The 57,671-nt window shown below is 45.0% G+C and carries 57 protein-coding genes, 2 pseudogenes and 2 riboswitches (2 of these 61 cut by a window edge); of the genes and pseudogenes, 46 read left to right on the forward strand and 13 right to left on the reverse strand.

Translation table 11 applies throughout. From position 1 onward, the window contains the following. The 9 genes and pseudogenes from gcvPB to H2C83_RS00780 all read left to right on the forward strand — a co-directional run. Positions 1-766: the 3' portion of an aminomethyl-transferring glycine dehydrogenase subunit GcvPB gene (gcvPB, locus tag H2C83_RS00745; RefSeq protein ID WP_181736788.1), read on the forward strand. Its footprint begins 698 nt before the window's first position; only the last 766 of its 1,464 coding nucleotides appear in the window; the start codon falls outside the window, past its left edge; the stop codon is at positions 764-766. A 94-nt stretch (positions 767-860) separates the two neighbouring features. Next, the gene (locus H2C83_RS00750; RefSeq protein WP_181736790.1) at positions 861-1,652 is read left to right on the forward strand and encodes a PRD domain-containing protein; all 792 of its coding nucleotides are present in this window, start codon (positions 861-863) and stop codon (positions 1,650-1,652) included. Continuing rightward, a pseudogene (locus H2C83_RS17545) lies at positions 1,538-2,082 on the forward strand (PTS transporter subunit EIIC). Before H2C83_RS00750 ends, H2C83_RS17545 begins: the two are co-directional and overlap by 115 nt. After that, positions 2,024-2,542, forward strand: a complete 519-nt coding sequence (locus tag H2C83_RS00755) for a glucose PTS transporter subunit EIIB (RefSeq protein ID WP_181737003.1) — start codon at positions 2,024-2,026, stop codon at positions 2,540-2,542. The pseudogene H2C83_RS17545 and the gene H2C83_RS00755 overlap by 59 nt, the downstream one beginning before the upstream one ends. A 38-nt stretch (positions 2,543-2,580) precedes the next feature. Continuing rightward, positions 2,581-3,102: a PTS sugar transporter subunit IIA gene (locus tag H2C83_RS00760; protein WP_181737005.1), complete on the forward strand. Its 522-nt coding sequence runs from the start codon at positions 2,581-2,583 to the stop codon at positions 3,100-3,102. Positions 3,103-3,272: 170 nt separating this feature from the next. After that, entirely contained in the window at positions 3,273-4,244 is a 972-nt protein-coding gene (locus H2C83_RS00765; protein WP_181736792.1) for an NAD-dependent epimerase/dehydratase family protein, read from the forward strand. Between the two features lie 99 nt (positions 4,245-4,343). Then, the gene (lipM, locus tag H2C83_RS00770) at positions 4,344-5,159 is read left to right on the forward strand and encodes an octanoyltransferase LipM (RefSeq protein ID WP_181736794.1); all 816 of its coding nucleotides are present in this window, start codon (positions 4,344-4,346) and stop codon (positions 5,157-5,159) included. Between the two features lie 67 nt (positions 5,160-5,226). After that, positions 5,227-5,454, forward strand: a complete 228-nt coding sequence (locus H2C83_RS00775) for a hypothetical protein (protein ID WP_181736797.1) — start codon at positions 5,227-5,229, stop codon at positions 5,452-5,454. A gap of 360 nt (positions 5,455-5,814) precedes the next feature. Then, positions 5,815-7,659: a serine/threonine-protein kinase gene (locus H2C83_RS00780; protein ID WP_181736799.1), complete on the forward strand. Its 1,845-nt coding sequence runs from the start codon at positions 5,815-5,817 to the stop codon at positions 7,657-7,659. A 28-nt stretch (positions 7,660-7,687) separates the two neighbouring features. Here the strand turns inward: H2C83_RS00780 and dat are convergent, their stop codons facing one another. Beyond that, a complete protein-coding gene (gene dat / locus H2C83_RS00785) occupies positions 7,688-8,548 on the reverse strand; it encodes a D-amino-acid transaminase (protein ID WP_181736801.1) in 861 nt (286 codons plus the stop codon). Positions 8,549-8,701: 153 nt separating this feature from the next. Here dat and H2C83_RS00790 point away from each other — a divergent pair, with 153 nt between their 5' ends. The 5 genes and pseudogenes from H2C83_RS00790 (at position 8,702) to H2C83_RS00810 (ending at position 15,617) form a co-directional block, all read left to right on the forward strand. Continuing rightward, a complete protein-coding gene (locus tag H2C83_RS00790) occupies positions 8,702-11,965 on the forward strand; it encodes a vitamin B12-dependent ribonucleotide reductase (RefSeq protein WP_181736803.1) in 3,264 nt (1,087 codons plus the stop codon). 134 nt (positions 11,966-12,099) lie between these two features. Further along, on the forward strand, positions 12,100-12,834 hold the full coding sequence (locus H2C83_RS00795) for a metallophosphoesterase (protein ID WP_181736805.1): 735 nt from the start codon (positions 12,100-12,102) through the stop codon (positions 12,832-12,834). Between the two features lie 496 nt (positions 12,835-13,330). Then, entirely contained in the window at positions 13,331-13,804 is a 474-nt protein-coding gene (locus H2C83_RS00800; RefSeq protein ID WP_181736807.1) for a hypothetical protein, read from the forward strand. Between the two features lie 347 nt (positions 13,805-14,151). Next, positions 14,152-14,579, forward strand: a pseudogene (gene mntR, locus H2C83_RS00805) (transcriptional regulator MntR). 81 nt (positions 14,580-14,660) lie between these two features. Then, the gene (locus H2C83_RS00810) at positions 14,661-15,617 is read left to right on the forward strand and encodes a patatin-like phospholipase family protein (protein ID WP_181736809.1); all 957 of its coding nucleotides are present in this window, start codon (positions 14,661-14,663) and stop codon (positions 15,615-15,617) included. A gap of 163 nt (positions 15,618-15,780) precedes the next feature. Here H2C83_RS00810 and H2C83_RS00815 read toward each other — a convergent pair whose 3' ends face one another. The 3 genes from H2C83_RS00815 to H2C83_RS00825 form a co-directional block, all read right to left on the reverse strand. Then, on the reverse strand, positions 15,781-16,056 hold the full coding sequence (locus H2C83_RS00815; RefSeq protein ID WP_181736811.1) for a hypothetical protein: 276 nt from the start codon (positions 16,054-16,056) through the stop codon (positions 15,781-15,783). 19 nt (positions 16,057-16,075) lie between these two features. After that, positions 16,076-17,014, reverse strand: coding sequence for a DUF1385 domain-containing protein (locus H2C83_RS00820; protein WP_181736980.1), 939 nt, complete (start codon positions 17,012-17,014; stop codon positions 16,076-16,078). A gap of 197 nt (positions 17,015-17,211) precedes the next feature. Then, positions 17,212-18,408: a C39 family peptidase gene (locus tag H2C83_RS00825; RefSeq protein WP_181736813.1), complete on the reverse strand. Its 1,197-nt coding sequence runs from the start codon at positions 18,406-18,408 to the stop codon at positions 17,212-17,214. A 211-nt stretch (positions 18,409-18,619) separates the two neighbouring features. On the opposite strand from H2C83_RS00825, the gene aroQ reads away from it, so the two are divergent. The 5 genes from aroQ (at position 18,620) to kimA (ending at position 25,330) form a co-directional block, all read left to right on the forward strand. Next, a complete protein-coding gene (gene aroQ, locus H2C83_RS00830; RefSeq protein WP_181736815.1) occupies positions 18,620-19,084 on the forward strand; it encodes a type II 3-dehydroquinate dehydratase in 465 nt (154 codons plus the stop codon). Continuing rightward, complete coding sequence (locus H2C83_RS00835; protein WP_181736817.1) at positions 19,081-20,151, forward strand: M24 family metallopeptidase; 1,071 nt, start codon at positions 19,081-19,083, stop codon at positions 20,149-20,151. The genes aroQ and H2C83_RS00835 overlap by 4 nt, the downstream gene beginning before the upstream one ends. 18 nt (positions 20,152-20,169) lie before the next feature. After that, positions 20,170-20,727 (forward strand): elongation factor P, encoded by a 558-nt coding sequence (gene efp / locus H2C83_RS00840; protein WP_181736819.1) that lies wholly within the window; start codon positions 20,170-20,172, stop codon positions 20,725-20,727. 255 nt (positions 20,728-20,982) lie between these two features. Next, a riboswitch (cyclic di-AMP (ydaO/yuaA leader) is annotated at positions 20,983-21,124 on the forward strand. A gap of 307 nt (positions 21,125-21,431) precedes the next feature. Next, the gene (locus H2C83_RS00845) at positions 21,432-22,778 is read left to right on the forward strand and encodes a TrkH family potassium uptake protein (RefSeq protein ID WP_220183935.1); all 1,347 of its coding nucleotides are present in this window, start codon (positions 21,432-21,434) and stop codon (positions 22,776-22,778) included. Positions 22,779-23,184: 406 nt separating this feature from the next. Further along, positions 23,185-23,328: riboswitch (cyclic di-AMP (ydaO/yuaA leader) on the forward strand. 172 nt (positions 23,329-23,500) lie between these two features. Next, positions 23,501-25,330: a potassium transporter KimA gene (gene kimA / locus H2C83_RS00850; protein ID WP_181736821.1), complete on the forward strand. Its 1,830-nt coding sequence runs from the start codon at positions 23,501-23,503 to the stop codon at positions 25,328-25,330. A 60-nt stretch (positions 25,331-25,390) separates the two neighbouring features. Here kimA and H2C83_RS00855 read toward each other — a convergent pair whose 3' ends face one another. The 3 genes from H2C83_RS00855 to H2C83_RS00865 form a co-directional block, all read right to left on the reverse strand. Next, a complete protein-coding gene (locus H2C83_RS00855) occupies positions 25,391-25,843 on the reverse strand; it encodes a DUF441 domain-containing protein (RefSeq protein ID WP_181736823.1) in 453 nt (150 codons plus the stop codon). 65 nt (positions 25,844-25,908) lie between these two features. Continuing rightward, positions 25,909-26,706 (reverse strand): phosphosulfolactate synthase, encoded by a 798-nt coding sequence (comA, locus tag H2C83_RS00860; RefSeq protein WP_181736825.1) that lies wholly within the window; start codon positions 26,704-26,706, stop codon positions 25,909-25,911. Between the two features lie 64 nt (positions 26,707-26,770). Beyond that, positions 26,771-28,051 carry an MFS transporter gene (locus tag H2C83_RS00865; RefSeq protein WP_181736826.1) on the reverse strand — a complete coding sequence of 427 codons (1,281 nt, stop codon included), beginning with the start codon at positions 28,049-28,051 and terminating at the stop codon, positions 26,771-26,773. A gap of 143 nt (positions 28,052-28,194) precedes the next feature. On the opposite strand from H2C83_RS00865, the gene H2C83_RS00870 reads away from it, so the two are divergent. The 25 genes from H2C83_RS00870 (at position 28,195) to spoIVB (ending at position 49,988) form a co-directional block, all read left to right on the forward strand. Next, positions 28,195-28,617, forward strand: a complete 423-nt coding sequence (locus H2C83_RS00870) for a CD1247 N-terminal domain-containing protein (protein WP_181736829.1) — start codon at positions 28,195-28,197, stop codon at positions 28,615-28,617. Between the two features lie 143 nt (positions 28,618-28,760). After that, positions 28,761-29,729 (forward strand): stage III sporulation protein AA, encoded by a 969-nt coding sequence (gene spoIIIAA, locus H2C83_RS00875; RefSeq protein WP_446697281.1) that lies wholly within the window; start codon positions 28,761-28,763, stop codon positions 29,727-29,729. Beyond that, positions 29,723-30,241, forward strand: coding sequence for a stage III sporulation protein SpoIIIAB (gene spoIIIAB, locus H2C83_RS00880; protein WP_181736833.1), 519 nt, complete (start codon positions 29,723-29,725; stop codon positions 30,239-30,241). Before spoIIIAA ends, spoIIIAB begins: the two co-directional genes overlap by 7 nt. A 23-nt stretch (positions 30,242-30,264) precedes the next feature. Continuing rightward, complete coding sequence (gene spoIIIAC, locus H2C83_RS00885; RefSeq protein ID WP_037993870.1) at positions 30,265-30,471, forward strand: stage III sporulation protein AC; 207 nt, start codon at positions 30,265-30,267, stop codon at positions 30,469-30,471. A 15-nt stretch (positions 30,472-30,486) separates the two neighbouring features. After that, positions 30,487-30,876 (forward strand): stage III sporulation protein AD, encoded by a 390-nt coding sequence (gene spoIIIAD, locus H2C83_RS00890; protein ID WP_181736835.1) that lies wholly within the window; start codon positions 30,487-30,489, stop codon positions 30,874-30,876. A 12-nt stretch (positions 30,877-30,888) separates the two neighbouring features. Beyond that, positions 30,889-32,073 (forward strand): stage III sporulation protein AE, encoded by a 1,185-nt coding sequence (gene spoIIIAE, locus H2C83_RS00895; protein ID WP_181736837.1) that lies wholly within the window; start codon positions 30,889-30,891, stop codon positions 32,071-32,073. 8 nt (positions 32,074-32,081) lie between these two features. After that, positions 32,082-32,756 carry a stage III sporulation protein AF gene (spoIIIAF, locus tag H2C83_RS00900; RefSeq protein ID WP_181736838.1) on the forward strand — a complete coding sequence of 225 codons (675 nt, stop codon included), beginning with the start codon at positions 32,082-32,084 and terminating at the stop codon, positions 32,754-32,756. A gap of 21 nt (positions 32,757-32,777) precedes the next feature. Beyond that, positions 32,778-33,401: a stage III sporulation protein AG gene (gene spoIIIAG, locus H2C83_RS00905; protein ID WP_181736841.1), complete on the forward strand. Its 624-nt coding sequence runs from the start codon at positions 32,778-32,780 to the stop codon at positions 33,399-33,401. A 15-nt stretch (positions 33,402-33,416) separates the two neighbouring features. Beyond that, positions 33,417-33,977 carry a SpoIIIAH-like family protein gene (locus H2C83_RS00910; protein ID WP_181736843.1) on the forward strand — a complete coding sequence of 187 codons (561 nt, stop codon included), beginning with the start codon at positions 33,417-33,419 and terminating at the stop codon, positions 33,975-33,977. Positions 33,978-34,171: 194 nt separating this feature from the next. Further along, positions 34,172-34,711 carry an acetyl-CoA carboxylase biotin carboxyl carrier protein gene (accB, locus tag H2C83_RS00915; protein ID WP_181736845.1) on the forward strand — a complete coding sequence of 180 codons (540 nt, stop codon included), beginning with the start codon at positions 34,172-34,174 and terminating at the stop codon, positions 34,709-34,711. A 24-nt stretch (positions 34,712-34,735) separates the two neighbouring features. Then, positions 34,736-36,103, forward strand: coding sequence for an acetyl-CoA carboxylase biotin carboxylase subunit (accC, locus tag H2C83_RS00920; RefSeq protein WP_181736846.1), 1,368 nt, complete (start codon positions 34,736-34,738; stop codon positions 36,101-36,103). Further along, on the forward strand, positions 36,096-36,497 hold the full coding sequence (locus H2C83_RS00925) for an Asp23/Gls24 family envelope stress response protein (RefSeq protein ID WP_181736848.1): 402 nt from the start codon (positions 36,096-36,098) through the stop codon (positions 36,495-36,497). Before accC ends, H2C83_RS00925 begins: the two co-directional genes overlap by 8 nt. 127 nt (positions 36,498-36,624) lie before the next feature. Further along, positions 36,625-37,038 (forward strand): transcription antitermination factor NusB, encoded by a 414-nt coding sequence (nusB, locus tag H2C83_RS00930; protein ID WP_181736850.1) that lies wholly within the window; start codon positions 36,625-36,627, stop codon positions 37,036-37,038. A gap of 176 nt (positions 37,039-37,214) precedes the next feature. Next, on the forward strand, positions 37,215-38,069 hold the full coding sequence (folD, locus tag H2C83_RS00935) for a bifunctional methylenetetrahydrofolate dehydrogenase/methenyltetrahydrofolate cyclohydrolase FolD (protein ID WP_181736851.1): 855 nt from the start codon (positions 37,215-37,217) through the stop codon (positions 38,067-38,069). A 115-nt stretch (positions 38,070-38,184) separates the two neighbouring features. Continuing rightward, on the forward strand, positions 38,185-39,549 hold the full coding sequence (xseA, locus tag H2C83_RS00940) for an exodeoxyribonuclease VII large subunit (RefSeq protein WP_181736853.1): 1,365 nt from the start codon (positions 38,185-38,187) through the stop codon (positions 39,547-39,549). Further along, a complete protein-coding gene (gene xseB, locus H2C83_RS00945) occupies positions 39,542-39,802 on the forward strand; it encodes an exodeoxyribonuclease VII small subunit (RefSeq protein ID WP_181736855.1) in 261 nt (86 codons plus the stop codon). The genes xseA and xseB overlap by 8 nt, the downstream gene beginning before the upstream one ends. Then, complete coding sequence (locus H2C83_RS00950) at positions 39,803-40,699, forward strand: polyprenyl synthetase family protein (RefSeq protein WP_312853820.1); 897 nt, start codon at positions 39,803-39,805, stop codon at positions 40,697-40,699. A 742-nt stretch (positions 40,700-41,441) separates the two neighbouring features. Then, complete coding sequence (locus H2C83_RS00955) at positions 41,442-42,068, forward strand: hypothetical protein (RefSeq protein WP_181736857.1); 627 nt, start codon at positions 41,442-41,444, stop codon at positions 42,066-42,068. Continuing rightward, positions 42,049-43,944: a 1-deoxy-D-xylulose-5-phosphate synthase gene (gene dxs / locus H2C83_RS00960; protein WP_181736859.1), complete on the forward strand. Its 1,896-nt coding sequence runs from the start codon at positions 42,049-42,051 to the stop codon at positions 43,942-43,944. Before H2C83_RS00955 ends, dxs begins: the two co-directional genes overlap by 20 nt. Position 43,945: 1 nt before the next feature. Continuing rightward, positions 43,946-44,761: a TlyA family RNA methyltransferase gene (locus H2C83_RS00965; protein ID WP_181736861.1), complete on the forward strand. Its 816-nt coding sequence runs from the start codon at positions 43,946-43,948 to the stop codon at positions 44,759-44,761. Positions 44,762-44,827: 66 nt separating this feature from the next. Next, a complete protein-coding gene (locus H2C83_RS00970) occupies positions 44,828-45,340 on the forward strand; it encodes a hypothetical protein (protein WP_181736863.1) in 513 nt (170 codons plus the stop codon). A gap of 18 nt (positions 45,341-45,358) precedes the next feature. Next, the gene (locus H2C83_RS00975) at positions 45,359-46,282 is read left to right on the forward strand and encodes an NAD(+)/NADH kinase (protein ID WP_312853821.1); all 924 of its coding nucleotides are present in this window, start codon (positions 45,359-45,361) and stop codon (positions 46,280-46,282) included. Further along, positions 46,248-46,700, forward strand: a complete 453-nt coding sequence (gene ahrC / locus H2C83_RS00980) for a transcriptional regulator AhrC/ArgR (protein WP_181736985.1) — start codon at positions 46,248-46,250, stop codon at positions 46,698-46,700. Before H2C83_RS00975 ends, ahrC begins: the two co-directional genes overlap by 35 nt. 12 nt (positions 46,701-46,712) lie before the next feature. Then, positions 46,713-48,419: a DNA repair protein RecN gene (recN, locus tag H2C83_RS00985; protein WP_181736867.1), complete on the forward strand. Its 1,707-nt coding sequence runs from the start codon at positions 46,713-46,715 to the stop codon at positions 48,417-48,419. A 219-nt stretch (positions 48,420-48,638) separates the two neighbouring features. After that, positions 48,639-49,988: a SpoIVB peptidase gene (gene spoIVB, locus H2C83_RS00990; RefSeq protein ID WP_181736868.1), complete on the forward strand. Its 1,350-nt coding sequence runs from the start codon at positions 48,639-48,641 to the stop codon at positions 49,986-49,988. 52 nt (positions 49,989-50,040) lie between these two features. Here the strand turns inward: spoIVB and H2C83_RS00995 are convergent, their stop codons facing one another. The 4 genes from H2C83_RS00995 to gltP form a co-directional block, all read right to left on the reverse strand. After that, the gene (locus tag H2C83_RS00995; protein WP_181736870.1) at positions 50,041-50,727 is read right to left on the reverse strand and encodes a hypothetical protein; all 687 of its coding nucleotides are present in this window, start codon (positions 50,725-50,727) and stop codon (positions 50,041-50,043) included. A 20-nt stretch (positions 50,728-50,747) separates the two neighbouring features. Continuing rightward, positions 50,748-51,575, reverse strand: a complete 828-nt coding sequence (locus H2C83_RS01000) for a hypothetical protein (RefSeq protein ID WP_181736872.1) — start codon at positions 51,573-51,575, stop codon at positions 50,748-50,750. 17 nt (positions 51,576-51,592) lie between these two features. Next, a complete protein-coding gene (locus H2C83_RS01005; protein ID WP_181736874.1) occupies positions 51,593-52,555 on the reverse strand; it encodes a hypothetical protein in 963 nt (320 codons plus the stop codon). Positions 52,556-53,423: 868 nt separating this feature from the next. Then, positions 53,424-54,695 (reverse strand): glutamate/aspartate:proton symporter GltP, encoded by a 1,272-nt coding sequence (gene gltP / locus H2C83_RS01010; protein WP_181736876.1) that lies wholly within the window; start codon positions 54,693-54,695, stop codon positions 53,424-53,426. 566 nt (positions 54,696-55,261) lie between these two features. Here gltP and spo0A point away from each other — a divergent pair. After that, positions 55,262-56,056 carry a sporulation transcription factor Spo0A gene (gene spo0A, locus H2C83_RS01015; protein ID WP_181736878.1) on the forward strand — a complete coding sequence of 265 codons (795 nt, stop codon included), beginning with the start codon at positions 55,262-55,264 and terminating at the stop codon, positions 56,054-56,056. A 55-nt stretch (positions 56,057-56,111) separates the two neighbouring features. On the opposite strand, the gene H2C83_RS01020 is transcribed toward spo0A, so the two are convergent. Further along, entirely contained in the window at positions 56,112-56,426 is a 315-nt protein-coding gene (locus tag H2C83_RS01020) for a hypothetical protein (protein ID WP_181736880.1), read from the reverse strand. Between the two features lie 37 nt (positions 56,427-56,463). After that, a complete protein-coding gene (locus H2C83_RS01025) occupies positions 56,464-56,715 on the reverse strand; it encodes a DUF2627 family protein (protein WP_220183937.1) in 252 nt (83 codons plus the stop codon). A 124-nt stretch (positions 56,716-56,839) separates the two neighbouring features. Here H2C83_RS01025 and H2C83_RS01030 point away from each other — a divergent pair, with 124 nt between their 5' ends. After that, positions 56,840-57,671, forward strand: the 5' portion of a protein-coding gene (locus H2C83_RS01030; RefSeq protein ID WP_181736882.1) for a sigma-54 interaction domain-containing protein. It continues 1,226 nt past the right edge of the window; 832 of the gene's 2,058 nt are visible here — the first part of the coding sequence; the start codon lies at positions 56,840-56,842; its stop codon lies beyond the right edge, outside the window.

The raw sequence follows: 57,671 nt of genomic DNA on the forward strand, positions 1-57,671 counted from the left end.
TCACGAAGCAGGCGGGCTGTTGTACTATGACGGAGCCAATGCCAATGCCATTTTGGGGATTGCCCGTCCCGGAGACATGGGATTTGACCTGGTGCACCTGAATTTGCACAAAACCTTTTCCACTCCGCACGGTGGAGGGGGACCTGGTGCCGGACCGGTTGGCGCGCGGGGTGATCTCGTTCATTTCCTGCCCAAGCCGATGGTAGCCAGGGATGATCAGGGCGATTACTACCTGGATGAAGACATGCCCTGGTCCATTGGCCGTGTCAAAGGGTTTTACGGGAATTTCGGGGTATTGGTACGGGCCTATGCGTATATTCGCACGATGGGGCCTGAAGGATTGCGAAAAGTATCGGAAAATGCCGTCTTGAACGCCAACTATATCATGCGCCGGCTGGAACCTTATTTTGATTTGCCATATTCTTCGAAGCCCTGTAAACACGAATTTGTCCTGTCCGGGAAAAGGCAAAAGAAACTGGGTGTACGGACGCTGGATATGGCCAAACGTCTGCTCGATTTCGGTTTTCACCCCCCGACGATCTATTTTCCTCTGATTGTGGATGAATGCTTGATGATCGAACCGACGGAAACAGAGTGCAAAGAAACGTTGGATCAATTTATAGACGTGATGATCCAGATCGCCAGGGAAGCGGAAGAAACTCCGGAAATTGTCCAGGAAGCTCCGCATAACACGGTTATCAAACGGCTGGATGAAGTGACTGCGGCCAGAAAACCGGTCTTGCGCTGGACAAAAGAAAAATTCTGATCGGTTGAAGCTTGCCAATGATGAACTGTCTCCATAATCAGTTTTTCTATATTCTGAAAGCCCTTTCCGTTTGGAGTGGGCTTTTGTTCGTGTTATGATTTTGTTCATTGAAAAGAAAATCCGGTTCACGTATACTCATAATCACGTGAATGGTTGTCAGGCGAGAGAGGATGACAAGAGTGAGCGGGTCGTTTCGAGCCAAAAAACATTGAATAACAATGTGGTCATTGCCGTTAATCCGGTCTATGGCGAAACCGTTCTGATTGGAAAAGGGATAGGGTTTCAGAAAAAAACAGGTACTGTCATCGATGAAAAAACCGTGGAGAAATGTTTTATTTTGCTTGACCGGAAAGAACAGGAGCAGTACAAGCAATTGTTAACGCAAGTCGATGAAGAATTGGTTGAAGTGATCAATGAAGCAGTCAATCATATTCAAAAAAGATTTGATGCTCCTGTAAGCGAACATATCCATGTAGCTTTGATGGACCACATTGGGTTTGCGATCAGGCGAATGAAACAGGGATTAACCTTCCACAATCCATTCCTGATCGAAATTCAGACTTTATATGAAAAAGAATACCAGGTTGCTGAAGAAATTGTACAGCTGATTCACCAGCGGCTGGGCGTCCGGTTGCCCGACGCGGAAATTGGCTTTATCGCGATGCATATCCACAGTGCCTTGACACGTTGGCATCTCGCCGAGTTTCAGCAATTCTCGGGTTTTTTGGCGGGAAATGGTTTGTGCCGATTGTTACGGCTGTGTCGGCATTTCTGCTCGGGCTGGTTTTCTTTTTCATCTGGCCACCCATTCAGGAACAGATTGATAAACTGTCCATTCTGGCGACGTCTCAGAATACGGCATTATCCGCATTTTTCTTTGGTTTGATTGAGCCTCCCTGATTCCGTCCGGATTGCATCACATCTTTTATTCGCCTTTCTGGTTCGAGTTTGGGCAATATGTGACGGATGCAGGGCAAATTGTCAGGAGAGACCTCAACCGATTTTTTGCCGGCGATCCAACGGCCGGAACTTTTCTGACCGGGAAGTTTCTTTTTATGATTTTTGGCTTGCCCGCTGCGGCTTTGGCCATTTATCATTCAGTGGGCAAAGAAAAGAAAAAATTGGTCGGCAGCATTATGCTTTTCGCTGGCCTGACCTCCTTTTTAACCGGGATTAGCGAACCGATTGAATTTTCATTCCTGTTTGTGGCTCCGATTTTTTATGCTATCCAATTGTGTATTTGCAGGACTTTCTTTCATGGTTATGGACTTGTTGGGAGTAACAGCCGGTTTGACTTTTTCCGGCGGTGTGATTGACCTGATCATGTTCTGGGGGCAAGACACGAAACCATGGCTCATCATTCCGGTTGGGCTTGTATTTGTCGCCATTTACTATTTCGGGTTCCGGTTTGCCATCCGGTTTTGGAATCTGAAAACTCCCGGGCGTGAAGATGATTCGGAAAATGGAGATGATTCCACCTCTTCCTCCACAGGCGAACTGGCGGAAAAAGTTCTCGAAGCATTGGGCGGAAAGGAAAACCTGACCAACTTGGATGCCTGTATTACACGTTTGCGCATTTCGGTCAATGATGTGGGCCAGGTAGACAAAGACCGCCTCAAAAGATTGGGTGCTTCCGGCGTTGTGGTAATGGGGAACCATTTGCAGGTCATCTTCGGCCCCAAATCGGACAACATTAAAGAACAGATGAAACAGATCATGATGGGCAAAAAGCCAGCAGCGGTCAAAAAAAAGCGGACGAGCCCAAAAAAGTTGTAAAAAACGGGGAAAATGAAGATTTTGCTTTTGTTTCGCCAATGACAGGACGCTTGCTGTCAATTGATCAGGTGCCGGACGAGGTATTTGCCCAAAAAATGATGGGCGACGGGTTTGTCGTCTCGCCGGTGGATGGCAAGATCATCAATCTGTTCCCGACCAGGTATACACTTGGCATTCGCACCGCAAACGGCCGCGAAGTACTGGTCCATATCGGAATTGATACAGTCAAACTGGAAGGAAAAGGATTTGAAAGCTTTGTTCAGGAAGGGGATCAGGTAAAAGCCGGGCAAAAACTGCTGGAGTTCGATGTGGATTATGTGAAAGAAAACGCCCCATCCCTATTTCCCCGATTGTTTTTACCAATCTGGAAGAAGGCGCTTCTGTTACGATCAGGAAAGAAACAGTTACTCAGGGAGAAGAAGAGATCATTTCTCTGGATGCATAATAAAAACCTTGTAAACGCCGCGTTTTATTTTTTGAAAAAAGATATTCTTGCAGGTCTTCAGGACCTGTTGTTTTCACTTTACAAGGAAGCGCCGGGGCACTCAAGTACTTTTTGAGGTTTTGATTGACTGCATCCATTCGGCTAATCAATTTGAGCCCGAGTTCTTTAAATAAAAAACCATAAACTCTCTCCGCTGGTTTCGAAAGGAGGTTTTATGGGAGCAGGTTGAAATTTGATCGATGTGGAATATTCATGGAAGTTGAGTCTATTTTAGGAGGGATGGGGATGAGAGTTCTGGTGACGGGTGGAACGGGGTTTGTCGGGCGAAATCTGGTTTATCTCCTGTGTGAGAAGGGATATGATGTAACAATTTTGCATCGTGAAGTTTCCCGTTTGCATGATTTGCCAAAAAATGTTTCATATCGGGTTGGGGACGTGACACAGGCAGATTCAATCAAAGGCTGTTGTGAGGGAATGGATTATGTTTTTCATGTGGCGGGCATTGTGCGTTGGGGAAAAGCAAGCCGGGCCAAATTAAAGCTGCATAATGTAACAGGCACCCGGAACATCGCACTGGAAGCGCTGCAGAGAGGTGTGAAAAAGTTTGTCCATACCAGCTCGGCGGCGGCTGTCTGTTTGCCGGAAAAAGAAATGGCTGATGAAACATTTGCGTTTAATGGAGACCGGTTGCAAGTCGGTTACGCAATAGCGAAAAAAGCGGGGGAAGAGATTGTGCTGCGCCTGGTTGAAAAAGGGCTGCCGGCAACGGTAGTCAATCCTTCTGTCATTATCGGGAGACGCAATTATTCCAACCATTTTGTCCGCTCGGTGATCAAGGGGCGTTTAACCGTGTCTCCGGCTGGAGGAATCAATGTGTGCGATGTGGATGACGTGGCAGAAGGATATTTGTTGGCAGCCCTTCACGGGAAAGTGGGAGAACGGTATCTTTTGGCAGGCACCAATTTGCCCTTGAAAGAGCTTTTTCAAAAGATTGCTCGAGCCTCCGGCCGAAACGGGCGTATTTACCTGATTCCAACGCCACTGATCAAAGGAGTTTCATGGATTGGCGAAGCAATGGCTTGCTTAGGCGGGTCCGAGCCTTTCTTTGCCTGGGACCTGGCGAAATTAAGCGGAAGAAACATTTACTATTCCTCCGATAAAGCAAGGCAGGAGTTGGGCTACCGGATCACTCCACTGGAGGAAACGATTCGCAAAGTGGTTGAATGGGAAAAGCAATTGGAGAGAAACTCCGTTTGATGATCCGGAGGGGTTTTCCTGTTCGACCGATTGTACAGGTTTGATACAAATTGTTATGATCTATAAGTAAAAGATTTTGATGACAAAGGTGTGACAGCAATGACTACATGGAGATTTCTGCCTTATCATGCATATACGGCTGCGCAAAACATGGCCATTGATCAGGCGATTATGGATCTGATATCTGAAAAAAAGGTACCGCCTACTTTACGTTTTTACGGATGGAAGGTTCCAACCTTGTCAATCGGCTATTTTCAGAAGGCGAAAAAGGAAGTCAATTTGCCGTACATACAAGAAAAAGGCCTGGGCTTTGTCCGCAGAATGACGGGTGGCAGGGCGGTCCTGCATGACAAGGAACTGACTTACAGTGTCATCGTTTCCGAAGACAATCCGTCCATTCCCCAGACAGTAAGCCAATCTTACCGGGTGATCAGCCAGGGATTATTGGAGGGGTTCAGGGCGTTGGGGCTTGATGCCTGTTTAAATGATCCTCTTGAAACAAGAAAAGAAAATCTGTCGGCTGCCTGCTTTGATTCCCCCTCCGACTATGAACTGGTTATTGACGGAAAAAAGGTTGCCGGAAGTGCGCAAACCAGACAGCGTGGCGTTGTTCTCCAGCATGGTTCCATTCTGTTGGATCTGGATGAGGAAATGCTTTTTTCGCTGTTACTTTTCCCGTCGGAACAGGTGCGGGAGCGGTTGAAACGACAGTTTTCGCAAAAAGCGGTCGCCATTAACCGGATTTTGCCGAACCCCGTAATATTGGACGATGTGGTTACCGCTTTTTATGAAGGGTTTCAGAAAGGAATGGGCATCACCCTGGAACCTGGTGAACTGACGCCTGAAGAAAAAATACGGGTTCAGGAATGCCTGAAAGAGCGATATGAAACAGATGAGTGGAATCTTCGCCGGTAACTGACAGTGTGGATGATTCGCTTTTTGAAGACATTTGCGAGTAATCGTCTTCTGAAAAAATCTGAGTATGTCGACCAAGGATAAAGGAGCGATTTTTGGAAGCGGAGTGATGTCACAAGCCGCTGCAAAGCAAAAACAAACATTTAAAGGGCGGAAGCTGTTTGATCGTGACGAGAAAGGAGTCTGCCGGGAAGTGAATGCTGGAGCGCCCCACTGCTTCCTGTCGCCTCCAAAAAATAACTTTGCAACCGTTGAATCTTTTCAATCACTTGTTGGAAAAATTTTTACTTTATAAATGTGAAATTTATTTCAACATTGGCTATATTAGCTAAATTGTTGCTGTTTATTAATTGATTTATTTTATTTGACAGGGTATTATATTATTTATAAGTTTTTTTCTGAATTTTTATGTGCAGCCTGTTCAGGTTCCATCAACCGCAGAAATGAAAGGCTTCCGTCTGAACTGGATCATGGCGCCGGATAAATAGGGGATTTATTGCTTTAAAACGCTAACATAAAAGTTTGAGAAAAAAGATATATTCTTTTATCGCTTGATTTTTCGGGTTCTTATGTTAGCATATAAATGCTAATTGTTGTCCGATTAAATTATTTTCTTTATTAAAAATTAATTTTTAAAGGTTAGGGGCAAATGCTGTTGAAACAGGGGAATCGATTGAATCGCCGTTATTATGAGAGATTCCAGGTAGAAGATGTGATCAACTTCTATTCCGGTCAACTTCTGCAGGCTAAATCTCCAGACGGAGCACAGGTTTTCCTTCAGTCAATCAAAATTACTCGTCGACCCTTGCCGTCCGGATATCGTGAAACTTTTCGCCGTTTGCAGCATCCTAACTTGGCGCCAATTTTGGATGTTATTGAAGAAAAGGATCAGATCATTCTCGTTCATCCTCCGTTTTCCGGTGATCCCTTGCCATTGATTGTAAACAAAGACCGGGCGATGGAGCCTGAAGCGGCAGTTCGTATTGTAAACCGTTGTTTTAAAACACTGCATGATTTAGGGCGGCAGGCTGTACCGCTCGGTGCAACCCTTGATCCGAAAAATATTCTGTTAGACGGGCAGAAACCGCTTTTGCTTTTCTATTATATGAAAGATCCCGAAAAGCCGAGATATGATGAGAAATGGCGCGAACTGTTATTTTACCTGCTGACGGGTCATTCTCCGACGGGCGGAGCAAAAAGGGCGGAAAAAGTACTGGGTGAAAAGAAAGTCCCGCAAAAAGTTGCTAAACTTGCTTTGACTGCACTTGACCGCAAACGAACGTTTAATGACATTTCCAGGCTCATTGGAAAACACATCAAGGAACATTCCGGAGAAGTGGGCCCGCGCGGCAGAAGAAAGAAAAGCGGCAGAAAGAAAGTTTATGCCATAGCAACAGTGGCTGCAGCAGCATTGGTGCTGGTTTCATTAGCCGCAGCGCAGTGGGAACCGGAGAACAGCTATTCGTCAACCAACCCGCTGACAGGTTTGATGGCTGCAGATGAGAATAAAAAGGAACAGGCAAAGCAGCAAAACCAGACAATCCGGTTTTCAAAAGCGAAGGACAAGTATACTTTGCCTTACGAGTATGCAGGGAACAATACCCTGAGTGGAGAAATTGTCCTGAAAGGGAAAAACACATTTCTGGGTTATCTTGAATCGGTTGACAAGTCAGCCATTTATGGGTTGTATATTGATGAAAAAGGTGAAATAGGCCTTTTTCATCAACTTGATGGAGGAAAGATCATAACGACAGCCAAATCCGGGGATCAGTACCGTATGAAACCCAATAAAAAATATTTGTTCCAGATTCATTATCTTACGGGAAATCCAGTGCGTATTTCCATCCAGGAAGAAGGAAAAAAAGAGAGTTGGATGGCAGTTGGAATTACGCCACTGCACGGTGAAATGAAAGTTCATTTCCGCGGAGGAGACGGATCGATCCTCTATAATCCAAAGATAAATTCTTTGCTTGATCCTGGTGCGGTCATACGCAAGTGGATGAATCAGCAACCCTGGATCATTGACTATGGCCAGGCCATTCTTTCTTCCAATGACAAGGGGCAAATGTCACTGGAAGCATTCCCGGATGCACAGATTCGCTTGGAAGCAAATGCTGCTTCCGGGTTTATGGTTCAGCCATTCTCGGATAAACCGTTTGCCATGGATATTCAAACCTTGGGAATTATCCGTTACCGCTTGGTATTGTCAGGAGAAGACAAGCATGTTGTCTTGTATGATTTGGATGGACAGATGAAAAAGGTGGCTGAACATGATTTTCCGCAATATGACGGGAAAAAGCCGGTTCAGATATCGATCACATCAAACATGAATACGTTAAACATTTATTTGGGTTACGGTACCGATTCCATTGAACTCAACCATACAGCCAGAGAACCCATACTTATTAAAGATGTTACCTTGCATCATGATAAGGGTTTTAAATTATCCCAAGGGGGAGACATAAAAGAGTCGCCTTTGATTACCAAGGAAGACCAGTAAAGAAGCCGGTCTTCCTTTGGTTTATTCATTATTGCCGCTTGCTGTTTGAAGAAATGGACTGGACAAAAGCTTTCTGCAGGCGTCTCGTTATTTTCCCGGGCTTTCCATTTCCAACCGGCTGTCCGTCTACCTGAATGATCGGGCAGATTTCCATTGTGGTACTGGTCAAAAACATTTCACCCGCTTCGAAAAGCGCACTCCTGTCGAATGCTGTTTCTTTTACAGGAATTTGCAATTGATCCGCTAATTGTAAAGTGATTTTTCGGGTGATACCGTGTAAAATAAGCTGGTTGGCAGGATGGGTTTGAAGGATTCCATCCTTGACTATGAAAATATTGGTCGAACTTCCTTCCGTTACCATACCGTCCCGAACCAGGATGGCTTCTTTGCAATCATGGTCGTAGGCTTCTTGTTTGGCCAGCACGGCTCCCAGCAGATTCAGGCTTTTTATGTCACAAAGGAGCCAGCGGACATCATTCACTGTTTTGGCTCGTATTCCTTCGGTTTGTTCTTTTATTGGACGTTCAAAGGGTTGTGTGTAAGCTATGATAACGGGAGAAATATTTTTGGGAAAGGCATGGTTTCGCGGGGCTGTTCCCCGGCTGACTTGTAGATAGAGATTTCCTTGTGTAAAATCATTTTGTCTGATTAATTCTTTTAATAATGCTTCAAGATGATCCAATTCATATGGCAGGCTGATCCTGATTTTTTTTGCGCTTTTTTCGAGTCTGTCCAGATGGTCTTGCATATGGAAGGGCTGTCCGTCATAGATCCGGATTACTTCATAAATCCCGTCACCAAATTGATAGGCACGGTCCTCAATATCAACATGTACTTGTTCTCGTTTAAGCAATTGGTCACCATATAGAATGATCATGATTGGTTCCATCCTTTCCGCTTGATTTACATTTAGTTTGCAAGACATGGAAAAAAAGAACAAGACTTTTGCAGAAAATTTTATTTGAGATTCTTGCTGTTTCTATATATAGTAGTGTTATACTTATTGTAATACTATATATAGTAGGAGGAAGAGGAGTAAACGATGAAAATAACCAGGTTTTTTACGAAAAAAGGTCAAAGTCCTTATGATTCAGTTGAATATAGCAAACGGGATTGCCGCATTACTGATCCAAATGGTACGGTCGTATTTGAAATGACAGATGTAGAAGTTCCCAAAGCTTGGTCGCAGGTTGCCTCGGATATTTTGGTTTCCAAGTATTTTCGCAAAGCTGGCGTGCCGCAGACAGATGAAAAGGGCAATTTTATTCTGGATGTAAACGGGCAAAAAGTGCTTGGACCCGAAACCAGTGTCAAACAGGTTGTTCACCGGCTGGTCGGCTGTTGGCGTGAATGGGGAGAAAAATACGGGTATTTTGATACGGGAGAGGATGCACAGGCTTTTTATGATGAACTGGTTTATATGTTATTGAATCAAATTGCTGCTCCCAACTCTCCCCAGTGGTTCAATACCGGATTAAAGTATGCTTATGGCATCACGGGAAAACCGCAGGGACATTATTATGTGGACCCGGAAACGGAAGAACTGAAGAAATCCCAAAGTGCCTATGACCGGCCTCAACCGCATGCCTGTTTCATTTTATCTGTTGAAGATGATCTGGTAAATGAAAATGGAATTATGGATTTATGGGTCCGGGAAGCTCGCCTGTTTAAATACGGAAGCGGCACAGGAAGCAACTTTTCCAATATCCGCGGGAAAGGGGAAACACTGTCAGGTGGAGGCACTTCCTCGGGATTGCTGTCTTTCCTGAAAATCGGCGACCGTGCGGCCGGCGCCATCAAATCCGGAGGCACGACACGGCGTGCCGCCAAGATGGTTTGTCTGGATATGGATCACCCGGATATTGAAGAATTCATCAACTGGAAATTGACCGAGGAGAAGAAAGCCAAGGCGTTGATTGCCGCAGGATATGATCCGTCTTTTAACGGGGAAGCCTATGAGACGGTTTCCGGGCAAAATTCAAACAACTCGGTGCGGGTGCCCCATTCCTTTTTCAAGAAGCTGTACAACCGGGAAGATTGGGAACTTACGTACCGGACTACGGGTGAAGTCTGCAAAAGGGTCCCGGCTGAATCGTTATGGAAACAAATTGGCCAGGCGGCATGGGAGTGTGCCGATCCGGGGCTTCAATATGACGGAACCATCAATGAATGGCATACCACGCCGGCAGGCATGGATGGCAAAACGGGGGCAAGGCATAACCGGATCAATGCATCCAATCCGTGTTCCGAGTATATGTTTTTGGACAATACCGCCTGTAACCTGGCTTCATTAAACCTGGTTAAATTTTTCGATTCAGACACTTGCAAGTTTGATATCCCCGCATTCCGGCATTCCTGCCGTTTGTGGACCATCGTGCTTGAAATCTCTGTCTTGATGGCGCAATACCCATCCAGGGAAATTGCCAGGCTGTCCTATCTTTACCGCACACTGGGACTTGGCTATGCCAACATCGGGACGCTTTTGATGCTGGCCGGAATTCCCTATGATTCGAAACGGGCGCTGGCAATCACAGGAGCGATTACATCGATCATGACCGGAGTGGCTTACTCTGCTTCGGCAGAAATGGCGAAAGAATTGGGTACGTTTAAAGCCTATTCCCATAACCGGGACCATATGCTGCGGGTGATCCGGAATCATCGCCGTGCCGCGTACGATGCACCGGCTGAAGAGTATGAAGGCCTGGAAGTAAAACCGATGGGGATTGACCCTGAATACTGTCCCGCTGACTTGCTGGAAGCGGCGCGAAAAGCCTGGGACGAAGCGCTTTCCCTTGGAGAAAAGTACGGGTACCGGAATGCCCAGACCACTTTGCTGGCGCCAACAGGAACGATTGGCTTGCTGATGGATTGTGATACAACGGGCATAGAACCTGATTTTGCCCTTGTCAAATTCAAAAAACTGGCAGGAGGCGGTTATTTTAAAATTGCCAACCAGTCGATCCGGCCTGCTTTGAAAAATCTGGGATACACCAGGGAACAGATCGATGACATCCTTACCTATGTCACCGGTACGTTGTCCCTGGACAAGGCTCCCCACATCAATCGGGAAAGCCTGAAGCAAAAGGGGTTGACCGATGCTGAATTGGATCGGGTGGAAGAGATCTTGCCGACCGTGTTTGAGTTGTCGTTTGCGTTTAACCGTTATACGCTGACTGATGAATGTTTGCAACGTTTGGGATTTACACCGGAGCAATATGAAAGTGCCGATTTCCATCTCCTGAAAGCGCTCGGGTTTACAGAACAGGAGATTGATGAAGCCAATGATGTGATTTGCGGTATGATGACAATCGAAGGAGCGCCGCATTTGCGGGAAGAAGATTATCCTGTCTTTGATACCGCCAATCCCTGTGGCAAACATGGCACCCGTTTTATCCATTATATGGGACATTTGAGAATGATGGCCGCCGCCCAGCCCTTCTTGAGCGGTGCGATTTCCAAAACGATCAATATGCCCAACAATTCCACGGTCAAAGACATTTTGAACGCCTATGAGCAAGGATGGAAACAGGGGCTGAAAGCAGTTGCCCTGTACCGTGACGGTTCAAAAAGCTCACAGCCGCTCAACTCAAGAGGCGATCGGAAAAAAGAGGAGGATGCTCCTCAGGAAGAGGTATCCTCTTCGGCTTCGGAATTGAAAGAAGTGATTGCAACCGGACATGTATCCAGCATTCGTCGTCGTCTGCCCCGCAAAAGAGATGGCTTTACCCAGGAGGCAAGGATAGCCGGGCAGAAAATCTTTGTGCGGACTGGAGAATATGAAGACGGTTCGCTTGGGGAAATATTTATCGATATGCATAAGGCAGGCAGCACCATACGGGGGATGCTGGATGCATTTGCCGTTGCCGTTTCCCTTGGATTGCAATATGGTGTCCCGCTTGAAAAATATGTAAACTCACTGACGTTTACCAGGTTTGAACCTGCCGGAATGGTTGAGCATTCAAATATCAAGATGGCAACATCTGTAATTGATTACGTCTTCCGCATGCTGGGCATGGAATATCTCGGACGGACCGACTTTGTACAGGTTCCTCCCAGAGAGGAAGAATTGCGATATTACATCAACCGGCATAAAAAAAAGGCAGCCCAGTCCGGGTCTGAACATTCGGCAATACAGCAGATGACGGAAGAACAGCATTCTCATGAGGAACATTCCTCCCAGGATAACCTTGATGCGATCCGGGCCAGCAGCGGAGCTCCATTGTGTATTGAATGTGGCGGAATGACCAAGCGGAACGGTTCCTGTTATGTTTGCCTGGATTGCGGGGCAACAACAGGCTGCTCCTGATCCGGCTGCCAAAACACCTCCGAGTTGTTGGGAGGTGTTTTTTTATCAATGGAGTTAATGATTGCCCGGGGAATCCCGATTATGTATGATACAATCAGGAAACAGTCGAAGAGTAGAAAAAGGTGTGAAGATGATTGGCAATTTTTGCATTGAGTGATCTGCATTTGTCCTTTAACAAGCCGGTAAGCCTGTATGGCATTAATCCGGAACAGGATATTGACAAGCCGATGGATGTGTTTGGCTGGAAACAGCATTACAACCTGATTCGGGACCATTGGCTTGAGACGGTGGAACCGGATGATACCGTACTCATTCCGGGAGATATCAGTTGGGCTATGAAACTGGAGGTTGCCCGGTATGATTTTGACTGGATCAGCCAGCTTCCCGGGAGAAAAATCATGTCTCCGGGGAACCATTGTTATTATGTGCAAAGCAGAAGGAAAGTCCGTGCAGCCCTTCCGCCCGGAATGGAATGGATTGATGCCGATTACACCATCGCAGAAGGAAAAGTGATTGCTGCCACAAGAGGCTGGACCTTGCCGGGAGACCGGTTTTATGATGAAGAAAATGATCGCAGAATTTATGAGCGCCAGGTTGGGAGGCTCCAACTGGCACTGGATATGGCTGAACGCGAGCAGCCGGGTAAAGAAAAAATCGTAATGCTTCATTATCCGCCGGTAACTTCAATGGCCAAAGAGTCCGGTTTTATGGAATTGATGAAGAAATTTGCCGTCAAATTATGTGTTTATGGCCATTTGCACGGGAAAGCCCGGGAGGATGCCATTGAAGGAAATGTTGACGGGGTCGAACTGCGCCTCGTCGCCTGTGATGCGATCAACTTTTGTCCGGTCAAGGTCTGGAAAGACTGAAGGAATAAGAAAAGCGGTTCATCCTGTCCGCTTTTGAACTTGTTGATAAAATTCAAGAAAGCGATTTTTGGAGCAAAATGATGTCTCACCATAAAGCTGAAGCGAATGATTTCAGGGAAAACCGGGAAATCCGTTTGAGCGGAACGGAGTCTTAAAACGCCTTCCTGTATATGTTTTTTCAAAGTAACCGCGGGAAGATTGTATCCGTTTTTGTGCTTTTTCGGACAGCTTAATAGCGGTTTTTTTGTAAACAACAGCAGAAAAATTTAATTCATTTCCGTTAATTAATGTTTTTTTGGCAAATTATCACTTTCTCCTTTTATTAAAGTAGAGAAAAGAAGAGAAAGGAGGGTTGAACAACGCAATCCTTTCTTTCAAGATTTCCTGTTTTTATAATTTATATTTTATTATATTCCCGATCAAAAAGAAAAGAAGTGCCCGCACAGGCGGATTGTCAACTACATAGAATGAGATAATTAAAAAGAAGAAATGGGGCATGGATATGGCATGTTCCGGAAGGAATCTGCTTAAGAACGGGGGATTTCGGCGTGGGGTTGCACCGTGGCGGGGAAGACGGATCCGCCGACTCAATAATCCGCTGCGATCTGGAGACTATTCCATATTTATGAGTGCAGTGCGTACGGGAGCGGATGCCGTTTTGCAACAGACGGTGTACGCCCCTTTTGAAAGAGGCTGTGCCTATTATCTCTATTTTCGCCTTCTCAATGTAACTCCTTCCGAAAGCAGAACCGATCTGTATGCTACGGTCGCCTATCTGAATAAAAATCACCGGATTATCCGTTCCACGCCTCTGCTGATCAGGCCACCCGTTCAGACGCATAACTGGTATTCCTACTTTACCATTGTTCCGCCGCCGCCTCGGGGAACACGCATGGTATCGGTTGTTTTTTTACTTGGTAATGGAAGTTTGTTTGTCGACTATATCCGGTTTGCTTCACACGTCATCTAGAATCAAAAACAGTTTTTAAAAATGTTGTTTTCTCTGAGAAAAAGTCGCTTTTGAAAAGATGGCTTTTTGTTTTTGCGGACAAGGCCCCATGAATATGCGAAAACGTGCTAAAAATGAATAAGTAATCCTACTTTGTCCCAATGTTAAAGAATCATACATACCCGACAGAAGGGTGCGTTTATTGTGAATATTGTGTCTTCTTTGCCATCCGGTTTCCGGTATGATCTTTTTGGCTCAGCAGAACTGCTTGACAAAAGGTGAAAAAATTCGAAAACATTTGCATGAGTGGAGTATAAAAGTTGACAAAAACAGGGATATCAAAAAAGTGTATACAGGAGGGCATCTTTATGCCAACGCCAAGTATGGAAGATTATCTGGAAAATATCTACAAGCTGATTGAGCAAAAAGGCTACACGTGGTTCAGATATTGCTGAGGCATTAGAGATTCACCCTTCCTCTGTGACAAAAATGGTACAGAAACTGGATCAGAATAAATATCTGGTATATGAGAAATATCGAGGTTTGATTTTAACACAAAAAGGGAAAAATTGTGAAACACCTGAGAGATCGACATGAACTGCTGGAACAATTTTTGCGTCTGATCGTAGTAAGCAAAGGGCAGATTTATCAGGATGTGGAAGGCATCGAACATCATTTGAGCTGGAATTCCATTCATTGCATTCAAAATCTTGTCCGGTATTTGGGAAATCATCCGGAACTGGTCAGAGCGCTCTTAATGTCCAAAAAGCAACGCCAAGCTGATCCTGAAACGTAAAAAACCTTGGATTTTTCTCCAGGGTTTTTTTAAGGAGAGAAACATACATTTAATCAAAAGAACATATAAGGAGGGTTCTTCATGTGGGCTGATGCCGTTTTTGAAGGCGGGGGGATAAAAGGGATCGGTTTAGTTGGCGCCTTGTCGGTTGCCGAGAAGTGTGGTTACCGGTGGAAGAAAGTGGCAGGGTCTTCAGCAGGTTCGATTATCGCAACCTTATTGGCAGCCGGGTTTACAGCCAAGGAGATGGCTCAACTGATGTTTGAAAAGAATTTTACTGACTTTTTAACACCAAGATGGCATGAATATTTGCCTTATGTTGGGCCTGCCATTCGGTTATGGATTAAGAAAGGATTGTATTCTGGCAATGATTTGGAGAAATGGATAGCACAAATCCTTGAAACCAAAGGCATTCGTACATTCAAGGATTTGTCAGGGGAAACAGAGTTGCATATTATTGCTTCGGACATCACCAGGGGGCAGATCCTGGATTTGCCGCGTGATTTGGAAGATTACGGTTATCGGATGGAAAAATTTCCAGTGGCAAAAGTAGTGCGTATGAGTTGCAGTATTCCGTTTTTTTTCGAACCCGTTAAATTGGTATACAAAAAAACGGGAGAAACCTGTTATATCGTTGATGGCGGGGTTTTGAGCAATTTCCCGGTCTGGCTGTTTGACAAGGAAACTCCACGCTGGCCCACATTTGGCTTTCGCTTGTTCTCTCCCGATGAAAAACAGTTTCATGAGATTTCAGGCCCGTTCAGCATGCTATTATCCATCTTTTTTACCATGCTGGAAGCTCATGACAACCGGTATATTGAAAATCTGGATCAGGTGCGTTCCATTCAGGTTCCTTCACTGGATGTAAAGTTAACTGATTTTTCAATCTCCGGAGAAAAGAAAAGACAATTGTTTTTGTCAGGGGTTCAGGCGGCTGAAACCTTTTTCAATCACTGGACTTTTGAAAACTACTTAAAAGCAAGGTCAAAACAGAAAAGCATCCATTCCCGGCTGCGCCAGAACAAATTGGGGAGTTAAAGAAAAAAGGCCCATCCGTGAGGGGCCTTGATTTGGCAGCCAAAGAGAGGAAGCGGTTATTAGAAGCAGTATGACGATTTCCTTGTGGTACGGGAGACGAACAGGTTCAAAAATTCGTATACAGACAATTTTTCCAAGCCTGAAGGTCCATCCGTGGAGGGCCTTATTTTTTGCTGCCATTGATCACCTCGAACCGATTTTTCCTGCGTTTTCTTTTCACTGGTTTTCGGTGTCTTGGTGGCTGGTAATACTGGTAATAGGATGGGTTTCCTAAACGCATCAGCCAGCGGGGGGGGGATTTGTAAAAATAGTAAATAACCCCGATCACAACAACAATAATGATCAGTGTAGATGGAGACTTAACCATTTGGGAAACCAAACCAATCGCAGCCAGGCCCAGAATCAGGTAGTGCCATGGAAAATAGGTACGCCTTGGCATTTTAAAGCCTCCTTTTAACTTATTGGGGAGTTTGCCTGATGTCTGAGGGAAGGAAATGTTCCCAGTTTCTTTCCCACTCGGCATCCAGCTTTCGCATTTGCTCAAACGCCGTGATCGCCACTTTCACCTGCTCATCGGTAGGTTCTTTTGTAGTGAGCTTTTGCAGCCAAAGACCCGGGTATCCCATATATTTGAGAACCGGCTTGTCACGCAGCCAATTAGTCAAACGCAGCACTTCATATGACAGACCAATAACAACGGGGATCAGGAGCAACCGGATTCCGATTCTCTCCCAGACATTGTCATAACTGAAAAAAGAATAGACGATCACTCCGACAATAATGGTAAATACAATAAAGCTGCTTCCGCAACGGTAATGAAGGGTAGAATGTTTTTGAACGTTTTCTACAGTTAATTTTTCCCCATGTTCGAAAGCATTAATCACTTTATGTTCGGCGCCGTGGTATTGATATACTCTTTTAATTAGAGAGGTTTGGGAAATGATTAACAGATAGCCAAGCAGCAGGACTGTTTTGATGGCACCTTCAATCAAATTCTGCAAAATCAGATTTTGTACATATTTGTCAAAAAGAATGCTGGCCAGGTAGGCTGGCAGGGCGGTAAAGATCGCTTTGCCAATGATCAGTGACAGGAGACTGATGATGGCGACGCCCAATATCATTTCCCACTTGGAACCTTTTGGCGAGTCTTCGACAGAGGATGGTAACGGTTCATCCATTTCTTCCTCTTCCTGGTCAAGATCGTATTTTTGTGAGGAGTATTGCATATGTTTGGTGCCAAGAACACTTGATTCAATCATTGAAACAAGACCGCGGACAAAAGGGAATTGCTTGAACGGTTTCAGCCAGACAATTTCTTTTTTCTCCAGTTCATAACATTCAATATCCCCGTTTTTCCGCTGGATCGCTGTGACCTGTGCATACCGGCCGCCAAACATAACTCCTTCAATCACTGCCTGCCCTCCATAAGGGAATGGTTTATCGGACACTTAAGGTTGCACCACCTTAACTTTATTTCTGATAATTAATCGTGTAATCATTTTAACTTGACCTCTTTTTATGTGCAAATCAGAAGATCAAAATAAGGAACAAGGAAAAAACTGGATCCTGTTGAGCTTATTAAACAATGTCATTATCACTGTTTTAGGATTGATGAAGAATTACCAATTTCCATTGCCTGGGGGATGGGCCATCCTTTCGGATAAATGAGATAGACCGTGCCATTGGAGTGATTGAGAAAAACACTTTCAAAAGCATGACGGGGGTAAGTGATGCGGACTTCCTCGTTGCTTGGTCCGGCAGGATCGTTGGTAAGCACGTCTCCGTTTTCGTCGAAACCGCGGATCACAAGAAGATGTCCGCCTGAACTGGGGATGGGTGTGCCGGGTAATTCTCCTTCGTCATATGCAATACTGGCGATAACGGGAACGCCGGCTGCCGTCCATTGTTCGGCTTCGGCAAGGCTTGCAAACCGGGTCACCCTGGCTTCAAGTCCCATGGCGGCAGCGTAAGCCGTATTAAAAGCCCAATTTCCGCCTCCGCCATACACATGATCCCAAACCTTTTCAACAACGTGGGGGACAGACTGGTTCCATTGCGGTTCATGTTTCATTTTTGCCCAATAAGCCATAACCATGGAGGTGGAAGTGGGTGAGCACCAGATTTCGCCTCCATCCGGATAAATCATTTGCGAACGCATCGGTACATCCAGTTCGCTGGTTAACCCGGTGGAGGGAATCCGGCCGGGCCTGTCAGAACCTTCTGCCAGCGATACTCCAAGGGAACGAAAGAACGGAGTATATTGCGGGTTTTTCGTAAACAGAGTAACACGTGCCTGAATAACCGTCGCCGGTTTTTTTAAAACTAAAGTATCGACGGCAACGGTTCCGTGTTCATCCCCCTGGTTCCTGACGGAATGCCGTCTGAAAGGCAGATCATGTTCGTGCCAGACACCCATGCTGTACCATTTGCTCCATCCTTTTTTATGAGATCCGCGAAGTTCTACTTCGATCCAGGTATTTTCCGATGTGTTTGCCTGCCAGGAAGCAATGGCTTCAAGAAACTTTGCCGGAACAGCGGGAGAAGTCCAGGTTCCGTAATAGTAGGAACCGGAATCGTATTTTCCGGATGTGTCCTGTCCGCGCTTGAGCTTGAGCGGGTTTAAGACAATGGCATTCCCGTTATGGTAAACACCGTCAAACACTCCGCCGTGAAATGGTTTGAAAGACAGAAACTGTTTGGAGTTTTTTGAATGGCCTTTGGCAAATGAAACGGAGGGCAGAAATACGAATCCGACAATCAGGATCAGAACCAGGGAGAAAAACCTTAACATACCATCACTCCTTACTGTTGTCTACAGAAATATTTCGATTTGCAGGAGGTTTTTCCCTTTTTCTTCTGTTTTCTTTACATTTTGTGAAATCATTGATGGTGGAACATAGACAAAAAAAACAGATCATGGGAAAATATATTATTATCGGGGATGCGTCTCATCTTCCGATCCCCTGAAGAGAGACTGATGCACTTAGGAAGGGGGGATTAAAATGGCAAATGTACTTGTATTACACGGTCCGAATCTGAATCGGTTGGGAAAAAGAGAAAAACATATTTACGGTCAGACGACCCTTGCACAAATCAACAAGAAATTGGTGGAAAAAGGGAAACAATGGGGACTGGATGTGGAATGTTTCCAAAGCAACAGTGAGGGGGAATTGATCGACCGGATTCATCAGTGTGACGGTGTATTTCAGTACATAATCATAAACCCTGGCGCTTATACCCATTATAGTTATGCTATCCGTGATGCCATTGCTTCGGTGGATCTCCCGGTATTCGAAGTTCATTTATCCAATATTCATCTGCGGGAGGAATTTCGGCATACTTCTGTAACGGCACCTGTCTGCAAGGGGCAAATTGTTGGTTTTGGACCACTTGGATATGAATTGGCTCTTGTTGCAATTGCCGAAATGGAAGCGACTTCGAGCAAACAAAAAGGAGGTAAACGATGAAACAACGGGTTGAACGTTTGCGCAAGAAGATGGCGGAAAGAAACCTGGAAGCATTCCTGATCAGTCACCCCATCAATCGACGCTATATGACCGGCTTTACGGGAACTTCCGGAGTGGCGTTGCTAACGAAAGACGAGGCCCTGTTTTTTACCGATTTTCGCTATGTGATCCAGGCCAGGGAACAATGTCCCGACTGGTCTATTGTCAGACACGAAGGAGATATTTTTGCGGAAGTGGCAAAAGTTTGTAAAAAACTCGAGGTAAAACAGCTGGCATTTGAGCAGGATCATTTGACATATGCGGAAGCAACTCAATTGGGGGAGATTCTGGAAAAAACCGGAACGGTTCCCGAAAGCAGGCTGGTTGAGGAACTACGTGAAACCAAGGATCCGGAAGAATTGATGATCATGAAGGAAACAGCCAAAATCGCTGATAAAGCCTTTGCCCAGATCGTGCAGGAAATTCGTCCGGGAATGAAGGAAAAAGAAGTCGCACTACGTTTGGAAGTAATTATGCGTGAGTTGGGAGCCACCTCATCCTCTTTTGATACCATTGTGGCTTCCGGATGGCGGTCTGCGCTTCCCCATGGCGTTGCCAGTAACAAGGTGATCGAAAAGGGAGACTTTGTTACCATGGACTTTGGCGCTTACTATAAAGGGTATGCTTCGGATATTACCCGGACTGTTTTCATGGGCAAACCTGACCCAAAACAAAAAGAGATTTATGAAATTGTTCTTGAGGCAAACCGCCGGGCCATTGAAGGAGTCCGCCCGGGAAAAACGGGACGGGATATCGATGCCATTGCCCGTGACTATATCAGGGAACATGGTTATGGAGACTGTTTCGGTCATGGAACGGGGCACGGTTTGGGAATGGAAGTGCATGAGGAACCCCGTGTATCCTCGAAAGGGGATAAACCGCTTGCACCCGGAATGGTGATTACGATTGAGCCGGGGATCTATTTGCCGGACTTTGGCGGCGTTCGGATTGAGGATGATCTGATCGTTACCGAATCTGGCTATGAAAAGATAACCGGCTCTCCAAAAGAATTGTTGATGATTCGATAATCTTTAGGAGGACAAAGTATGATCAGTGTGAATGATTTTCGTACAGGTTTAACGATTGAACTGGACAATGATGTATGGCAGGTGATTGAATTTCAACATGTGAAGCCTGGTAAAGGTGCTGCATTTGTCCGTTCGAAATTGCGTAACCTGCGTAATGGCAATATCCAGGAGCGCACATTCCGCGCCGGGGAAAAAGTGCCCCGTGCGATGGTTGAAACACGCCAGATGCAATATTTGTATGAAAGCGGCGGCGAGTATTTCTTTATGGATAACGAAACATATGATCAGATTTCATTGCCGGCCGAACAGTTAAAGTATGAATTGAATTTTTTGCAGGAAAACATGAATGTACAGATTGTCTCCTATAAAGGGGAAACGATCGGGGTGCAATTGCCCAATACTGTCGAATTGGAAGTAGTGGATACAGAACCGGGAATCAAAGGGGATACAGCAACGGGTGGCAGCAAATCAGCCACGTTATCGACCGGGTTTACGGTGCAGGTACCTCTCTTCATTAACGTGGGTGACCGGCTGATTATAGATACACGCAGTGGTGAATATGTATCACGTGCCTGACATTTTTAAAACCTCTATAGCAACAGCTATGGAGGTTTTAGTATGATTTCGGCAAGTTATTCGGGTTTGGAGCAGGTAAATCTTTCGTATTTATTTAAAAAACAGACCTTGAGATAGCATTCTCTTGCATGGAAAGGAAAATATATCGGCGATTAGTTTAAAACTGTTTATATCGCCTTTTTTTGTCTGTTTCTACCTGAAATGGTATTTTACAATCAAAAATGAGAGGAGTAAGATGAAAACCAAAATTGAATACCGTACCAATCGCTGAATCCCATACGGTGGGAACGGGGGAACCAACATATTTTACCGGGGTGAATCCTGAGTCTTGCTCAGGTAGGGTGACTCTCAGCACCCGAATCCGTCAGCTAACCTCGTATGCGTTGTGAGAGGGGGAACTGTTTGCAAGATCACAAAAGAAGTCTCTCTTTTTTGTGATTTTTTATATTGTAGGGAAAATAAATTAAAAACTTAACTCATGTTTCTTGTTTATAGCATTTATTATTAAATATTTATAAAAGATATCTGGTTTATTTGGCAAAAATAAATAAATGTATCTGTATATGGGTTAAGTTAATTTTTAATAAAATCAATTGTATTTTGCTTCCCTTTGAGAATTTCATATAATTTATGGTATCTGGGTATCATGATTATTATTTTTAAAACATAAACTAAAAATAATAAAAGAAGTGGAAGATCCGATTATGATTTTAAAAAGACTCACTCCTTCGCAAATCCTGGTCATCGGTTTTGCGCTCACCATTTTGACGGGGACTCTGCTTCTGTCGCTGCCGATTTCTACAGAGAGCGGAAAATCCTTACCATTCATTGATGCGCTTTTTACATCGACATCTGCAGTTTGTGTGACCGGACTTGTCGTTGTCGATACGGCCACCACTTTTAGTACATTTGGTGAAGTTGTCATTCTGCTTCTCATCCAGATCGGTGGTCTCGGTTTCATGACTTTTGGTACTTTTTTTGCGATCCTTGTAGGGAAGAAGATCGGATTTCGTGAACGCCTGATATTAAAAGAAGCGTTTAACCAACTTAACGTATCGGGAGTTGTGCGCCTTGTTTTAATGGTTCTTGCGATCACCCTTATCATTGAAGGCTTAGGGTTTACTTTTCTCGCTATCCGCTTTGTTCCGGAATGGAGTTGGGGAAAAGGTCTCTGGTACGCCTTGTTCCATTCCGTTTCCGCTTTTAATAACGCGGGGTTTGACTTGTTCGGCGACATGGAGAAGTTTAGCAGTCTAATTCGTTATGTCGGAGACCCGATGGTAAACCTAACGATCAGCAGTTTGATCATTTTGGGTGGAATCGGCTTTGTTGTGATTCTGGAACTGGCGCAGTTTTGCATGACAAAACGTCTGAGCCTTCATTCCAAGCTGGTCTTGACGATGACGGCGTTTCTTATTTTCGCAGGAACGATCCTTATTTTGGGCACCGAGTGGAGCAATCCGGCCACTTTAGGTAAGTTATCATTTGGCGATAAATTGCTTGCTTCTTATTTTCAATCGGTCACAACAAGAACGGCGGGCTATAATACCCTGAATATAGGAGATATGTATCCGGCTATGCTCTTCTTTATCATTCTCTTGATGTTTGTGGGTGCTTCTCCCAGCTCGACGGGTGGCGGGGTTAAAACCACAACACTCGCAACCATCTTGCTTGCAGTCTGGGGAATGATCCGGGGGCGGGATAATGTCGTCGCCTACCGCAGGCGTATTCCGTACAATCAGGTTTATAAAGCACTGACGGTCACGGTGGCTGCCCTCGTTCTTGTTATTACGATAACCATGCTGCTCACTATTACGGAACATACGGATATTTTAACGTCCATGTTTGAAACGGTATCTGCTTTTGGCACGGTTGGGCTGACTATGGGCTTAACGCCAAGCCTCTCGACAGCCGGTAAAATTCTCATTATCTTTACCATGTTTGCCGGACGTCTCGGTCCGATGACCATTGCGGTTGCAATCGCCCGCAGCCTGCATCATCAACAGGAACCGCTTATTCGATTCCCCGAAGAAAATCCACTCATTGGATAAAAAATATATTGGCCGTAAAATAGGGAATTTGAAATGAACAACGTTTAACCTGAAGAGGAACTTAGTGAATGTTTAATAAACCAGCACCAAGCGATCACTGTATATAGTTTGGTGGAAATGTCATCTTTGAAATTTGCGGTGACCGGGTCAGAAAGATTAGGTGGAAGTTAGCTCAAATCTTTCATTCGGTGGGATGTGAAATACTTGAATGCACAACGTGTAACGGATTCCATTGATGAGAATGTTGTCAAAACCAAATTTAAAAAAGTATTCTCTTGCATGGCAAGGAAAATATATCGCCACTTAGTTTAAAACTTGTTTATATCTCCTTTTTTGTCTGTTTCTACCTGAAATGGTATTTTACAATCAAAAATGAGAGGAGTAAGATGAAAACCAAAATTGAATACCGTACCAATCGCTGAATCCCATACGGTGGGAACGGGGGAACCAACATATTTTACCGGGGTGAATCCTGAGTCTTGCTCAGGTAGGGTGACTCTCAGCACCCGAATCCGTCAGTTAACCTCGTAAGCGTTGTGAGAGAGGGAACTGTTTGCAAGATCACAAAAGGAGTCTCTCTTTTTTGTGATTTTTTTATGTTGGGGAGCACAATAACTCTAAAACTCCATGCAAAATGATCCTGTAGTGAATTTATTGTTGAATATTGTAAAAAAATGTAAGTTCTGACAAAAAAACAAAACATGTTTATGAAGGTGAGAAGGATGTTTCATAAAATCAAACGCATTCTGATTGGAAGGCCACTAAGGACGAATGAATTGCATCATCAGAAATTAAACAATTTGAAGGCATTAGCCATTCTTTCATCAGATGCCCTGTCTTCGGTAGCCTACGGACCGGAGCAGATTCTGATTGTGCTTGCCACGGTCAGCATGCTGGCCTTCTGGTATTTATTGCCTATTGCCGTCGGTGTGCTGGTTTTATTGGTTGTATTGATTCTGTCATATCGCAAGATCATTTTTGCATACCCGGGCGGCGGCGGAGCCTATATGGTGGCCAAGGAAAATCTGGGAACCAACTTCGGCCTGATTGCCGGTGGCTCGTTATTGATTGATTATATCCTTACTGTTGCCGTAAGCGTTTCGGCAGGTACGGATGCGATTACGTCCGCTTTTCCTCCCTTTCACCCGTTTACGGTGGAAATTGCAGTAGGTCTGGTAGCTGTTATTACATTGTTAAATCTGAGGGGATTGACCGAATCCGCCACCATTTTGGCGTATCCTGTCTATTTGTTTGTGTTTGCTCTTGCTATTCTGATCGTTGGCGGTTTATACCAGGCAGTAACCGGGCATGTTCCGGCAAATGCCCATACAGCGATCGGAACTCCTGTAATCGGGATTAACCTGTTTCTGATATTAAAAGCTTTTTCGTCCGGTTGTTCTGCCTTGACCGGGGTTGAAGCCATATCCAATGCCATTCCCAATTTCAAAGAGCCTGCCCCCAAGAATGCAGCCTTTACCTTATCGATTATGGGCCTGATTTTGGGATCTCTTTTTTCGGGAGTCGTCTTTTTGGCTTATTGGTACGGGATAGCCCCATCGGCAACGGAAACCGCGTTGTCTCAACTTGGTTCCTCGATTTTTGGGCGAAACGGTTTTTATTATTTCATACAGGCTGTCACAGCAATGATCCTGGTGCTGGCGGCCAATACAGGCTTTTCCGCATTTCCGTTACTTGCCTTTAATCTGGCAAAGGACAAATTTATGCCCAGAGCCTTTACCATTCGGGGAGACCGCCTGGCATATTCAAACGGGATCATTACCCTCGGCCTTTCATCCATCCTGTTAATTATTGCTTTTGAGGGGCATACGGAAAATCTCATTCCTCTCTATGCGGTGGGAGTATTTATTCCGTTTTCTCTGTCCCAGACGGGAATGATTGTCAAGTGGATACGATCAAAACCCGAAGATTGGAAATCGAAATTGATCGTAAACCTTTTGGGCGCATTCATTTGTTATCTGATTTTGATCATCTTTTTTGTCACCAAGTTTGAACATGTGTGGATCGCTTTGCTCTTTATTCCGGCATGCATTTTTATTTTCCAAAAAATCTATCACCATTATGAGGATGTAGGTGATCAATTACGGATAGATTTATCGGCCAAATTTGATGATATGGAAAACACCAGGAATCTGGTGATTGTGCCTGTGGCTGGCATTACAAAAGTAGTAGCCCAGTCACTCGTTTATGCCAAATCTTTGTCTGAAGATGTGATAGCGGTATATGTGGGTTCGAGCCCGGAGGAGATAGAACGTATGGAGAAAAAATGGGAAAAGTGGCAAACAGGCGTAAGATTGGTGACGATCTTTTCCCTTTATCGAAGTGTTACTGCTTCATTAAGTGAGTTTATTGATACAATAAAAGAAAAAACGAACCAGTCCGGAACGAAAGTTACTGTAATCATGCCTCAATTTATCACGAAAAAATGGTGGCACAGTTTTCTTCATAACCAGACAGGTTTTCTCATTTTGGCCCGCCTGCTTAAAACGAAAAATGTGAATATCACCATTGTTCCGTACCAGCTGGAAAAGTAGCCGGCGATGGTCCTGTTGGCTTTTTCAAATAAAAAACCGTGAAGGAAACCACCTTCACAGTCAAAGCAACCATTTGAACAGGCGAAGGAGAAAGGCGGTGATTCCGGCTGCCATCAAGGGGCCGACCGGGATTCCGCGCATAAACAGGATGCCGAAGATTGAACCGAGGACAAGCCCCACAATCAGTTGGGGGTCAACTTTTAAAAGGTCCAAACCTTTCCCGTTCATATATGTAGCAAATGCACCGCCCAGTAGTGCAAGAATCCCGGGTAATGTCACGAAGACAGACAGGACATCTTTGGTCTGAATCCGTCCGGAAGCGAATGGAACCAATACGGAGATGGTTAGAAACAGCAGTCCGAATTCCAGCCCCCGTCTTTCAAGAGACGGAAAGTAACGTTCCAGATGAATCAGTTTCAGAATGAGCAACAGGCTGGATGCGGTTGCAATCAGCGGGGACCGTCCAATAACTCCAACAATGATCAATACAACCAAGAGCAAATCGGGATTCATTTGCCTAACCCCTGTCCAATCAGGTTTGTACTAAATTATGTTGGACAGGTTTTTTTTATGAACGTTTATTTAGTGAAACTTGTCAGGGAAAACGTATCTGCTCTCAGCCCCCTCCTTAAACATTCCAGTGAAAGGACTTCCGGCGGGGATATATTTCCCAGATTGACCTTAGGGCCGATTTGCTTCAGAAACTCAATTTGCTGACTGGTTTGCGGAGCTTCCCAAATGATCGCGTCCGGATCCGTTTGATGAAAAATAGCTTTCAGACGGGGGATGCAGATGTGCCCTTTTTCATCGTAAATTCCGATGTTTTTACCGGACTCTCTGCCTTCAACAATGATAAAAGTGGCTCCATGGCTTCGGTCATGTTCATAAATTCTCAAAAACGATTCAATATCCAAGGCAGAACCGGCTGATTTTTTCCCGATTTCGGTGATGATGTCAAATCCTATCTCCTGGGCCTGCCGGATCAGGGAAGAGCGTTCGGAAAGAGAAAGTTCTATCATTCCATCTGAAATTTCCAGCCACTTTATTCCCAGTGATGAAATTGTTTCAAGATAGTGATGATGCATCTTTTTGGCATAGGCGATTTCAAGAAATGTGCCGCCGGGATAAATTCCTACCTGGTACTGGTTGGCCAGAGCGATTTTTTCCTGCAACAGTTTTTGTGGGGTGATTCCTGCTGTTCCAAAACCCAATTTAATAAAATCAATATATTCTCCTGCGATCTGGAGCAGATCATGAAATGTGCCCAAACCCAATCCTTTGTCAAGCACCATGGTACAACCGTTTGAACGGGGCTTTGTCGAGCGGAAATCAGGATTGACCAGAGTCTCTTTCCATAAGTCGTGAATGGAACTCATGGGTTCGCCTCCTTATATAAATCATCTTTCCTATTTTATGCGAAGCGAACAACCCGCTAATACCCTAAACCGGGGAAAGTCTTTTTTTTCGTAACAGGAGACGGGACCGGCCTCCCTTGCCGCGCAGCCGTTGCGGACGGTCAATAAATTTATGGGAAAGGAAAATCATGATGAACAGGACAAAAGCAAGACCCAAAAACAAAATGAATGGCCGGTTTGCCAGAGCCCCGAAAACCGGGGGTCCAAGCGCAACGCCAAAAAAGCGGACGCTGTTGTATAAAGAAGTAATAATGCCGCGTTCCTGCATGCCAACTGCTGAAGTAATCAATGTGTTCAGGCAAGGGAGGATCAACCCGCTTCCGATTCCAATCACAAACGAACAGCCAACAAGCCAGTAGGCATTTTTCCACCAGGGCGTGGCTGCGGTAGCAATGGTTGTCAGGATTAAACCGAGGATGATCAGTTTGTTCATTTTGTGTGTCTGTTCCTTGACATGGGAACCGGTCAGATATGCTGTCACGCATAACGCCAGCAATGGAACGGCCAGGATAAACCCCTTGAAGATCCCTTCAACGCGATAAGTTTTTTCCAGATAGTCAGACAGGTAAAACAGGATGCCAAACATGGTAAACATCATCAGCGCCCCGGCCAGGAAAGATACTGACAACCATTTTCCACGCCGTTTGAAGATTTTATAAATATGCCGTTTATATTCCTGCAATGGCTGGGGTTTTTCATTTTTGGAAGGCTCCCTGATCACTTTCCACAAGGCGATGGCAGCGGGGATACACAGCAGCGGAAAGGCGAAAAACATCGCATACCAGGTGATGACCGCAATCAATGACCCGAGGATCGGACTGAGCACTTTTCCAAAGGCGTTTGATGCTTCAAGGATTCCCAATGCCTTGCTTCGGTCTTCTCCCTGATATAAATCGCCGAGCAACACCATAGCGATCGGGGAGGTTCCTGCTGCGCCGATTCCCTGAATAATCCGTGAGATCAGCACAAATGTATAGGATCCCCCCTGGTAAACCGAGGAGAACCCGGCCAAGAGTCCCCCCAGACCATATAAAAGCAGACTGTAAAAAACAATTTTTTTGCGGCCAATCCGGTCAGCCATGATTCCGGCGATGGGAATGGCAAATGCTGCCGGAATGGAAAACAGCGTAATCAATAAGCTGACTTGAAATGAACTGACGTTAAGAGCTTTTTCAGCGGTAGGCAATACCGGAATCAACATGGAGTTTCCCAAAACCATGATAAACGGAATTGAACTTAGCGTAATTAACGCCGCGATCTGCAATTTTTGTCCTTCTTTCCCGTGTACAGCTTGACTTGGAGGCATTCTAATCACCCCATTTTTCGTTTTTATCGGTTATAGCATACCCAAATTTGTAAATTTCTTGTTTCCAGTTATTGATTTGTTTTTTGGCCAGGCAATTAGGCACACTATGAAAAAGTAAAACATGGCTTGTGAGGTGAAATGGCATGTATGAAAGGTTAAAACGGGATGTATCCTTTATTCAGGGAATGCTGGAAAGTGATGTCAATCATCATGAGCACGTTGAATATAAAGCTGTTCAGCGTCTGTTGGAAGTGACTGACCAGCTGGTGGAGGTTTCCGAACAGCTGGACCGCCGCCTTTCGGAATTGGAAGAATATGTAGAAGCTGTCGATGAGGACCTGAATGATGTGGAATTATTGGTTTATGATGATGAAGAAGATGAGGATGATGAGGACGACTGGCTGGTTGCAGTAACCTGTCCCGATTGCGGAGAAGAAGTCCTGGTTGATGAAGAGGATTTCGAGGATGATTCCATTGAACTTTTATGCCCGAAATGCAATACCGTTCTGGAAGTAAAGGATATCAATGAAGATGAAGTTGATGAAATTATTCTGGAAGAAGCATAAAAGCAGACTCTGAAAAGGAACGAACCTTCACATGGATTCGTTCCTTTTTTCGCGGGTTTTTGTGTGGATGCTTGTCATATTAAAAACAAGTCCACATATGAATGGGAATAAAAAAGGTTTAGGACAGGAGGTGCTCCATGTCAATTAAGCCGGTTTTTCAAGTACTCCCGCACTCCATTCGCGATGTGATCCAGTCGTTGCCTGCTTCTGTTCTGGAACGTCTGGAGGAAGTCCGTGTCAGGCAGGGGAGGCCGCTGGAAATCATCACCTTCAAACAGTCGTGGTTTGTCAGCCGGTTTGCCCATCTCTCCAAAAAACCGTATGAAGCGATGATTCCAGGCAAAGAAGACTGTCTGAATCTGTTGAATCTGATCAGTAACCATTCTTTGTATACGATGGATGAAGAATTGCGGCAGGGGTATGTCACTGTCGAAGGCGGGCATCGAATCGGACTGGTTGGAAAAGTGGTGTTGGAAGGCGGGAGAGTCAAACATCTTCGGGATATAACAGGTTTTAATGTCCGGATTGCCCGGCAGGTTGTGGGAGTTGCCGATCCGTTGATTCCCTGTTTGTTTGGAAATGCAAAAGTGGAAAATGTGCTGATTATTTCTCCCCCGCAATGTGGCAAAACCACGCTGATTCGGGACCTGGCACGTCATGTAAGCAGAGGTAGCCAGTCCATTCCTGCATACAAAGTGGGAATTGTCGATGAGAGATCCGAAATTGCCGGCTGTGTTGCAGGTGTCCCCCAGCATGATGTAGGTCCAAGGACCGATGTACTGGATGGATGTCCCAAGGCAGAAGGGATGATGATGCTGATCCGGTCCATGTCGCCAGATGTCCTGGTTGTGGATGAGATTGGACGGAAAGCCGACAGCGAAGCAATCCATGAGGCAATCTATGCGGGGGTTCATCTGTTTGCAACCGTGCACGGCCAGTCTGTCAGGGAAATTACCAGGCGTCCGGTACTCAGAGAACTGTTTCAGGAAAAAGTTTTTACAAGGCTGGTCTTGCTTAGCCGGCGAAGGGGACCGGGAACGGTTGAAGGCATTTACAACCAATTTATTGAGCGCCTGGACAACAAGGTCGGGAGGATGGGAACCATATGCTGAAGCTGTTGGGAGCCGTTCTGATCATCTTGACCACTTCATGGATCGGGTTTCAACTGGCAACAGAATTTCGTATGCGTCCGCGACAAATCCAGGAATTGCGTTCCAGTTTGGCCCTCCTGAAAACAGAAATCGACTATGGAACAAGGCCGCTGGCAGAAGCATGCGATCGGATAGCGGAGGCCGCAGGCAGCAGCTTGAGCCAACTGTTTCAAAAGTTCAGCCGGAATCTGAGAACATTGGACGGCAAGTCCACTTATGAATGTTTACGGCTGGCCATTGAAAGCGAGTGGCGAAAAACAGCCATGGGAAAAGAAGAAAAAGGAATTATCCTGAAGTTGTGCCAGGTGTTGGGAGGTTCTAATCGGTCTGATCAGCTGCATCATTTGGAAATAGCGGCCGAAAATCTGCTGATGGAAGAACAGAAAGCAAGAGTTGAGCAGGAAAAATACGAAAAAATGATTAAAACCTTCGGGATCTTGTCTGGGGTTCTGCTGGTGATTCTCATGTATTAAAACTTTTATGGAGGGGTGGCTTTATGCCATACCATTTGGATTCTGTGTTTCAGATTGCCGGGATCGGCATCATAGTGGCAATGATTCACACCGTCCTGAAGCAAATGGGCAAGGAGGATTTTGCACACTGGGTAACTTTGTTCGGTTTTGTTGTCGTTTTGTTCATGGTCGCCATGTTGTTGCAGGATTTGTTTCAAACGATTAAAAATGTGTTTCTGTTTCGGACATGACAGGAGGCGATCCGCTTGGAAATTGTCCAGGTGGTGGGTCTCGGCCTGATCGCCACATTTCTGATCCTCGCGGTTAAGGAACAGAAACCGGTATTTGCCTTTTCACTGGCGATGTTTGTCGGGATTGTCATTTTCATTTCTTTAGCCGGCAAAGTGGGTCAAGTGGTTGGTATTTTGCAAAATCTGGCACATCTTGCCCGGGTCAATGAACTGTTTCTGGAAACCATCCTCAAAATCATCGGTATCGCTTATATTGCCGAATTTGGAGCGCAGGTAACCCGGGATGCCGGACAGGACAGTATTGCGACAAAGATTGAACTGGCAGGAAAAGTTTTGATTATGGTGATGGCGATTCCCATCATTACAGTGATTATCGAAACGATTATGCAAATTCTGCCCGCGTAAGGATGTATGGGAATGAAAAGAAAGTTCTTATTTTGCGTGATGTTCTTTTTCGTGATTTGGGTTCCTTTGGCTGCGGCAGAGGAAACCGGGGAAAAGCCGCCGGCGATCAATGAAGTGGTTCGTTCCCAGCTGGACCATTTGCAAACAGAGCAGGTGGAGAATTTCTGGAATCAATTGTCCAGGGATTATGGACAATATTTGGGTGGGCAGAATTCACGGGATCTTTTTGACTGGATTCTTTCGGGAAAAACAGAACTGAGTTTTAAAAGTGTAATAACGGGCTTGCTGCGATATTTTTTTCATGAGGTGCTTTATAACGGAAAGCTGTTGGGAAGCATCATTGTTCTAACCGTGTTCAGCATGCTCCTGCAAACACTGCAAACCGCCTTTGAACACAACCAGGTCAGCAAGGTGGCCTATGCCATTGTGTTCATGGTGCTGATTATTCTGGCGGTGAACAGTTTCCATGTGGCCGTTGAGTCCGCCAGGCTGGCAATTGGACGCATGATTGGATTTATGCTGGCCCTGATTCCCCTCATGCTGACATTGATGGTGACCATGGGAAATGTTGTTTCCGTAACACTTTTTCATCCCATGATCGTGTTCATGATTCACGTGATTGGAACATTTATCCATACCGTGGTTTTTCCATTGCTTTTCTTTTCAGCCATTTTAAGTATTATCAGCAGCCTTACGGACAAGTATAAAGTAAATCACCTGGCCGGATTGATGCAAAAAGTCGGGGTAACCTTGCTGGGCGGGCTGTTGGCCATCTTTTTGGGTGTAATCTCCGTTCAGGGAGCAACCAGTGCAGTTGCCGACGGGATCACGCTGCGAACAGCAAAGTATATTACGGGCAATTTTGTCCCGATTATTGGCAGAACAATATCGGAAGCGGCGGATACAGTCATGAGCGCTTCCTTGTTGGTAAAAAACACGATTGGACTGGCTGGAGTTATCATTCTTCTGCTCATTTGCGCCTTTCCTGCCCTGAAAATTTTGTCGCTTGCCTTTATTTACAATTTTTCGGCAGCAATTATGCAGCCTTTGGGTAACAGTCCCATTATTGAAAGCCTGAATACAATCGGGAAGACACTCATTTTCATTTTTGCCGCCCTGGCCGCTGTGGGACTGATGTTTTTTCTGGCTGTGACGATTCTGGTAACAGCCGGAAATATTTCAGCGATGATCAGGTAGGTGTCGACATGATCTCCTGGATGAGCGATTGGCTAAAACAAATTGTACTGCTTGTTCTGATAGCTACTTTTATCGATCTGCTTTTGCCAAACAGCCGCCTGGACCGGTATGTGAAACTGGTTATGGGACTCTTGATCGTTATGGCCATCCTGTCGCCGATTTTTGGGCTGCTCTCGGATGATCTTGATCTGGAATCACTGGCTTTTCTCCCTTCTGCGCCTGCGTTTTCGCCATTGGATTCGATGGAAGAAATTGAACAGAAGAGTGAAGCCTTGAAGCAGGAGCAACAGCAAATGGTGCGACAGCAAGCGGAACAGAAAATCAGCCAATCCATAAAAGCCGGACTGGAAAAGCACTTTCCTGTTGAGGTGAAAAAGTCTGAAGTAAGATTGCGGATGGGTGACGATACAGGCGGAAATGAAGTGGAAAGGGTGAGCGTTTCCATTCTGCCGCAAGAATCGGATTCAAAAACGGGCATGAAGCCGGTTGAGCCCGTATACATTGATTTGGATCCGGCGGTTTCGGCGCCAAAAAAGGAAACGGAACCGGACGTCAGGCCGCTCAAACAGGATGTGATGCGCTATATTGAGAAGAATTGGGAAGTACCGATGGAAAATATTGATGTGGAGATCTATCGACAGAAAGAAACCTCTCTTGTTGATCACCGGGTTTACCTGACCTGAACAATGGGGGTGAAAAAGGATATGCTAAAAAAATTATGGCAAAAGTGGGAGCAAAAATGGCAAGGGGATGAAAAACAGAAAAAGCGTTTTGGATGGATTCTCATTTTGGGGGCTTCCGGATTGGCAATCATGATCATTTCCCAATTTGTCCAGGTGAGAGAAGCTTCCTTGCCGCCGGGAAAAAATGTATCCTCTGACACAGAAGCGGAAGCAAAACCGGCATCTTCTTCAAACGAAGAGGATTCGATGGTTCAATATGAGCAAATGTATGAAGAAGAACTGGAGCAGGTGCTGAGCAAGATTGTCGGGGTTGATGATGTTTCCGTCATTGTCAATCTGGATTCCACGGCAGAAGAAGTTGTGCAAGTGGATAAGCGGGAGTCGCGCCAGATAACAACCGAGACGGACAAAAACGGGGGAAAGCGTTCCATTACCCAGGATACGGAAGATCAGAAAACAGCTTATTACCGTGGTGAAAATGGGGAAAAGCCGGTAGTGATCAAGAAGTTGAAACCGGAAGTCCGGGGCGTGCTTGTTGTGGCCCGCGGGGTGGAAAATCTGAAAGTAAAAGCAATCGTATTGGAAGCAGTCCAGAGAACTCTGGATGTGCCCATACACCGGATTTCCGTGCTGCCAAAAGGATAAAAGGAGGAAAAACGGATGTCAGTCAACAAACAAACTGTATGGTTGGTTACCATGTTGTCAGTGATGGTGGTTTTATCCGCCTACTATATTGTAACGGGTCCGGTTGAACCGGCCAGACAGGTTGCGCAAACTGCCAAGGAAACGGATTCGGATGTCAATGTGAATATCAAACCGATTGATGAACCGGTTTCATCAGATAAGAAAACGGAAGAGATGCTGGAGCAGGCCAACAGCGACTTTTTTGTGGGGTATCAGTTGCAACGCAGCACTTTAAGGCAAAAAATGGTTGAAGAGTATATGCAGGTTTTGACCAATCCCAAGTCTTCGGAAAAAGAACTGGAAGAAGCAAATCAGAAGATCCAGCAGCTGATGAAAATTGACAATCAGGAAACGGTTTTGGAAGAGCTGATCCGCAAAGAAGGATATAAGGACGCCGTTGTTGTTACAAACAATCCTCATGTGGATGTAATCGTGCAAAGTGAAAAGCTGAGCAAAAAGCAGGTGGTTCGACTAATCAGCCTGGTCCGTCAGCATTTGCAGGTTGATCCGCAAAATGTTTCTGTAGCTTATCGATAAGTTGCGAAATTAGGAATATTGAGACTTGACCCCGGTTTCATATTGAAACTGGTTTTTTTTTAATCATCAATTTTATTGGGAAAAATAAATGGAACCAGTTATTTGCAGAGTAAAAAGCTAGTCAAAAAACTGAAAATAAGTTATGCTATTAACAATGTGATTAAGTAAAGGTATATGTTAAGGGGGAACAGAATATGAAATTCAGACCTTATGAGATTCGTGAACTTGTTCGCTTAATCGATGAGTCGAATATTGAAGAGTTTGAAATCGAGTATGAAGGAAACAAATTGGTGATCAAAAAGTCGGGGGCAAGAACCAATGCAGCTCCGGCCGTACAGGCGGCAGTGGCACAGCCGGCAGTTGAACCCGCTCCCGTCCAGTCTGCTTCGGCACCAAAGGCACCGGTTCAGGAAGCGGTAACCCTGCCGGAAACCGGCGCAAAGCAGGAACCCGCTCCCGGAGTTCAGGACGAACAAACTGAAGATGATTCAAACTTACATAAAATTGTATCTCCTATGGTTGGAACATTCTATCGCGCTCCTGCTCCTGACGCTGATCCTTATGTAAAAGAAGGGGATACCGTCCAATCCAGCACAATTGTTTGTATTGTAGAAGCGATGAAACTGATGAATGAAATCGAAGCAGAAGTTAATGGCACCATTGCCAAGGTGCTGGTAGAAAATGGACAATTGGTTGAATATGGGCAGCCTTTGTTTTTAGTAAAAACAACATAAATCAACCGCGGAAGGAGGATAACAATGTTTAATAAAGTCTTGATCGCTAACCGCGGTGAAATCGCTGTAAGGGTTATACGCGCATGCCGGGAACTGGGAATCCGAACCGTCGCTGTTTATTCGGAAGCTGACCGTGACGCATTGCATGTCACCCTGGCGGATGAATCTTATTGTATTGGTCCTGCCCCGAGCAAGGACAGTTATCTGAACATGACCAATATTATCAGTACGGCTACGCTGGTTGGTGCCGATGCGATTCACCCGGGATACGGATTTTTGTCTGAGAATACCGATTTTGCCGAATTATGTGCCGCATGCAATATTACATTTATCGGTCCATCACCGGAAGCCATTCAAAAAATGGGGGATAAAACGACTGCGCGCGAAACCATGAAAGCGGCCGGAGTTCCGGTTGTCCCCGGTTCAGAAGGGGTTATCGAAGATTTGGACAAGGCCGTGGCAACCGCCAAAGAAATCGGTTTTCCCGTAATTGTGAAAGCAACAGCCGGCGGCGGCGGAAAAGGAATGCGCATTGTCCATCATGAAGATGAATTGAAACGTGCCATCAATCTTGCCCAAAAAGAGGCAGAAGCCAACTTTGGCAATCCCGGGGTTTACCTGGAGAAATTTTTAACTGAGCCCCGTCACGTTGAAATACAGGTTCTCGCCGATCAATATGGCAATGCCGTTCATCTGGGAGAACGCGACTGTTCCATTCAACGACGTTATCAAAAGCTGGTTGAAGAAGCGCCATCTCCGGCATTGAATCCGGAATTGCGTGAGCAGATGGGTGAAGCGGCGGTCAAAGCGGCCAAGTCGGTAAATTACTCGGGGGCCGGTACGGTTGAGTTCCTTTTGGATCAGGATGGCAGTTTTTATTTCATGGAAATGAATACCCGGATTCAGGTTGAGCATCCTGTTACTGAGTTTGTTACCGGTGTTGACCTGGTCAAGGAACAGATCAGGGTTGCAGCCGGTGAAAAACTCACCCTGAGGCAAGAAGATATAAAAATTGACGGATGGGCCATGGAATGCCGGATCAATGCTGAAAGACCGGATAAGAATTTCATGCCATCACCGGGCAGGATCAACTTTTATTTGCAGCCGGGAGGCAACGGCGTACGGGTTGACAGTGCTTGTTATCAGGGCTACACAATTCAGCCATTTTATGATTCAATGGTTGCGAAGCTGATTGTTTGGGGAAAAGATCGTAATGAAGCGATTAGGCGTATGAATCGCGCCTTGAAGGAATTTGTGATTGATGGAATTCATACGACAATCCCCTTCCACCTGAAACTGTTGCAACATCCTCAGTTTATCAGTGGAGATTTTAACATTCGCTTCCTTGAACAAAATAATCCAAACGAGGAGAGTTCAAACAAAAATGAGTGAAGCCTACGAGCATGAAAACAATTCCATTGGCAAAATTGAGATTGCGCCGGAAGTCATCCAGATCATTTCCGGGATTGCCGCCGACTCTGTGGAAGGTGTCATTGGTCTGAGCGGGGGTGCCACAGCCAATATCAACCAGCTTCTGGGACGCAAGAATTTGAGGAAGGGAATTCATGTAGACCTTGGAGATCAACTCTCTGTCCAGTTGGCGATTGTCGTGCAATATGGCTACAATATCCCTGATGTTGGCCGCAAGGTACAGGAAGAAGTAAAAGCAGCGATTGAAAATATGACGGGTCTTTTTGTTGACAACGTATCTGTGCGGGTCGATGGAATTAAAATGCCGTCTGCCGATAACAGGGAAAATGAAACAGGCAGTCCACGCGTCCAGTAAGAAAAAAGAAAGTATAATAAGACATTTCAGGTTAAAATAAGAAGGGTTATATTTTGTGACCTGACCAGTCATGGATAACAGGACCGGGCTCTAAAAGCTCGGGTTTCTTTTTGGAGGAAGGTTTTTAATGAGCAGAAGAACCGTTAGGGAAAAAGTTATTCAAACTTTATATGAATGCGAATTTCATACGGATCGAAGGCAGGAGGTTGTCGTTTCACGAAGTACTCAGATAGATGAAAAGGAACGGCCGTTTTTTCTGCATCTGGCTGAAGGAGTTATGAGTCGTGTATCCCAATTGGATGATGCCATTCGTCCTTATTTGAAAAAAGGGTGGTCTGTGGAAAGATTGTCTACCGTAGACAAAATGGTTTTGCGCCTGGCCGCCTTCGAACTCCTGTATGAACTGACGCCGCAGGGAGTGGTGATCAATGAAGCGGTGGAGTTGGCAAAATCGTTTGGGGGAGAAGATTCCGGCCGGTTTGTAAATGGCATTTTGGGAAAGCTGGCGAAAAACCGCCCGACACAGGGCACGGAAGCTTAGACCGTTAGTGAAGAGGATGGTTTGAGAAAGGGGAGCCTTTTTGTGGCCTCCTTTTTTATAAAGTGTTGAAATAGTTTGTTTTTCATTAATTTAAGGTAGCCTTTACATAAAATAAAGAACAATATAAACTGAACAATAACAGGCCCATTAACTTTTAATGTTAGGAAGTGAGTTTATTGGCTTACCAACTAATTAATGGAAAACAAATTGCCAAGGAAATCCGGTTGGAACTGAAACATGAAGTTGAGCAGTTAAAAGCTGAAGGATTACAGCCTGGTCTGGCCGTGATCCTGGTAGGAAACAATCCGGCTTCCGAGACTTATGTAAGAGGAAAAATTCGTGCATCGGAAGAAATCGGAATTCACTCCCAATTGATTCGAATGAATGATACAATTACACAAGAGGATTTGTTGAGCAAGGTTCGCGAATTAAATGAAGATCCGAATATACATGGCATATTGGTACAATTGCCTCTTCCGGACCATATCAATCCGGATAAAGTGATCGAAGTCATCTCCCCATCCAAAGACGTAGACGGGTTTACACCCATTAACATGGGGAAACTGGTCATCGGCCAAAGAGGTCTTCTGCCCTGCACACCTTACGGAATTATGCAAATGCTGGATCGAACGGGAATTTCGCTTGAAGGCAAACATGCTGTTGTAGTCGGCCGCAGCAATATCGTGGGTAAGCCGATGGCGATCCTGTTGCAACAAGCCAATGCGACCGTAACCTTATGTCATTCCCGGACTGTTGATTTGCCGCATTATACCCGCCAGGCGGACCTCATCATTGCGGCCGTGGGCAAACTCAATCTGATTACAAAAGAGCATGTCAAACCGGGTGCCGTGGTCATTGACGTAGGGATGAACCGCAATGACGCCGGCAAACTGGCGGGTGATGTCAATTTTGAAGAAGTTGCTCCGTTAACCTCTGCCATCACTCCTGTACCAGGTGGAGTGGGACCGATGACGATTGCCATGCTCATGAAAAATACCGTATCTGCCGCAAAGGCGATTTGGCAGCGTTAGGGCGAATTGGAAAAAGATTTTAAGAGGAGGCACTTCCGTGTTTTTTGGAAAGCCTCTTTCTTTCGTGGAGAGTTGTGAATGGTCTGATATTTCTTGTGCAAAGTGAGGGGAAGTTATGTTCCGTGAGCCGGAACGAAACGTTTGGTCCGTATCCGATCTGGTTGAATACCTCTATACAAAACTCAATATGGATGAACAACTGCAAAAGATCTGGCTGGAAGGTGAAATCACCAATTTCTCCCGCCACAGCAAAAGCCGCCACATGTATTTTACAATAAAAGACGAACGGGCAGCGATCGATGCCGTTATGTTTGCCGGAAACAACCGTCGTTTAAGATTTCAGCCCAAAAACGGGGATCGTGTGTTGGTACGGGGTTATGTTTCCTTATACATGAAAGACGGCCATTTGCAGATGTATGTACAGGATATGCGATTAAGCGGAATGGGGGATCTGTATGTCGCTTTCCAGCGGCTGAAGGAACAGTTGATGACCGAAGGGCTGTTTGATCAACCCAAAAAACCGTTGCCCAAATATCCGCGCAAAGTGGGGGTAATTACCTCTGCCAGCGGGGCGGCTGTTCGTGATATTATTGTAACGATAAAACGGCGTTATCCAATTGCATCTATTCTTCTGTATCCGGTACCCGTTCAGGGAGATCAGGCTGCTTCGCAAATTGCAAGAGCGATTGACCGTATGAATGAGTTGAATGAAGCAGATGTGATTATCGTTGGCAGAGGCGGCGGATCTCTGGAAGAATTGTGGGCTTTTAATGAGGAAGTGGTTGCACGGAGTATACACCGGTCCCTTTTGCCTGTTGTTTCAGCTGTTGGACACGAAACGGATTTCACGATCAGCGATCTGGTTGCTGACAGACGCGCTCCAACTCCCACTGCTGCCGCCGAACTGGTGGTTCCGCAGATTGAAGAACTAAGGAATCAGGTAAAGCAGTATACCCACCGCTTGATCAAATCGCAGTTTTCCTTGTTGGTCCGCCTGAAAGACCGTTTTGAGAGCAAGGTGAATCGTGCCGTCTTCAAAGATCCCAAAGCGCGTCTGTATCAATATACCCAACGGCTTGATCACATGGAGACTCGTCTTGAGCATACCATGCACAGAATACTCGCAAACAAGGACAGAAGGCTGGGAGAGGCAAAGTTGCAACTCAAGTCTTGTCATCCAGCGCAAGAATTGTCTAAACTGAATGAGCGACTGTCGCTTTTGATCAGGGATTGTTGCACCCATATGGCCCAGCAGGTAAAAACGCAAAAGCAGATGTACCAACATCAATTGGCTCAATTGGATGCACTTAGCCCTTTGAGAGTGATGCAAAGAGGATATTCGCTGGTATATCGTTTTGATAGTGATCAATTGGTCAAGTCGGCCCGGCAAATGAAATCGGGCGATCTGATTCGGGTGCGTCTGGCAGATGGGCAGTTAAAGTGCCAGGTGTGGAGATCGGAGGGGGAAAACGATGAGTGATGCCAAGGATTTGTCCGCTCTGGAGTCGATGCAATTCGAGGAAGCGATGCAACGGCTCGAAGAAGTGGTACAAAAACTGGAGAAAGGGGATACACCTCTGGAACAGGCGATCCAATTGTTTGATGAAGGGATGAAATTGGCCCAAATTTGCGGAAAAAAACTGGAATGGGCTGAACATCAGGTGGAGATGCTTGTCAAAGAAAATGGGGAATGGCTGAAAAAGCCATTTGAAATAGAGGAGGATTCGGAATAAGTGCAATCCATTACATCATATATAAAGGAACAAGCAGAAATGGTTCATCAGGCCCTGGATGAATATATGGAAAAGATGGACAGCCTGCCTTCCGTTTTGCGTGAATCGATGCGCTATTCTTTGCTCGCCGGGGGAAAACGCTTGCGTCCTGTTCTGGTGCTTGCAACGGTTGAGTCACTCGGGGGAAACCCTGCCAAAGCACTGCCGTTTGCCTGTGCAGTAGAAATGATTCATACTTACTCCTTGATCCACGATGATTTGCCAAGCATGGACAACGACGATTACCGGAGGGGAAAGCTTACCAACCACAAAGTATTTGGCGAAGCACAAGCCATTTTGGCCGGCGATGCCCTGTTGACCGAAGCGTTTGGCCTCTTGGCTTCAGGTGCAAAGGAAGCAGCTTTGCCGGGTGACGTTGCCCTGACTATAATCGAAGAAGGTGCCCGGTGTTCAGGAGCGCGTGGCATGGTTGGAGGGCAGGTGGACGATCTGTTAAGCGAGAACAGGCAGATTGGCATCGATGAACTGGAGAGCATCCACAAGCGAAAGACAAGCGACCTGATTGTTTTTTCCGTTCGGATCGGAGCCTATTTGTGTCGGGCAAGGCCCCTGTTGATGGATGCATTGACGTGTTTTGCCCAACAGCTTGGACTGGCCTTTCAGATCCAGGATGATATTCTCGATGTAACCGGTTCTCAGAAAGTGTTGGGAAAACCGGCGGGGAGCGATTTGAAATTGAACAAGGCGACTTATCCGGCATTGCTTGGATTGGAAGAATCAAGAAGAAAATTGAAAGAAACTACAGATGACGCCAAAAAGCAAATTGCCAACATTCCTGGTCTTTCTCCCGAAAAGTTGCTGGAGATTGCCGATTATTTGCTGTCACGCGACCATTAAGGCAAAACATGCTAAAGAGAGTACCATATGCTATAATAAAATATAACTAAAAGGGTGGTGCAGTATTCTAGTCAGTCGGTCATTTCTGAAGGCGGGGCTAAAAATCCGCTAAAGGGCATATCGATGAAGTTTCTGGTGTTGGCTTGTGGCGCCCAGCTGCGGGCTGATGCTGGGAGTTAAGGATTAAGGGCGATCCGCAAGGGCATGCGGGCGTAGACCCTTTTTCCGCGGAGGCCCAAGTGCGTTGCGACAAGGATAGGCTTGAAGTGACGGCTTGGGGGATGAACCTGCATTCCGGGAGTCGACTGGGTGCAGCGTAGCCTGCCTTGAGTGACAGTGCGGGGATGCTTTTTTAGAGCTGAAAGTACTGTTGCAAAAGAGGCTAGGAAATGAATCCGGACTGTTGAGGAAATCTCCTAGACTGTTTGCTAGAGGCAAAGCTGTTCAGGGATTAAAGTGCGGACTAAGTGGCAATCCAGTCCGGCGGATGGTGACACCGCTCGAGAAAGGTTATAAAGGGAAACCGCCTGATTGGCAACGATCGGGATACCTTTCTGGGAAATCCTACTGGACCTTAAGCCGCAGAGTTTACCTGAATAGTTTCCACTCTTTCTCTTATGTGTTTTTTTAGTTGGACGAACCGGAAAAAATACATATGAGTCGTTGAAAAAACGATAATGCAACCGGTCCTTTGTGACCGGCATTTTTCTGGAATGCCCCAGGGCAAGGGATGGATGACAGTATGTTTTCATTGCTCCGAAAATCATTGCGTTGGTCTGTTGGCATCGGGCTGATCACTGCTTTGATTGCCATGATATTATCACTATCGTCAACAACGTTGATGAAAGATTTCTCCTGGCAGGGTGGACTGATTGTACTTCTTATTATTGTCGGGATCGGGATCGTTTTCGATATGCTTGGGATTGCGGCTGCCGCAGCCAAGGAGCAGCCTTTTCATGCCATGGCTGCAAAAAAAATTCCCGGTTCCAAGGAAGCGATCGGAATCGTACGCCGGGCGGACCAATTTTCCAACTTTTGTAATGATGTTGTAGGAGATATTAGCGGAGTGATCAGCGGAGCAGCCGCTTTGGTGGTGATTGCCTCGATCATGCGTTCTTTCCCTGTGTGGCAGGAAACCACATGGGTAGAAAATTTTTTGAATGTATTTCTGGTTTCCGTTATCTCAGCTGTAACGGTAGGGGGAAAAGCATTGGGAAAAAGCGTGTCTATTCACTTCGCCAACCACATTGTTTTTCAAGTAGGTAGAATCTTTTTCTTCATTAACAAGAAATTTCATTTATCCATATTTCATGTAAATAAGAAAAGAAAGCGAAAGCGAGGCGGTTTTCGTGGACCTCGAGCAAATTAATTCACCGGCTGATTTGAAAAAAATGCCAGTAGAAGAGCTTCCGAAACTGGCGGCACAAATTCGCCGGTTTCTCGTTGAAAGTCTCTCAAAAACAGGCGGGCATCTGGCTTCCAATCTGGGAGTTGTCGAATTGACGATTGCCCTTCATTACCTGTTTGACAGTCCGAAAGATAAAATCTTGTGGGATGTGGGCCATCAGGCTTATGTGCACAAAATTTTGACGGGGCGCCGGCATCTGTTTCCCACTTTGCGCCAATATCAGGGACTTTGCGGATTTCCGAAAATGAGTGAATCAGTCCATGACTGTTGGGAAACCGGACACAGCAGTACCTCCCTGTCCGGAGCGATGGGGATGGTGGCAGCGCGTGACCTCAAGGGTGAAGATTTCAAAGTGATCCCGGTTATTGGAGATGGCGCCTTAACCGGAGGAATGGCCCTGGAAGCCCTTAACCATATTGGAGAATCCAAAAGCGACATGATCGTTGTTTTAAATGACAATGAGATGTCGATCAGTCCCAATGTGGGAGCGCTTCACAATCACCTGGCTCGGCTGAGGATCAACAAGAGTTATAACAAGATGAAAGATGAAGTCCAGCATCTTCTGAAGAAAATCCCCACGGTAGGAGTGCCGTTTGCCAAAACGCTGGAGAGAATTAAAGACAGTTTGAAATATTTGGTTGTCTCCGGTGTCTTCTTTGAAACACTCGGATTTACCTATCTCGGTCCGGTTGATGGTCACCAGTTTCCGGAATTGATGGAAATCCTGCGCCTGGCAGGAAAAACAAAAGGTCCGGTTTTGGTGCATGTCATTACCCGAAAAGGAAATGGTTATAAGCCGGCGGAAGATGACTCCGTTGTTTATCATGGAGTCGGGACGTACAAGATTGAATCGGGTGTGTTCAAGAAAAAGGGAGGGCCGCCTTCCTACCCTGATGTTTTCGGAAAGACTATGGTCAGGTTGGCCGAACAGGATGACCGGATTGTGGCCATTACTCCGGCCATGTTAACCGGATCAAAACTGGACCGGTTTAATGAGAAGTTTCCTGATCGCTGTTTTGATGTGGGGATTGCCGAACAGCATGCGGTTACCTTTGCTGCCGGAATGGCCACCCAGGGGTATAAACCGGTACTCACGATCTATTCTACCTTTTTGCAACGTGGTTACGATCAGTTGGTCCATGATGTTTGCAAGCAAAATCTGAATGTGGTGTTTGCTGTTGACCGTGCGGGGTTTGTTGGTGAGGATGGAGAAACCCACCAGGGGATTTATGATATCAGTTTCATGCGAAATCAGCCCAATATCGCCATCATGATGCCAAAAGATGAGAATGAACTTCAACACATGTTATATACGGCGGTCCAATATGAAGACGGGCCAATTGCCATCCGTTATTCCAAAAGTGCCGGAGTGGGTGTGCCGATGGACGAAAATCTGAAACTTTTGCCGATCGGCAAGTCCGAAACTGTCAGAAATGGAAGAGACGCGGCCATCATCGCTTTTGGAAACATGGTGCAACCTGCTCTTGAAGCCGCGGAATCTTTACAGTTGAACGGATTTGATGTGCGGGTTGTCAATGCCCGGTTTGCCAAGCCATTAGATACTGAAATGCTCGACCAATTGGCCGCAGAGAGAATCCCGGTTGTCACCGTAGAGGAAGCTGTCGTGGCGGGGGGGTTTGGCAGTGCCGTACTGGAATATTATCAGGAAAAAGAGGTATATGACCTTCCGGTCAAAATCATGGGGGTTCCCGATGTGTATGTGGAACATGCAACGATTGCGGAACAGAGACGGGAAACGGGATTAACGGCAGAAAATATTGCCGATGCTGTAAACAGACTCATTTTACAAAGAAACCCGGAAAATATGAGGGCTTGACATGGAGAAAGAACGAATTGATTCCTTATTGGTCAGAAAAGGCTTTTTTTCCAGCCGGGAGCAGGCCAAACGTTCCATTATGGCTGGCCTTGTCTATATGAATAACGAACGGATTGACAAGGCCGGAACCAGGGTTCCTGTTGATGGTTCCATAAAAGTAAAAGGACAGCTCCACCCTTATGTAAGCCGTGGAGGATTAAAACTGGAAGAAGCGATCCGCTCATTCGGGTTGCAACTGGAAAACAGGGTAGTTCTGGATATCGGTGCTTCCACGGGCGGTTTTACTGATTGCGCCCTGCAAAATGGAGCCAGGCTGGTTTATGCGGTTGACGTGGGTTATGGCCAGCTGGCCTGGAAGTTACGGCAGGATCCACGTGTTGTTGTCATGGAACGAACCAATTTCCGCTATCTGAACTCGGAAGATTTGACCGGGGACACACCCGATTTTGCTGTTGCCGATGTGTCTTTTATCTCTCTGAGACATATTCTTCCCAATATAAAATGCTTACTTCAGACAGATGGAGAAGTGGTTGTACTGGTAAAACCCCAATTTGAAGCAGGCAAGGAAGAAGTAGGGAAAAAAGGGATTGTAAAAGATCCGAAGGTACATCGCCAGGTCCTCTTGAAAATGGTTCATTTGGCTGATTCGCTGGGGTATCGGATTAACGGACTGATCCCGTCCCCGATTCAGGGCGGAGAAGGAAATATTGAATTTTTATATTACCTGAAACTGTCTCCTGAAGAAAAACAGGATATTTCCCAGTGGGAATCACTAATCGCGTATGTGGTCCAAGAAGCACATCAGCGTTTTTACTAATTTGTTTTTGTTTGCAGAAGGGTTAACCCGCATGACTTCGAATTAGTAGTTAAAGGAGGGGTTAGAGTGACCCGACCGGGCGATACCCTTGTACTTTTTCTGCTAATCGGAGTCATCATTTATTTTGTTTTGAGGAAGTTACCGGCACCTGGCCGGAAAAAAAAAGATGAGAACAGTATCAAGGGGGAAATTCCGGATCTGTTGCGAAGCCACGGATATGAGGTGGTAGGCGCCAAAGAAAGAATCCCGTTTGAAATTGATTTTAACGGACGCATATATGAAAGCCGGCTTTTTATTGACTATCTCGCTTGTCGGGACGATCAATGGTATATTGTGATTGTGTCAAGACAACGAAAGCCGGTTCGCGAATCGGGAGCAGGATTGAGGGAGTTTTTTCTTCCCTATTATCTGCTCTATCGGCCTGATGCCATTTTATATGTAGACCGTGATCAGGGTTTAATCAGGGAAATTGTATTTGACATTCCCGATGTTTCACTTGGGAAAAAGCAGAACTGGACTTGGCTGATTTTTCTGGCGGTTGCATTGATCTTGATTGTTACTATGGTTATCACATCATGATCGCATCGTTTATATGGGGTGGATTTGTTGAAAACGATCGGGATTAAGGTAAACAGATACAAACCGAAAGCTTTTCAAGTAGCTGAAAAAATGAAACAGGAGTTGGAAAAAAGAGGTGTTACCGTTTATTTTGAGCCAGATATCGCGACCGAGATGGGCTACCCTGAACTGGGACTTGCTTTTCAACAATTTGCCGAATATGTTGAAGTGGTGTTTGTTTTGGGTGGGGATGGCACATTGCTCGGTGTGGCCAGAGAAATAGCAAAATACCGTTTGCCGATTCTGGGGTTTAACCTGGGGAATCTGGGTTTTTTATCGGAGGCGGAGACAGGAGATCTTTCTGTCGCCATTGATCGCGTCCTCTCTGGTAATTATGTCATTGAACGCCGCCTGATGATCGAGGCCGAAGTGATTCGAGACGGCGAGGTGATTGAATCCGGGGTCGCCCTGAATGATGTCGGGATTGCCAAGGGGTCATTTGGCCGGATGATTACTTGTATCACTTATATGGACGGAGTCTATCTCGATACCTATTCGGGAGACGGGATTATCGTCTCAACCCCGACCGGTTCTACCGCTTATTCACTGGCCTGCGGAGGGCCGATTGTCTATCCGGGCATCCAAACGCTTCTGTTAACCCCCATTTGTTCACACACGTTAACATCCCGGCCCATGGTACTTCCATCTGAATCGGTCATCGAAATACAGGTAACAGCTGTTCACAAGGAAATGGGAATAACAATTGACGGCCAAATCGGTTATGATTTAAAAGAGGGAGATGTGGTGAGGGTAAAGCGGTCAAAAGATTTTGCCTTGCTTATAAAATGGCAGGACCGCTCATTTTTTGAGGTGGTTCGTCAAAAACTGCAAGGTGAAAGCAGTGTTGATGTCAGTAGGGTAGGTGGAAATAATGAAGGCGCAACGACATATAAAAATTCGTGAGATTATCTCGAACAAGGAAATTGAAACGCAGGATGAATTGGTAGAAGAACTGAAAAAAGCGGGCTATAACATCACGCAGGCAACGGTATCCAGAGACATTAAGGAATTGCATCTGATCAAGGTGCCTACAGATACCGGAACCTATAAATATTCGCTTCCCACTGAGGAAAAACGGTTTAATCCCGAAAAAAAATTAAAGCGGACACTCCAGGATTCATTTGTGAGCATTGACCAAAGCGAGAATTTTATCCTGTTGAAAACGTTGCCGGGAAACGCACAGGCTGTCGCGGCCATACTGGATCATCTCGACTGGGAAGAAATGATGGGGACGATTGCCGGAGATGATACCATCCTGATTATTGCACGCAAAAAAGAGCAGGCGCCCGAATTGATGCAACGCTTCCTGGATTTGATTTAGGAGGCGGTTTCTATGCTGAGGGAACTCGTTATCCGCCATTTTGCAATTATTGAAGAGGTACATTTGCAGTTTGACCATGGGTTTCATGTTTTAACTGGCGAAACGGGCGCCGGAAAATCCATCCTGATTGATGCGTTGGGATTAATTATCGGCGGCAGGGCATCAACCGATTTTGTTCGTCATGGAGAAGGAAAAGCAGTTATTGAAGCTGTGTTTGAGCTGGAGCAAGTCCATCCTGCTCGAACTCCATTACTGGAGTGGGGCTTTGATAGCGAAGAACTGGATCAGGTGATTGTACGCCGGGAAATATCCGCAAGCGGGAAGAGTACCTGCCGGATTAACGGTCGAATTGTCACTTTGGCATTGCTCAAAAAAATTGGCCCTTTCCTTATTGATATTTCCGGACAACATGAACATCAGTCCTTGCTGCATACGGATGAACATCTGGAGTGGCTTGATCATTTTGGCGGCGAGGATCTGCTCGGGTTACGCAAGGAATATGAACGGATTTATGAGACTTATGAGGAAATAAGCCGCCAATTGGAGCAATTGCGGAAAAGCCAGCGTGATTTGGCCCGACGTCTGGATCTGTTGAAATTCCAGGCCAATGAGATCGAATCGGCGGCTTTGGTACCTGGTGAAGATGAGAAATTGGAACAGGAGCAAAAACGCTTGTCCCATGCCGAAAAATTAATGATGCATGGTGCAAGGGCATATGAAAGCCTGAATGGTGAACAGGGTGGCTTAACTTTAATCCAGGAAGCGATTTCCCATCTGGAACAGATTGCGGAAGTAGATGAATCGTTGCAGAATATCCTGGAACTTGCACAGACCGCTTATTATCAGCTGGAAGAAGCATCTCATGAAATTGCCTGCTACAGGGATGATTTTGAATTTGATCCTGAGCGGTTGTATGAAGTGGAAGAAAGGCTGCACCTGATCAGGCAGCTGAAACGAAAATATGGAGATAACATTGAGGAAATTCTCGCCTACGGAAATCAGGTGGAAAAGGAACTCGATGTATTGGAAAATCATGAGGAGACAGAAGCGAAGCTTGAGCAAAAAATCGGGCAACTGCGGGAACAATTGGAACAGCTTGCCCATGAATTGACGCGGAAACGGAAAAAAGCAGCAAACCAGCTGGAAGCCAAAGTGAAAATCGAACTGAATGATTTAAACATGGGTTCGACCGTTTTTAAAGTCGCATTTTTCCATGATTCTTCCCGGAAACAAAGATTTTATTCACACGGACAAGATAAAATTGAGTTCCAGATCGCCCCCAATCCGGGCGAACCGTTAAAACCTCTGGCCAGGATTGCGTCAGGGGGAGAATTATCCCGTTTGATGTTGGCGCTCAAATGTATTTTTGCCGAAGTCGATCAGGTTCATACCATGATTTTTGACGAAATTGATACCGGAGTCAGCGGTCGCACGGCTCAGGCCATCGCCGAAAAAATTGCTTACCTGTCCCGAAAATATCAGGTGCTTTGTGTGACACATCTGCCTCAGGTTGCCTGCATGGCTGATTGCCATCTGTATATTTCAAAGGAAGTGTTGCAAGCCAGAACCAGAACACGTGTGGAAAAATTGGACATGGAAGGCCGGATATTGGAGTTGGCACGGATGCTCGGCGGGGTCGAAGTGACCGATACAACCCGCAATCATGCCCGGGAAATGCTTCGGCTGGCAACAGAAGCCAAGAAAAACCGGGCGGGATGAGCGCAATTACCAACTGTTGTTTCAAAAAGAATATGTTTTTTGCCATCGGTGCCTTTAACCCAAGTGTTAAAGGCTTTTCTTTGTTTTTGGGAAACAAGTTCATAACAGGATGATTTTGTTGGACATAAAAGAAACGCAAGGAGGTTACCTTAAGGGTAGTAAGCTGCACCTTTCACAAACGGCGAAAGGAAAGGCGGGAAGCTCAGGAGAGTGGTAAGATTGCAAAGACAAGAGAAACAAAAATGGTTGGGTTTTCTCCTGGTGCTTCTTCTCGTAATGGGAAGTACTACCAATGTTTTTCAGCAATTTTCCCAGTTTCCGCATGAAATCCGGCTTTTTCAGGGCGAGTGGAAACAGCTTCCTTTATCAATGCCGGTTACAGCCGATGTGTCAGATCCTGGCATTCTGCATATAACTGAATCGGATCAGGCACAAAACTCTGGAAATTCTCACCATCCCCTCACTTTTTTTACCAAAACAGCAGGCAAGACCTGGCTGACAGTGAGATTGTTTGGTACATTTCCGATCAAAAAAGTGCAAGTTCAGGTGTATCCAAAGCTCAAGGTCATTCCTGGCGGCCAATCCATTGGAGTCAAGCTGCGTTCAAAAGGGGTGATTGTAGTTGGTCATCACCGTGTGCAAACTGGTGGTTATCAAGTAAAATCACCCGCGGAAACAGCGGATATACGCGTAGGCGATTATTTGGTTGAATTAAATGGCCAACCTGTGCGCCGGGTTGAGGATGTTTCCAATGTTGTAGAAAAATCAGGCATGAAACCGATCCGCGTAACGCTGCTGCGCGACGGAAAAAGAAAAACAACCACGATTCAGGCTGAGCGGGATGTGAAAGATCAGCGTTACCGGCTGGGTTTGTATATCCGTGATTCAGCAGCCGGTGTGGGGACTCTTACTTTTTTTGATCCAAAACAGCATGTTTATGGGGCATTGGGACATGTGGTTACCGATCTGGATACAGGGCATCCCATTCTTGTCGGAGATGGGAAAATTGTCGAATCCAATGTTACGTCGATCCAAAAAGGGGAATCGGGAGAACCGGGTGAAAAGAGAGCTATCTTCTTTCAGGAGAATCAAGTGTTAGGGAACATCAAGCAAAATACCCCATTCGGGATTTTTGGGCAAATGGAAAAAATACCGGATAATGGCAAATATAACAAACCGATTCCCATTGCCTTGTCAGATCAGGTGAAAGAAGGACCGGCCAAAATCCTGACAGTGGTTGAGGGGCAGAAAGTCGAGGAATACAATATTGAAATCGTTCACGTCATCAAACAAAAGTATCCGGCAACCAAAGGCTTGATCATCAGAGTCACAGATCCGCGGTTATTGCAGAAAACAGGCGGCATTGTGCAGGGAATGAGTGGAAGTCCGATTATCCAGGATGGCAAACTGATTGGCGCTGTTACCCATGTTTTTGTCAATGACCCGACTTCGGGATATGGAACATTTATTGAATGGATGTTGCAAGACGCAGGGGTTATTCAATCCACAGCGGCTACGGATGACCGTAGCCGCTTTTTCATAGTTGGTATATACCGATCAGCGCATTAATATTTTTTGATACGAAAGGGAGAAGGGTTCGGGCACCTGTCTTTTTGGAGAATCACTTTTTAAGCGCACAGCTGTTTTGTTCTTTCCAGTCTGTATAAAAGGAAGCATTGATAAAAGCAAACAATGGAACAAACAGCATATTGACAAACATCACTGCCAGGGCAATCACAAGATAGCGGTCGGTGATTAAAAAGGCGAGCAAATGGACAATCCATTCGACAGCCCATTCGAAGATGGCAAAACCAAAAATAATCCCGAACAGTTTCCAAAAATTTTTCTTGCCAAACTGAAACGCCAATTTGAAAGCTTGCCACCATTTTTTCTTTTCCAAAATTACGACATACGGGAAAGTATAAAACAGAACCATGAATATCAGTCCGGGAATGATGAAAAGAAATGTCCCGGTCGTCACCCCAAGGGTGTAGATGATTCCCATCACAAACACGACAAATCCATATTCCCAGAAGCTTCCGTAAACTCTGGCAAAGTCAATGTATTCCCTTTTTTTGTAACACTCCAGCATTTTAATAAATGGGATTTGCACCAGTGAGGTAGCCAGCAGAATACTGATTCCATAAAACATTTCAGCCACATGGATTTGCGTGGAGCCATAGTACGTATACAAGTAGTTATTAATTATCAGGCAAAGGAATTGTACCGGAAATACCACGAGCAGGCCAAGCAACAAAATCTTGCCAAACTCCTCTCGATACAATTGCAGCGAATCACGGATCAGCATAAAGTCCTCTCCTTTTAAACTTAACCTCTGGGGTTGCGGATCATTGCAATCAGTTTTTTTCGAGTTTGTTCCGTCGCTTTTTCTCTGGAAACATCAGCTTTAAAATTTTGATATTCAGCCTTGGTTGCCGAGTCAGCATTTAACCAGCGGTGAAATTTTAAAAGACGCAAGTATAGGAACCATTTTCGTATATCAGACAAGGAAATTGTTTTTCTTAGTCTTTTTAGAAACTGCTTCCGTTCTTTTTCGGTTTCAATCTGTACTTCAAACTGTTTTTTCATACTTTCCATCATATGTAAGTGAGTTTTGTCTACTTTTTCGAAATATTCTTTGGTCATAAGATAGTCGGTGGTTAATTCACGATAAAGATCTTTTGCCTTTTCTACGATTTCTTTTAACTGATCTTGTGTTTCAAACATAATTTGGGGAATTGAACAAAATACCTCATATCCTTTTTTGAGATCTTCATCATCTGAAGCATGGACAAGTTCAGAAAAAGATTTAAGAAGAGATTGTCCTTTCTTCCAAATTTCCATCGGTCTTTGTGACCACTTAGAACCGTAAATAAAAATATTTTCCATTTCTGCATCTACAGTGGCGACATAATCTAGAACTTCAATAATATTTTTTTTGTGGGGGATATTTCCATTCTCATGGATGATTAGTATACCAGTTAACTTATCTTCTTTGGGATAAAAACTAACATAATAGTATTTCTCATAATTGCATATGATCTTATGCGGAAATACATTATAGGTTTCTCCCTTTTTTACAAAAGAACGTGCTATTTTTTTGATCAACTCCGGCGGCTCAGGATTGGGATTAATTTTTAATTCTTCCAGGTTCATCGATCTAACCCCCTATATTAACCAAAAATTTTGTTCCAGGCTGATTTTACACCATTTATTGCTTTTTTAACTCCCTTTTTAATCCCCTCCCGATGGGTGTACAAAGCGCTTCCTGCCCACAATAGCGTTCCTGTTGCCATTAAAAAGACTCCCGGGCCTGTGGGACCCAATATTTGCCCTCCGGCAATCAGCATTTCGCCTGTACTTCCAATACCCTTTGCAATCAATTTATAAGCCTCTTGAGAGTTATCAGCTTTAAAGGCATCAACAAAATTTTTGCCGGCATCAATGGCCGAGATCCCCAAGCTGGCAAATCCCACTCCTTTGGCGAATTTGGTGACCGTTTTCAGGCAGCCGATCTTTTTTTGGATTTGGGTTTTCTGGAAGATTGATATTGTAGTCGATTCATTCATTCGTTGCAGCCTATTTAGTTCCCTTAACGTTTTATATTTGTTCCAGGCATCCAATGTTTTTTCTGCTCCGTCCCATGTATCGATTGCGATTTTTCCAATGGAACCGTCCTGGAAATACAAGTTTCCCAACAGGGAGCGCGGCACTTTGACAAGAGAGGTATAAAGAACACCATTGGCATTGGGATTTTCCCATTGGCCGGTAATTATATCATAACGTGCTTCATTGTAGATATTGGGTTCAATGGCAGCGGCGGTGTCTGTTACAACATCCTTGGACATGAATTTCAATACATCCCAAATGCCCGGCCCGTCATCTTCCTTTTTCTCCTGTTTTGCGGGCTGTTTTTGATCTTTTGCTTGTATCTGTGTATTTGTATCATTTATTGGTTGATGCGGTTTTGGTTTCTCTCCTTCCTTGGGCTGATAGAAATCCTCGTTAATGGGAGGAGCATTGAAACTTCCTTCTCCTTCTGCAAAAACAACAAAGCCGGGTCCAAAGGAAATGCTTATGCTGACCAAAGCGATCAGAAAACCCATCATCCAGCGATAGATTGTTTTTTTATTCATTCGTGTCATATTCTATTTTACGGAAAACCGGAAATTCTCAATAAGTTTTGCCCGGGATTCCCCTGTGTATAAAAATTGTTTTCCGTATCCTGTTCACCTTCCTTTTGTCTGTTTGTTCATCATAACGACAATCCAAAGAGACAGACTGAACCTGCCGGTTCACTCTGTATAAATAGAGAGGATTAATTCAGTTTTTCTTTATCAAACCTGGCTCCCGTTAAGGGTAATGTATTGGAAAAAATAAAGATGAAGGAATTATACCTGTATTTCAAATATTTTAACGCAAATATATTTGTACAAATTGTTAAAATTTTTATCCGTATTTAGCCAGATTTGTTTTCAAGCGGGGAATTATCTGATAAATAGAATAAATTTCATGGTCATCTTTGGTCATTTAGCAAATCAAACATGGGATTTATCCGCAATGAGAGAGAGAAAACTTTTGAAAGAGAAGGCGGCAAAGAGATCGTTGCGATCCGGTACTAACAGAGTAGTAGCAGAAGGGGGAAATCAGGAAACAACGGGTATGGTGTTTTTTGGTATCCAATAAAGAAAACTTTTGCATAGAGTGCTGCTTTCTATAAACAGAATTGATGCAATTATAATTTACAAAATGGAATTTATTATTTATCAAATTAAATAAATGTAAACTGAAACAAAATTGTATTATGTTAAAAATGAGTAGAAGAACGACTATTTTGGATAGATTTGAAGGAAAACCAATGATTTAACCCATAGATTTTCCTTAATGGGTTTAAGCCGGTTTCACCGGAGAACATCCGGAGGAATACGGATTGCAAAGACTGAGGAAAGATGTTATTTTAGGATCTGTTGTTCAGAAAAAAACTGCTGTATCAGGTACAGCAGTTTAAGCAGCTTTTTTGAGTTTTTCAATATAAATTCGGGCTTTTCTTTCATTGAATTGTTTTTCCCATTTGGACATGACAACAGAAGCCAGTGAATTTCCCAAAACGTTAACAACGGTACGCATCATGTCCATGATGCGATCAACTCCGGCAATAAAGGCCAGCCCTTCGGGCGGAATACCAACCACATGCAATGTTGCCAGCAAGACAACAAAAGAAACACCGGGTACACCGGCTATTCCCTTGGAGGTAACCATCAGGGTTAGAAGCAAGGTGATTTGTTGGCTGACAGTCAAATCAATTCCATACATTTGGGCGATGAAGATTGCAGCAATCGCCTGATACAGGGTAGAACCATCCAGATTAAACGAATAGCCGGTCGGAATGACGAACGAAGTGATTGCTTTCGGGCATCCGTATCGTTCCATTTTTTCCATCAGTTTGGGCAATACTGTTTCTGAACTTGAAGTGGAATAGGCAAGAAACAGTTCATCTTTCAAGATCTTCATCAAATGGAAAATATTGATACCGACGATTTTTGCGGTTAATCCAAAAACAACCAGGATGAAAAAGATCATCGTCAAGTATACAAGAATGACAAGTTTGCTGAGCGGGATCAGTGATGCAATTCCAAATTTGGATACGGTTACGCCAATTAGGGCGAATACACCGAATGGCGCAAATTTCATGATCAGATTGGTTATGTAGAACATGGCATCTGCGGTTCCCTGAAAGAACCTTAATACCGGTCTTCCTTTTTCACCAATCGCGGCAACACCCAAGCCGAACATGATGGAAAAAAAGATGATGGCCAGCATGTCGCCTTCAGCCAGTGAGGTGAACAGATTGTCAGGGACGATGTGGACAAAGGTATCGACTATACTGTGATTTTCAACTTCTTTTGTGGTTTCTGAATATTGGCTGATGTCTGTTTGCTGGATGGCGTTCATGTCGACCCCGTCACCGGGATGGAAGATGTTTGCTGAAAGCAACCCAACTAAAAGTGCTATCGTTGTAATGATTTCAAAATATAAAATTGTCTTTCCGCCGATTTTTCCAAGTTTTTTAATGTCGCCCACTCCGGCCACACCGACAATGATGCTGGAGATGACGATCGGAATAACGATCATTTTAATGAGACGCAGGAAAATATCGCCAACAGGCTGCAAAAACGTTTCAACGGAAGGATTCCCATAAAAAATGGCTCCGACTGCAATCCCTAATGCCAAGCCGATAAAAATTTGCCATGCAAGGCTGATTTTTAGATTTTTCATTAAATCACCTCACTACAAAGACATGATTTAGAATAATAATAGATGTCTTTGACTATTTATTGATTGACAAAGTAAACAAGCGACAACTAACATCTTAAAATAATTTAAAATTCAAATCAACCTTTATAGTAATAATTGTAATAATCGCAATTTATTTTCTTTTAAATCAACTTTGTAGAACGGGTTTAACCTAAAAAAACACCGGGGCTATTTTCGCCCAGGTGTCTGTGCAAATCAGGTGGATGGCCGATCAGGCCCTTCCAGTTTTTTATCTCCGAAACCAGTTGCCGTTTCGGTTTCGGTTTTGTTTTGAGGAACAGATTTTTTCAATTTTTTCTTTTGATTTAAGCTGGGTGTTGACTTTTTATTCATTTTGTGATTCGCCCCTTTCTATGTATAATATGTATCAATTCTTGTATTTTTAAACGAATATTATTTTACCTTGTAAAATGTTTTCCATTTTATTGAAAAATATGAATTGATCGGAAAGCACAATGCAGGAAGTTTTAATTGTTTGTCGAATGGAAAATGTAAACTGTTTTTTGGACAATTAGGAGGTTCTCTCATTGAATAAGATTCGTGTCATACTGGCTGATGACAATCGGGAATTTGCCGATTTGCTAAAAGAACATCTGACCAGTCAGGGAGATATTGAAGTAATCGGCGTGGCTCATCACGGGGGCGAAGTAATCGATCTGTTGAAGAAGGAAGTTCCGGACGTTCTCGTACTGGATATCATTATGCCCCATCTGGACGGGCTTGGCGTATTGGAGCAGATTCACCAAATGGACCTGCAGGTTGTTCCAAAAGTAATCATGCTGACAGCGTTCGGACAGGAAAATATTACGCAACGGGCTGTGGAGCTGGGGGCATCTTATTACATATTGAAGCCTTTTGACCTGGATGTGCTGACGCATCGGATTCGGCAGATGAAAGGGATTTCCATGAAGCCTTCGTTTATAAAATCGGGTCCTTCCCCGGTTTCGTTCTCTGCCAGACAGAAAGCGAACAATCTGGATGCCAATATTACCAATGTGATTCATGAAATTGGTGTTCCAGCCCATATCAAAGGCTATTTGTATCTGCGTGAAGCCATAGCCATGGTTTATAACGAAGTGGATCTGCTGGGAGCGATTACCAAGTCGTTGTATCCCCGGATTGCGGCCAAATATAACACAACTCCCAGCCGGGTTGAACGGGCAATCCGCCACGCAATCGAGGTTGCCTGGAGCCGTGGAAATATGGATTCCATCCGTAACCTGTTTGGCTATACGATCAATGTGGCAAAAGCAAAACCGACAAACAGCGAGTTTATTGCAATGGTTGCCGACAAGTTGCGGATTGAACATAAAGTCGGGTAGCATCCAGGTCATTCTTGCCACTGCCCTGATGGGAGTGGCTTTTTGCGTTTCTCTTTCAGCGGATTTTGACCCATTCATGTCGATCCAGCCACAAACGGTGCTGTTTCCTTGCTTCGACAATTTCCTTGTAAAGCATTTGGGCTTCTTCATATTTTTTGGACTTCAATGCCTGGCGAAATTTTTTTGTCAGCGGTGCCAGCACTTCGTGGTCGAAGATGTTTGCCCGGGATGTGTATTTGGGTCTGGGTGGACGGCGCTTTTTCGGATTGCCGGAACTTCTTTTTTTCCTGCCTATGCTCTTCTCTCCTTTTTCTCTCAATAACTTCAGATTGAGCAATGTTTGTAACAGGATATGTGCTTGGCCTGGCAAAAGTGATAAAGGGAGGAAAAATTCCGAAACGAGAGCATCAGGATGAAGGTTCGCGGCGTTCCTTTTGGATGCGATGTCTTTTTTTATCCCGGTAGTAAATGAAACTGCCAATCACTGCAATTCCGGTGAGAAAAAGTAAAAGACTCCCCAAAAAAGGCAGCCAGGCAAAAGGTTTTCCGGCAAAAAAGTCATGCAAGAGATTCCGCATCCATTTCCATCCATAGACGGCGAACAATCCCGGAATACATACGATCAATATCGCCAAAATTCGCTCGATGACTGGTTTCATAAATATTTTGCCCGTCCTTTCAGCAATTTCTATAAAAATAGTAACGCAATTGACTGAATCTTTCCACCAAGTTTGCAAAACAACTATATGATAAGATGAAAACGGACGAAAGGAGGGATTCAACATGCAAACGTTTCTTATTGTGGGGGGCGGGCAGGGAGGAATCGCTATTCTGAAAACCTTGTTGTCTGCAGAATCCGTTCAGGTGATCGGCGTTGTTGATTTGCGTCCCGATGCCCCTGCGATCCTGGAAGCCAGGAAACACGGAATCCCCACAGGGGACAGAGTGGAACCATTCCTGAAACTGGCGCCGGACGTGATTATGGAAGTAACGGGCAATCCCGAGGTATTTGAAAAGCTGGGGGAAATAAAAAATAAAGGTGCTCTGCTGATTTCAGGGACTGTCATCAATCTCTTCATCCGTCTGATCGAAGAAAAAGAGAAGTGGTTTATAGCATGGAAACAAAGGCAGCAGGAATTGGAAACCATTCTGGATTCGATGCATGATGGTATGATTGCCGTCAACGGGCAGGCAAGGATTACCCTGTTTAACCGGGCGGCGGAACGGATGATTGGAATATCTGTCACTTCTGTCCTGGGACGGAAAATTACGGAAGTGATCCCCAATTCCCGTCTGGATTGGGTACTTGTAAACGGGAAAACAGAGCTGAATAAGAAATTTGTTCTGCCAAACGGGATGGAAATCGTAACAAACCGTGTACCGGTAACGGATCAGAACGGAAAAGTGATTGGTGCTGTAGCCGTATTTCGGGATATCAGCGAATTAAAAAACTTATCCAGGCAAATCATTGACTTGAAAAGCATGAAAAGCTTGTTACAAGCTATTATTGATTCTTCTGATGATGCGATCTCGGTAGTGGATGCCAATGGAACGGGAATCCTGATCAATCCGGCATATACCCGTTTAACCGGCCTCAAGCCTGAAGATATTATTG

This window comes from Thermoactinomyces mirandus (assembly GCF_013868055.1).
Classification (GTDB): domain Bacteria; phylum Bacillota; class Bacilli; order Thermoactinomycetales; family Thermoactinomycetaceae; genus Thermoactinomyces; species Thermoactinomyces mirandus.

Excerpts from the sequence above, each read along its gene's own strand:
- H2C83_RS00750 (WP_181736790.1), top strand. The coding sequence starts at position 861 with ATGATTTTGTTCATTGAAAAGAAAATCCGGTTCACGTATACTCATAAT.
- H2C83_RS00755 (WP_181737003.1), top strand. The coding sequence starts at position 2,024 with ATGGTTATGGACTTGTTGGGAGTAACAGCCGGTTTGACTTTTTCCGGC.
- H2C83_RS00760 (WP_181737005.1), top strand. The coding sequence starts at position 2,581 with ATGACAGGACGCTTGCTGTCAATTGATCAGGTGCCGGACGAGGTATTT.
- H2C83_RS00765 (WP_181736792.1), top strand. The coding sequence starts at position 3,273 with ATGAGAGTTCTGGTGACGGGTGGAACGGGGTTTGTCGGGCGAAATCTG.
- lipM (WP_181736794.1), top strand. The coding sequence starts at position 4,344 with ATGACTACATGGAGATTTCTGCCTTATCATGCATATACGGCTGCGCAA.
- H2C83_RS00775 (WP_181736797.1), top strand. The coding sequence starts at position 5,227 with ATGTCGACCAAGGATAAAGGAGCGATTTTTGGAAGCGGAGTGATGTCA.
- dat (WP_181736801.1), bottom strand. The coding sequence starts at position 8,548 with ATGGAACCAATCATGATCATTCTATATGGTGACCAATTGCTTAAACGA.
- H2C83_RS00790 (WP_181736803.1), top strand. The coding sequence starts at position 8,702 with ATGAAAATAACCAGGTTTTTTACGAAAAAAGGTCAAAGTCCTTATGAT.
- H2C83_RS00800 (WP_181736807.1), top strand. The coding sequence starts at position 13,331 with ATGGATATGGCATGTTCCGGAAGGAATCTGCTTAAGAACGGGGGATTT.
- H2C83_RS00810 (WP_181736809.1), top strand. The coding sequence starts at position 14,661 with ATGTGGGCTGATGCCGTTTTTGAAGGCGGGGGGATAAAAGGGATCGGT.
- H2C83_RS00815 (WP_181736811.1), bottom strand. The coding sequence starts at position 16,056 with ATGCCAAGGCGTACCTATTTTCCATGGCACTACCTGATTCTGGGCCTG.
- H2C83_RS00820 (WP_181736980.1), bottom strand. The coding sequence starts at position 17,014 with ATGTTTGGCGGCCGGTATGCACAGGTCACAGCGATCCAGCGGAAAAAC.
- H2C83_RS00825 (WP_181736813.1), bottom strand. The coding sequence starts at position 18,408 with ATGTTAAGGTTTTTCTCCCTGGTTCTGATCCTGATTGTCGGATTCGTA.
- aroQ (WP_181736815.1), top strand. The coding sequence starts at position 18,620 with ATGGCAAATGTACTTGTATTACACGGTCCGAATCTGAATCGGTTGGGA.
- H2C83_RS00835 (WP_181736817.1), top strand. The coding sequence starts at position 19,081 with ATGAAACAACGGGTTGAACGTTTGCGCAAGAAGATGGCGGAAAGAAAC.
- efp (WP_181736819.1), top strand. The coding sequence starts at position 20,170 with ATGATCAGTGTGAATGATTTTCGTACAGGTTTAACGATTGAACTGGAC.
- H2C83_RS00845 (WP_220183935.1), top strand. The coding sequence starts at position 21,432 with ATGATTTTAAAAAGACTCACTCCTTCGCAAATCCTGGTCATCGGTTTT.
- kimA (WP_181736821.1), top strand. The coding sequence starts at position 23,501 with ATGTTTCATAAAATCAAACGCATTCTGATTGGAAGGCCACTAAGGACG.
- H2C83_RS00855 (WP_181736823.1), bottom strand. The coding sequence starts at position 25,843 with ATGAATCCCGATTTGCTCTTGGTTGTATTGATCATTGTTGGAGTTATT.
- comA (WP_181736825.1), bottom strand. The coding sequence starts at position 26,706 with ATGAGTTCCATTCACGACTTATGGAAAGAGACTCTGGTCAATCCTGAT.
- H2C83_RS00865 (WP_181736826.1), bottom strand. The coding sequence starts at position 28,051 with ATGCCTCCAAGTCAAGCTGTACACGGGAAAGAAGGACAAAAATTGCAG.
- H2C83_RS00870 (WP_181736829.1), top strand. The coding sequence starts at position 28,195 with ATGTATGAAAGGTTAAAACGGGATGTATCCTTTATTCAGGGAATGCTG.
- spoIIIAB (WP_181736833.1), top strand. The coding sequence starts at position 29,723 with ATGCTGAAGCTGTTGGGAGCCGTTCTGATCATCTTGACCACTTCATGG.
- spoIIIAC (WP_037993870.1), top strand. The coding sequence starts at position 30,265 with ATGCCATACCATTTGGATTCTGTGTTTCAGATTGCCGGGATCGGCATC.
- spoIIIAE (WP_181736837.1), top strand. The coding sequence starts at position 30,889 with ATGAAAAGAAAGTTCTTATTTTGCGTGATGTTCTTTTTCGTGATTTGG.
- spoIIIAF (WP_181736838.1), top strand. The coding sequence starts at position 32,082 with ATGATCTCCTGGATGAGCGATTGGCTAAAACAAATTGTACTGCTTGTT.
- spoIIIAG (WP_181736841.1), top strand. The coding sequence starts at position 32,778 with ATGCTAAAAAAATTATGGCAAAAGTGGGAGCAAAAATGGCAAGGGGAT.
- H2C83_RS00910 (WP_181736843.1), top strand. The coding sequence starts at position 33,417 with ATGTCAGTCAACAAACAAACTGTATGGTTGGTTACCATGTTGTCAGTG.
- accB (WP_181736845.1), top strand. The coding sequence starts at position 34,172 with ATGAAATTCAGACCTTATGAGATTCGTGAACTTGTTCGCTTAATCGAT.
- accC (WP_181736846.1), top strand. The coding sequence starts at position 34,736 with ATGTTTAATAAAGTCTTGATCGCTAACCGCGGTGAAATCGCTGTAAGG.
- H2C83_RS00925 (WP_181736848.1), top strand. The coding sequence starts at position 36,096 with ATGAGTGAAGCCTACGAGCATGAAAACAATTCCATTGGCAAAATTGAG.
- nusB (WP_181736850.1), top strand. The coding sequence starts at position 36,625 with ATGAGCAGAAGAACCGTTAGGGAAAAAGTTATTCAAACTTTATATGAA.
- xseA (WP_181736853.1), top strand. The coding sequence starts at position 38,185 with ATGTTCCGTGAGCCGGAACGAAACGTTTGGTCCGTATCCGATCTGGTT.
- xseB (WP_181736855.1), top strand. The coding sequence starts at position 39,542 with ATGAGTGATGCCAAGGATTTGTCCGCTCTGGAGTCGATGCAATTCGAG.
- H2C83_RS00955 (WP_181736857.1), top strand. The coding sequence starts at position 41,442 with ATGTTTTCATTGCTCCGAAAATCATTGCGTTGGTCTGTTGGCATCGGG.
- H2C83_RS00965 (WP_181736861.1), top strand. The coding sequence starts at position 43,946 with ATGGAGAAAGAACGAATTGATTCCTTATTGGTCAGAAAAGGCTTTTTT.
- recN (WP_181736867.1), top strand. The coding sequence starts at position 46,713 with ATGCTGAGGGAACTCGTTATCCGCCATTTTGCAATTATTGAAGAGGTA.
- H2C83_RS00995 (WP_181736870.1), bottom strand. The coding sequence starts at position 50,727 with ATGCTGATCCGTGATTCGCTGCAATTGTATCGAGAGGAGTTTGGCAAG.
- H2C83_RS01000 (WP_181736872.1), bottom strand. The coding sequence starts at position 51,575 with ATGAACCTGGAAGAATTAAAAATTAATCCCAATCCTGAGCCGCCGGAG.
- H2C83_RS01005 (WP_181736874.1), bottom strand. The coding sequence starts at position 52,555 with ATGAATAAAAAAACAATCTATCGCTGGATGATGGGTTTTCTGATCGCT.
- gltP (WP_181736876.1), bottom strand. The coding sequence starts at position 54,695 with ATGAAAAATCTAAAAATCAGCCTTGCATGGCAAATTTTTATCGGCTTG.
- H2C83_RS01025 (WP_220183937.1), bottom strand. The coding sequence starts at position 56,715 with ATGAAACCAGTCATCGAGCGAATTTTGGCGATATTGATCGTATGTATT.